Annotated in this window: 52 protein-coding genes, 1 tRNA gene and 1 pseudogene (2 of these 54 running past the window's edge); 20 read left to right on the top strand and 34 right to left on the bottom strand. The window is 62.0% G+C overall.

The genetic code is table 11. From position 1 onward, the window contains the following. The 3 genes from ACSQ8R_RS19505 to purH form a co-directional block, all read left to right on the top strand. On the top strand, positions 1-818 hold the 3' portion of the coding sequence (locus ACSQ8R_RS19505; RefSeq protein ID WP_436255523.1) for an RsmB/NOP family class I SAM-dependent RNA methyltransferase. The gene continues 601 nt to the left of window position 1, outside the view; 818 of the gene's 1,419 nt are visible here — the last part of the coding sequence; its start codon lies beyond the left edge, outside the window; the stop codon is at positions 816-818. A 100-nt stretch (positions 819-918) separates the two neighbouring features. Beyond that, complete coding sequence (locus tag ACSQ8R_RS19500) at positions 919-2,601, top strand: heparinase II/III family protein (protein WP_436255522.1); 1,683 nt, start codon at positions 919-921, stop codon at positions 2,599-2,601. A gap of 85 nt (positions 2,602-2,686) precedes the next feature. Continuing rightward, entirely contained in the window at positions 2,687-4,303 is a 1,617-nt protein-coding gene (purH, locus tag ACSQ8R_RS19495) for a bifunctional phosphoribosylaminoimidazolecarboxamide formyltransferase/IMP cyclohydrolase (RefSeq protein WP_436254888.1), read from the top strand. A 197-nt stretch (positions 4,304-4,500) separates the two neighbouring features. Here purH and ACSQ8R_RS19490 read toward each other — a convergent pair whose 3' ends face one another. Beyond that, positions 4,501-5,883 (bottom strand): MFS transporter, encoded by a 1,383-nt coding sequence (locus tag ACSQ8R_RS19490; protein ID WP_436254887.1) that lies wholly within the window; start codon positions 5,881-5,883, stop codon positions 4,501-4,503. A 34-nt stretch (positions 5,884-5,917) separates the two neighbouring features. Further along, the gene (locus tag ACSQ8R_RS19485) at positions 5,918-10,684 is read right to left on the bottom strand and encodes an NAD-glutamate dehydrogenase (protein WP_436254886.1); all 4,767 of its coding nucleotides are present in this window, start codon (positions 10,682-10,684) and stop codon (positions 5,918-5,920) included. Positions 10,685-10,859: 175 nt separating this feature from the next. Between ACSQ8R_RS19485 and pdxY the strand changes: the two genes are divergently transcribed. Both pdxY and ACSQ8R_RS19475 read left to right on the top strand, forming a co-directional pair. Next, positions 10,860-11,732: a pyridoxal kinase PdxY gene (gene pdxY / locus ACSQ8R_RS19480; RefSeq protein ID WP_436254885.1), complete on the top strand. Its 873-nt coding sequence runs from the start codon at positions 10,860-10,862 to the stop codon at positions 11,730-11,732. Between the two features lie 69 nt (positions 11,733-11,801). Next, positions 11,802-12,476 carry a carbonic anhydrase gene (locus tag ACSQ8R_RS19475; RefSeq protein WP_436254884.1) on the top strand — a complete coding sequence of 225 codons (675 nt, stop codon included), beginning with the start codon at positions 11,802-11,804 and terminating at the stop codon, positions 12,474-12,476. 18 nt (positions 12,477-12,494) lie between these two features. Here the strand turns inward: ACSQ8R_RS19475 and ACSQ8R_RS19470 are convergent, their stop codons facing one another. Beyond that, complete coding sequence (locus ACSQ8R_RS19470; RefSeq protein WP_436254883.1) at positions 12,495-13,307, bottom strand: lytic murein transglycosylase; 813 nt, start codon at positions 13,305-13,307, stop codon at positions 12,495-12,497. A gap of 203 nt (positions 13,308-13,510) precedes the next feature. Next, the gene (locus ACSQ8R_RS19465; protein WP_436254882.1) at positions 13,511-14,545 is read right to left on the bottom strand and encodes an aspartate-semialdehyde dehydrogenase; all 1,035 of its coding nucleotides are present in this window, start codon (positions 14,543-14,545) and stop codon (positions 13,511-13,513) included. A gap of 502 nt (positions 14,546-15,047) precedes the next feature. Between ACSQ8R_RS19465 and ACSQ8R_RS19460 the strand changes: the two genes are divergently transcribed. Then, complete coding sequence (locus ACSQ8R_RS19460) at positions 15,048-16,931, top strand: MFS transporter (RefSeq protein ID WP_436254881.1); 1,884 nt, start codon at positions 15,048-15,050, stop codon at positions 16,929-16,931. Between the two features lie 77 nt (positions 16,932-17,008). Here ACSQ8R_RS19460 and lpxE read toward each other — a convergent pair whose 3' ends face one another. The 5 genes from lpxE to ACSQ8R_RS19435 form a co-directional block, all read right to left on the bottom strand. Then, on the bottom strand, positions 17,009-17,833 hold the full coding sequence (gene lpxE / locus ACSQ8R_RS19455) for a lipid A 1-phosphatase LpxE (RefSeq protein WP_436254880.1): 825 nt from the start codon (positions 17,831-17,833) through the stop codon (positions 17,009-17,011). Positions 17,834-17,968: 135 nt separating this feature from the next. Continuing rightward, the gene (gene leuB, locus ACSQ8R_RS19450) at positions 17,969-19,078 is read right to left on the bottom strand and encodes a 3-isopropylmalate dehydrogenase (RefSeq protein WP_436254879.1); all 1,110 of its coding nucleotides are present in this window, start codon (positions 19,076-19,078) and stop codon (positions 17,969-17,971) included. 108 nt (positions 19,079-19,186) lie between these two features. After that, entirely contained in the window at positions 19,187-19,576 is a 390-nt protein-coding gene (locus ACSQ8R_RS19445) for a RidA family protein (RefSeq protein WP_436254878.1), read from the bottom strand. A gap of 16 nt (positions 19,577-19,592) precedes the next feature. After that, positions 19,593-20,198 (bottom strand): 3-isopropylmalate dehydratase small subunit, encoded by a 606-nt coding sequence (leuD, locus tag ACSQ8R_RS19440; protein ID WP_046634664.1) that lies wholly within the window; start codon positions 20,196-20,198, stop codon positions 19,593-19,595. 137 nt (positions 20,199-20,335) lie between these two features. Next, on the bottom strand, positions 20,336-20,563 hold the full coding sequence (locus ACSQ8R_RS19435) for a hypothetical protein (protein WP_210013477.1): 228 nt from the start codon (positions 20,561-20,563) through the stop codon (positions 20,336-20,338). 107 nt (positions 20,564-20,670) lie between these two features. Between ACSQ8R_RS19435 and ACSQ8R_RS19430 the strand changes: the two genes are divergently transcribed. Both ACSQ8R_RS19430 and ACSQ8R_RS19425 read left to right on the top strand, forming a co-directional pair. Next, complete coding sequence (locus ACSQ8R_RS19430) at positions 20,671-21,573, top strand: HpcH/HpaI aldolase/citrate lyase family protein (protein ID WP_436254877.1); 903 nt, start codon at positions 20,671-20,673, stop codon at positions 21,571-21,573. Continuing rightward, positions 21,570-21,776 (top strand): DUF1737 domain-containing protein, encoded by a 207-nt coding sequence (locus ACSQ8R_RS19425; RefSeq protein WP_007764402.1) that lies wholly within the window; start codon positions 21,570-21,572, stop codon positions 21,774-21,776. Before ACSQ8R_RS19430 ends, ACSQ8R_RS19425 begins: the two co-directional genes overlap by 4 nt. 15 nt (positions 21,777-21,791) lie before the next feature. On the opposite strand, the gene ACSQ8R_RS19420 is transcribed toward ACSQ8R_RS19425, so the two are convergent. Further along, on the bottom strand, positions 21,792-22,229 hold the full coding sequence (locus tag ACSQ8R_RS19420) for a metallopeptidase family protein (RefSeq protein ID WP_007764405.1): 438 nt from the start codon (positions 22,227-22,229) through the stop codon (positions 21,792-21,794). Between the two features lie 172 nt (positions 22,230-22,401). Between ACSQ8R_RS19420 and ACSQ8R_RS19415 the strand changes: the two genes are divergently transcribed. The 5 genes and pseudogenes from ACSQ8R_RS19415 (at position 22,402) to bfr (ending at position 29,162) form a co-directional block, all read left to right on the top strand. Further along, on the top strand, positions 22,402-23,340 hold the full coding sequence (locus ACSQ8R_RS19415) for an ImuA family protein (protein ID WP_436255521.1): 939 nt from the start codon (positions 22,402-22,404) through the stop codon (positions 23,338-23,340). 40 nt (positions 23,341-23,380) lie between these two features. After that, a complete protein-coding gene (locus ACSQ8R_RS19410; RefSeq protein WP_436255520.1) occupies positions 23,381-24,802 on the top strand; it encodes a Y-family DNA polymerase in 1,422 nt (473 codons plus the stop codon). Next, positions 24,799-28,251 (top strand): error-prone DNA polymerase, encoded by a 3,453-nt coding sequence (locus ACSQ8R_RS19405; RefSeq protein WP_436254876.1) that lies wholly within the window; start codon positions 24,799-24,801, stop codon positions 28,249-28,251. Before ACSQ8R_RS19410 ends, ACSQ8R_RS19405 begins: the two co-directional genes overlap by 4 nt. Positions 28,252-28,316: 65 nt before the next feature. Then, positions 28,317-28,711, top strand: a pseudogene (locus tag ACSQ8R_RS19400) ((2Fe-2S)-binding protein). Then, positions 28,677-29,162: a bacterioferritin gene (gene bfr, locus ACSQ8R_RS19395; RefSeq protein ID WP_007764418.1), complete on the top strand. Its 486-nt coding sequence runs from the start codon at positions 28,677-28,679 to the stop codon at positions 29,160-29,162. Before ACSQ8R_RS19400 ends, bfr begins: the two are co-directional and overlap by 35 nt. 113 nt (positions 29,163-29,275) lie before the next feature. On the opposite strand, the gene ACSQ8R_RS19390 is transcribed toward bfr, so the two are convergent. The 10 genes from ACSQ8R_RS19390 to obgE all read right to left on the bottom strand — a co-directional run bounded on the left by ACSQ8R_RS19390 (position 29,276) and on the right by obgE (position 39,270). Next, entirely contained in the window at positions 29,276-29,821 is a 546-nt protein-coding gene (locus ACSQ8R_RS19390) for an RNA pyrophosphohydrolase (RefSeq protein WP_436254875.1), read from the bottom strand. Positions 29,822-29,837: 16 nt separating this feature from the next. Continuing rightward, on the bottom strand, positions 29,838-31,037 hold the full coding sequence (locus ACSQ8R_RS19385; protein WP_436254874.1) for a divergent polysaccharide deacetylase family protein: 1,200 nt from the start codon (positions 31,035-31,037) through the stop codon (positions 29,838-29,840). A gap of 90 nt (positions 31,038-31,127) precedes the next feature. Next, entirely contained in the window at positions 31,128-32,462 is a 1,335-nt protein-coding gene (locus ACSQ8R_RS19380) for a S41 family peptidase (RefSeq protein ID WP_436254873.1), read from the bottom strand. Continuing rightward, a complete protein-coding gene (locus ACSQ8R_RS19375; RefSeq protein ID WP_436254872.1) occupies positions 32,452-33,855 on the bottom strand; it encodes a murein hydrolase activator EnvC family protein in 1,404 nt (467 codons plus the stop codon). The genes ACSQ8R_RS19380 and ACSQ8R_RS19375 overlap by 11 nt, the downstream gene beginning before the upstream one ends. Before the next feature lie 91 nt (positions 33,856-33,946). Further along, on the bottom strand, positions 33,947-34,429 hold the full coding sequence (gene rlmH, locus ACSQ8R_RS19370) for a 23S rRNA (pseudouridine(1915)-N(3))-methyltransferase RlmH (protein ID WP_436254871.1): 483 nt from the start codon (positions 34,427-34,429) through the stop codon (positions 33,947-33,949). A 108-nt stretch (positions 34,430-34,537) separates the two neighbouring features. After that, entirely contained in the window at positions 34,538-34,969 is a 432-nt protein-coding gene (rsfS, locus tag ACSQ8R_RS19365) for a ribosome silencing factor (RefSeq protein ID WP_436254870.1), read from the bottom strand. Positions 34,970-35,118: 149 nt separating this feature from the next. Further along, entirely contained in the window at positions 35,119-35,715 is a 597-nt protein-coding gene (locus tag ACSQ8R_RS19360) for a nicotinate-nucleotide adenylyltransferase (RefSeq protein WP_436255519.1), read from the bottom strand. Between the two features lie 42 nt (positions 35,716-35,757). Beyond that, positions 35,758-37,041: a glutamate-5-semialdehyde dehydrogenase gene (locus ACSQ8R_RS19355; RefSeq protein WP_436254868.1), complete on the bottom strand. Its 1,284-nt coding sequence runs from the start codon at positions 37,039-37,041 to the stop codon at positions 35,758-35,760. Beyond that, positions 37,034-38,212 carry a glutamate 5-kinase gene (gene proB / locus ACSQ8R_RS19350; protein ID WP_436254867.1) on the bottom strand — a complete coding sequence of 393 codons (1,179 nt, stop codon included), beginning with the start codon at positions 38,210-38,212 and terminating at the stop codon, positions 37,034-37,036. The genes ACSQ8R_RS19355 and proB overlap by 8 nt, the downstream gene beginning before the upstream one ends. Beyond that, a complete protein-coding gene (gene obgE / locus ACSQ8R_RS19345) occupies positions 38,209-39,270 on the bottom strand; it encodes a GTPase ObgE (RefSeq protein WP_436254866.1) in 1,062 nt (353 codons plus the stop codon). The genes proB and obgE overlap by 4 nt, the downstream gene beginning before the upstream one ends. A gap of 114 nt (positions 39,271-39,384) precedes the next feature. Between obgE and ACSQ8R_RS19340 the strand changes: the two genes are divergently transcribed. After that, positions 39,385-40,248, top strand: coding sequence for an endonuclease/exonuclease/phosphatase family protein (locus ACSQ8R_RS19340; protein ID WP_436254865.1), 864 nt, complete (start codon positions 39,385-39,387; stop codon positions 40,246-40,248). 45 nt (positions 40,249-40,293) lie between these two features. On the opposite strand, the gene ACSQ8R_RS19335 is transcribed toward ACSQ8R_RS19340, so the two are convergent. From ACSQ8R_RS19335 to rplU, 4 genes are all read right to left on the bottom strand, one after another. Next, the gene (locus ACSQ8R_RS19335; RefSeq protein ID WP_436254864.1) at positions 40,294-40,881 is read right to left on the bottom strand and encodes a GNAT family N-acetyltransferase; all 588 of its coding nucleotides are present in this window, start codon (positions 40,879-40,881) and stop codon (positions 40,294-40,296) included. Next, a complete protein-coding gene (locus ACSQ8R_RS19330; RefSeq protein WP_436254863.1) occupies positions 40,878-41,525 on the bottom strand; it encodes a GNAT family N-acetyltransferase in 648 nt (215 codons plus the stop codon). Before ACSQ8R_RS19330 ends, ACSQ8R_RS19335 begins: the two co-directional genes overlap by 4 nt. 129 nt (positions 41,526-41,654) lie before the next feature. Further along, positions 41,655-41,924: a 50S ribosomal protein L27 gene (rpmA, locus tag ACSQ8R_RS19325; RefSeq protein WP_345930499.1), complete on the bottom strand. Its 270-nt coding sequence runs from the start codon at positions 41,922-41,924 to the stop codon at positions 41,655-41,657. A gap of 32 nt (positions 41,925-41,956) precedes the next feature. Continuing rightward, positions 41,957-42,268 carry a 50S ribosomal protein L21 gene (gene rplU / locus ACSQ8R_RS19320; RefSeq protein WP_210013459.1) on the bottom strand — a complete coding sequence of 104 codons (312 nt, stop codon included), beginning with the start codon at positions 42,266-42,268 and terminating at the stop codon, positions 41,957-41,959. A gap of 321 nt (positions 42,269-42,589) precedes the next feature. Between rplU and ACSQ8R_RS19315 the strand changes: the two genes are divergently transcribed. Next, a tRNA-Ser gene (locus ACSQ8R_RS19315) sits at positions 42,590-42,679 on the top strand. A gap of 93 nt (positions 42,680-42,772) precedes the next feature. On the opposite strand, the gene ACSQ8R_RS19310 is transcribed toward ACSQ8R_RS19315, so the two are convergent. Continuing rightward, complete coding sequence (locus ACSQ8R_RS19310) at positions 42,773-43,621, bottom strand: hypothetical protein (protein WP_436254862.1); 849 nt, start codon at positions 43,619-43,621, stop codon at positions 42,773-42,775. Between the two features lie 80 nt (positions 43,622-43,701). Further along, positions 43,702-43,974 (bottom strand): hypothetical protein, encoded by a 273-nt coding sequence (locus ACSQ8R_RS19305; protein WP_436254861.1) that lies wholly within the window; start codon positions 43,972-43,974, stop codon positions 43,702-43,704. On the opposite strand from ACSQ8R_RS19305, the gene ACSQ8R_RS19300 reads away from it, so the two are divergent. Beyond that, entirely contained in the window at positions 43,975-44,127 is a 153-nt protein-coding gene (locus tag ACSQ8R_RS19300; protein ID WP_436254860.1) for a hypothetical protein, read from the top strand. Between the two features lie 111 nt (positions 44,128-44,238). Here ACSQ8R_RS19300 and ACSQ8R_RS19295 read toward each other — a convergent pair whose 3' ends face one another. Next, positions 44,239-45,063, bottom strand: a complete 825-nt coding sequence (locus tag ACSQ8R_RS19295) for an SHOCT domain-containing protein (RefSeq protein ID WP_436254859.1) — start codon at positions 45,061-45,063, stop codon at positions 44,239-44,241. A gap of 258 nt (positions 45,064-45,321) precedes the next feature. On the opposite strand from ACSQ8R_RS19295, the gene ACSQ8R_RS19290 reads away from it, so the two are divergent. Continuing rightward, positions 45,322-46,134: a RibD family protein gene (locus tag ACSQ8R_RS19290; protein WP_436254858.1), complete on the top strand. Its 813-nt coding sequence runs from the start codon at positions 45,322-45,324 to the stop codon at positions 46,132-46,134. On the opposite strand, the gene ACSQ8R_RS19285 is transcribed toward ACSQ8R_RS19290, so the two are convergent. The 4 genes from ACSQ8R_RS19285 to ACSQ8R_RS19270 are packed head-to-tail and all read right to left on the bottom strand — an operon-like array spanning position 46,093 to position 49,326. After that, positions 46,093-46,878, bottom strand: a complete 786-nt coding sequence (locus ACSQ8R_RS19285) for a class I SAM-dependent methyltransferase (protein WP_436254857.1) — start codon at positions 46,876-46,878, stop codon at positions 46,093-46,095. The two genes, ACSQ8R_RS19290 and ACSQ8R_RS19285, sit on opposite strands and share 42 nt — an antisense overlap. Beyond that, positions 46,875-47,918 (bottom strand): glycosyltransferase family 4 protein, encoded by a 1,044-nt coding sequence (locus ACSQ8R_RS19280; protein ID WP_436254856.1) that lies wholly within the window; start codon positions 47,916-47,918, stop codon positions 46,875-46,877. Before ACSQ8R_RS19280 ends, ACSQ8R_RS19285 begins: the two co-directional genes overlap by 4 nt. After that, on the bottom strand, positions 47,915-48,313 hold the full coding sequence (locus ACSQ8R_RS19275) for a 6-pyruvoyl trahydropterin synthase family protein (protein ID WP_436254855.1): 399 nt from the start codon (positions 48,311-48,313) through the stop codon (positions 47,915-47,917). The genes ACSQ8R_RS19280 and ACSQ8R_RS19275 overlap by 4 nt, the downstream gene beginning before the upstream one ends. A gap of 11 nt (positions 48,314-48,324) precedes the next feature. Beyond that, positions 48,325-49,326 (bottom strand): zinc-dependent alcohol dehydrogenase, encoded by a 1,002-nt coding sequence (locus ACSQ8R_RS19270; RefSeq protein ID WP_436254854.1) that lies wholly within the window; start codon positions 49,324-49,326, stop codon positions 48,325-48,327. 219 nt (positions 49,327-49,545) lie between these two features. Here ACSQ8R_RS19270 and ACSQ8R_RS19265 point away from each other — a divergent pair, with 219 nt between their 5' ends. Next, entirely contained in the window at positions 49,546-50,340 is a 795-nt protein-coding gene (locus ACSQ8R_RS19265) for a CDP-alcohol phosphatidyltransferase family protein (protein WP_436254853.1), read from the top strand. Next, positions 50,327-51,076 (top strand): FkbM family methyltransferase, encoded by a 750-nt coding sequence (locus tag ACSQ8R_RS19260; RefSeq protein WP_436254852.1) that lies wholly within the window; start codon positions 50,327-50,329, stop codon positions 51,074-51,076. Before ACSQ8R_RS19265 ends, ACSQ8R_RS19260 begins: the two co-directional genes overlap by 14 nt. Before the next feature lie 4 nt (positions 51,077-51,080). On the opposite strand, the gene ACSQ8R_RS19255 is transcribed toward ACSQ8R_RS19260, so the two are convergent. Beyond that, positions 51,081-52,007 carry a lysylphosphatidylglycerol synthase transmembrane domain-containing protein gene (locus ACSQ8R_RS19255; RefSeq protein WP_436254851.1) on the bottom strand — a complete coding sequence of 309 codons (927 nt, stop codon included), beginning with the start codon at positions 52,005-52,007 and terminating at the stop codon, positions 51,081-51,083. A gap of 30 nt (positions 52,008-52,037) precedes the next feature. On the opposite strand from ACSQ8R_RS19255, the gene ACSQ8R_RS19250 reads away from it, so the two are divergent. After that, a complete protein-coding gene (locus tag ACSQ8R_RS19250; RefSeq protein ID WP_436254850.1) occupies positions 52,038-53,678 on the top strand; it encodes a sulfatase-like hydrolase/transferase in 1,641 nt (546 codons plus the stop codon). Positions 53,679-53,706: 28 nt separating this feature from the next. On the opposite strand, the gene ACSQ8R_RS19245 is transcribed toward ACSQ8R_RS19250, so the two are convergent. Together ACSQ8R_RS19245 and ACSQ8R_RS19240 are read right to left on the bottom strand one after the other, a co-directional pair. Further along, on the bottom strand, positions 53,707-54,420 hold the full coding sequence (locus ACSQ8R_RS19245) for an ABC transporter ATP-binding protein (protein WP_436254849.1): 714 nt from the start codon (positions 54,418-54,420) through the stop codon (positions 53,707-53,709). Continuing rightward, on the bottom strand, positions 54,417-55,917 hold the 3' portion of the coding sequence (locus ACSQ8R_RS19240; RefSeq protein ID WP_436254848.1) for a branched-chain amino acid ABC transporter ATP-binding protein/permease. 269 nt of this gene lie beyond the right edge of the window; only the last 1,501 of its 1,770 coding nucleotides appear in the window; the start codon falls outside the window, past its right edge — the gene reads right to left on this strand; the stop codon is at positions 54,417-54,419. Before ACSQ8R_RS19240 ends, ACSQ8R_RS19245 begins: the two co-directional genes overlap by 4 nt.

Raw genomic sequence — 55,917 nt, 5'->3', positions numbered from 1 at the left:
ATCGTATCGCCGAAGCGCAGCTCGTTCCGGCTGCCATCGACCTGACGGTCAAGTCCGATCCCGTTGCCTGGGCGGAAAAGCTCGGCGGCACGGTTCTGCCGACCGGCAGCATTCGCCTTGCGGCCTTCGACGGGGCGGTTTCCGCGCTGCAAGGGTTCGATGAGGGCGCCTGGTGGGTGCAGGATGTCGCGGCCAGCATTCCGGCAAAGCTGTTCGGCGATCTCAAGGGTAAAAAAGTCGCCGATCTCTGCGCCGCTCCCGGCGGCAAGACGGCGCAGCTGATCGCAGCCGGTGCCGAGGTGATCGCCGTCGAGCAATCCGGCAACCGGCTGGCGCGTCTCAAGGAAAATCTTGGGCGCCTCGGCTATGAAGCGGAGCTGGTCGGCGGCGACCTGTTCGAGTTCAAGCCGGGGGAGCTGCTGGACGGTGTGCTGCTCGACGCTCCCTGTTCCTCGACCGGCACGACGCGCCGGCATCCGGACGTGCTCTGGACCAAGGGTCCGGAGGATGTGGCCAAGCTCGCCGCGCTCCAGGAAAAGATGTTGCGCCATGCCGTGACGCTGGTGAAACCGGGCGGCATTGTCGTCTTTTCCAACTGTTCGCTCGATTCGGCCGAAGGGGAGGAACTGGTGGTGCGCGTCCTCAAGGATCATCCCGAATTGAAACGCGTGGCCGTCAATCCCGAGGACTGGCCGGGGCTCGAAGGGGCGATCTCGCCGCTCGGCGAATTCCGCACTACGCCGGCCATGCTGCCCGCCAATGAAAATTTTGTGGGCGGCATGGATGGATTCTTCGCGAGCGTGCTCCAAGTCCGGTAAGGCTTTCTTCACCATACGGACTGATACTTTCGAAAAAGCTAATAGTTGATTCCCGCCGGCGGGGCGGAGGCTGATTCCTGCGGAGTATTCCACATTGAAGATGAGGCTCGCGGATCGCCGAAGGCTTCTGTCCTTCGGCTTGCGGGAAATCTGGCGACGCCTTTGCCGGCGGTCCGCCGGATTGCGCCTGGCCGTAACCTCGTTTTCCCTGCAGGTGCCGGATAGGCTGATCGTCGCGCCGACGGATCTGCGGGCGCTCGATCCGTTCGTGGCGGAGGAAATCCTCGAAGGCCGGTTCCCGCTCGCCGGGCGGATTCTCGAAACCTATGGGCAATCGCCGTTCTCCGTCGAGCTGCCGTCGCGGGCGGCTGCGGAGCGGCTGCATTCGTTTGCCTGGCTCCGTCATATCCGCACCAACAAGACGGAGATAGCCTGTGCCAGCGCCCGGCAGGTGGTTGCCGACTGGATCGCGCTTCATGGCCGAAGCCCGAAGGGCATTGCCTGGGAAGCGCATGTGGCGGCCGAGCGGGTGATCGCCTGGCTTTCCCATTCGACGGTGGTGCTGCAGGGCGCCGAGGCTGGCTTCTACCGTCGCTTCATGAAAAGCCTCGCCTATCAGGTCCGGTATCTGAGGAAGATAGCCGGCTGCACGCCGGAGGGCGATACACGGCTGAGGCTCAGGATCGCGCTCGCCATGGCCTCGATCTCGATGCCGACGCGGGCCGCCTATATCCGCCGCGAGGGCGGCCGGCTCGATCGGGAACTCGAGCGGCAGATCCTGGCCGATGGCGGCCACGTGTCGCGCAATCCGCGGGCGGTGCTCGACCTGCTGATCGATCTGCTGCCGCTGCGCCAGACCTATATCAACCTCGGCCACGACCTGCCGCAAAAACTCATTCCGACGATCGACCGCATGTATCCGGCGCTTCGCTTCTTCCGGCACCAGGACGGCGATCTTGCGCTGTTCAACGGCGCCAGTTCGACGCCGGCGAGCGAGCTGATGTCGGTGCTGCGCTACGACGAGACCGCCGGCAAACCGTTCAAGGCGCTGCCGCACATGCACTATCATCGCCTGTCGGCGGATGGCACGACGCTGATCGTCGATACCGGCCGCCCACTCTCTCCGGGGCTTTCCCGGGGCGCGCATGCGGGCTGCCTTTCCTTCGAAATGTCGGCCGGGCGGCACCGTTTCATCGTCAATTGCGGCTCGCCGAAATATGCCGGGCGGAACTACCGGCACATGGCCCGCTCGACGCCCGCCCATTCGACGGTGACGCTCAACGAAACCTCGTCCAGCCGCATCATCCGGTCCCGGTTTGCCGGCTCGATGCTGCTTGGCGGCGTAGCGGATGTGGAGGTCGAGCGCTGGGACGACATGCATGGCAATGACTGGCTGCGGGCCAGCCACGACGGCTACGTCCATCAGTTCGGCTATTTCCACGAACGCGAGATCGGCCTCAATGTGAAGGGCAACAAGATCAAGGGCCATGACAGGCTCTACCTGCCCGAGGGCGAAGCACCGGATAACGAGCCTCTGCTGGCGGTGGCGCGCTTCCACATTCATCCGGTCATCACGCTGTCGCGCCGGGACGAGGAAAGCGTGGCCATGCGCGCGCCGGACGGCGAGACCTGGATCTTCGCGGCACCGGGGCTGCAGGTGATGATCGACGAGGACATCTTCTTTGCCGACGTTTCCGGCGTGCGGCCGAGCCAGCAGCTCGTCATCGAGTTTTCGCCGCCGGAGACTTCGGAAATACGCTGGATGCTGAGACGCGGCGAATAGGGCGTTTCTTCTTCTGCCAAGCTGTGCTAACGGGCGGCCATCTTACCGTGCGCCGGGTTTCGCGGCGCCTTTCCAGGAGAGACCGATGGCCGTCGTTTCCAAGAAAATCCCCGCTCCCGACCGCATCAGGATCCGCACCGCACTGCTTTCGGTCTCCGACAAGACCGGTATCATCGAGCTTGCCCAGGCGCTCACCGATCAGGGCGTGAAGCTGCTCTCGACGGGCGGCACGCACAAGGCGATCGCGGCGGCCGGCCTTGCCGTCACCGACGTCTCGGACGTCACCGGGTTCCCGGAAATCATGGACGGCCGGGTGAAGACGCTGCATCCGACGGTGCATGGCGGCCTGCTGGCGATCCGCGACGATGCGGAACACGTCGCCGCCATGAAGGAACACGGCATCGAGGGCATCGATCTTGCCGTCATCAACCTCTACCCGTTCGAGGAAGTGCGCGCCGCCGGCGGCGACTACCCGACGACGGTCGAGAACATCGATATCGGCGGCCCGGCAATGATCCGCGCATCCGCCAAGAACCATGCCTATGTGACCACCCTCACCGACCCTTCCGATTACCCGGCGCTGATCGAGGCGCTGCGTTCGAACGACGGCCAGACGGTCTATGCCTTCCGCCAGAAGCTGGCGGCCAAGGCCTATGCCCGCACTGCTGCCTATGACACGGCAATCTCCAACTGGTTCGCGGAAGCGCTCGACATCGAGATCCCGCGTTACCGGACGATCGGCGGCGTGCTCAAGGAAGAGATGCGCTATGGCGAGAACCCGCACCAGAGCGCCGGTTTCTACGTCACCGGCGAAAACCGTCCGGGCGTGGCGACCGCCAAGCTGCTGCAGGGCAAGCAGCTCTCCTACAACAATATCAACGATACCGACGGCGCCTTCGAGCTGATCGCCGAGTTTTCGCCGGAAAAGGCGCCAGCCTGCGCGATCATCAAGCACGCCAATCCCTGCGGCGTGGCGACCGGGCCGAGCCTGAAGGAAGCCTATCTCAAGGCGCTCGCCTGCGATTCCACCTCGGCCTTCGGCGGCATCATCGCGGTCAACCAGCTTCTCGACGCGGAGACCGCCGAAGAGATCGTCAGGCTGTTCACGGAAGTGATCATCGCCCCGGAAGTGTCCGACGAGGCGCAGGCGATCATCGCCGCCAAGAAGAACCTGCGCCTGCTGGTGACCGGCGGCCTGCCCGACCCCCGTTCGCGCGGTCTGACGGCGAAGACCGTTTCCGGCGGCCTGCTGGTCCAGACCCGCGACAACGGCATGGTCGAGGATATCGACCTTCGCGTCGTCACCAAGCGTGCGCCGACGCCGACCGAACTCGAAGACATGAAGTTCGCCTTCAAGGTCGCCAAGCATGTGAAGTCGAATGCGGTCGTCTACGCCAAGGACGGCCAGACGGCCGGCATCGGTGCCGGCCAGATGAGCCGCATCGATTCGGCCCGCATCGCCGGCATCAAGGCGGAAGAGGCGGCAAGGGCCATGGGTTGGGCCGAACCGATGACCAAGGGCTCCGCGGTCGCTTCCGAAGCGTTCTTCCCGTTTGCGGACGGATTGTTGTCGGCGATCGCCGCCGGCGCCACGGCGGTCATCCAACCGGGCGGCTCGATGCGGGACGACGAGGTGATCGCCGCTGCCGATGAACATGGCGTGGCCATGGTGTTCACGGGCATGCGCCATTTCCGGCACTGAGGGCTTGATGCTTGTTCTGAGGGCTTGGCGTGGATCCTCGGGTCAAGCCCGAGGATGACGACGGAGGGTTTTTCAGGACTGCCTAAAGAGAGTTTCGAGCACGCTGCGACGCTCCCTTTTTCTCTGTTGAGCCCCACATACTCCGTCATCCTCGGGCTTGACCCGAGGATCCAAGCCCCAACCGAACAGCTATCCGCCTACTTCCTGTTCGCCGGATAAGGTGTCGCAAGCAGCAGCGCCAGCCCGGCCACCAGGAAGACCAGCAGCGTCGCCATGCCGAGGCGGGCGGAGCCGCTGGCATAGGTCATCAGCGAGAAGAACAGGGTGGCGAGGAAGCTCGTCGCGCGGCCTGACAGCGCGTAGATGCCGAAATATCGGCCGGCCTCCGAAAGGCTGACGCTGCGGGCGAGATAGGACCGTGACGAGGCCTGGACGGGGCCGAAGGCGATGCCGATCAGCAATCCGAACAGGATGTAGGCTTTTTCGGCCGCGGTGCCGAACAGCCCGCCGCCGTCTTCCGCCGAGAGCGGCAGAAGGCCGAAGAACACGAAGCCCGGGCCGGTGGAAATGATGCCGAGCGTCGCCACCAGCAGCAGGACGAGGCTGATGATCACGACCACCTTCGAGCCGAGCAGGCGGTCGAGCCATCCGGCGACGATGCAGCCGAAGATCGCCACGACGTTCAGGATGATGCCATAGATGCCGATCTCGATCGTCGCCCAGCCGAACATGCCGGCCGCGAACGCGCCGCCGAGGATCAGCAGGCCGTTGACGCCGTCCTGGTAGAGCATGCGGGCGACCAGGAATTTCGTGAGGCCGCTGCGCTGTCTCAGGTCCCGCAGCGTGCCGCCGAGTTCCCTTATGCCGGAGCGGACCGCGGCGGCGAGCGGCAGGCCTTTCCCGGCGTCCGGCGTGAAGAAGAACATCGGCAGGATGAAGAGCAGATACCAGAAGGCCGAGATCGGCCCGGTGATGCGGGCGTCCTCGCCCAGATGCGGGTCGAGACCGAAGAGCGGGGGAATGCCGATCAGCGTCTTGCCGGTTTCCGGATTGGCGGCGAGCAGCGCGACGACGGCGATCAGCACGATCATGCCGCCGAGATACCCGAGCCCCCAGGCGACATTGGAAATCCGGCCGACATCCTGCTTGGAGACCAAGCGCGGCATCATCGAATCGTTGAAGACGGTCGAAAATTCCGCGGCGATCGACGCGAAGATCATGAAGACCATCGGCCAGATGATCGGCGAGCCGGGTGCTGCGAACCAGAGGGCGGAGACGCAGGCGATCTTGATCACCGCGAAGAAGGCGATCCAGGGTTTTCTTGGGCCGGCCTGGTCGGCGATCGAGCCGAGGACCGGCGAGAAGACGGCGATGACCAGCGACGAGACCGTCGCCATGTTGCTCCAGGCCGCCTGCGCCGAGACGGGATCCTCCGTCAGCCGGGAAACGAAATAGGGGCCGAAGATGAAGGTGGTGACGACGGTGAAGAACGGCTGGGCCGCCCAGTCGAAGAACATCCAGCCCCAGATTCCGCGCCGGCTCGTTTTCACCGGCGCATCGTCCACATCAGTAACGGCCATTTTTCCCCCGGATCAGCCAGCCTTGGCCGTTCTCCTACATCGCCCGTCCATGCGCAAGATCGCTCAGGAGACCGGCGGCGACGGTGATCTTCGGAAGCGTCAGCTCGCCGCTTTCGCTCAAGGTCACCAGTTCGGCGCCGATGCGGTTGACGCGCATCCGGTCGTCGCCGACCCAGGCTTCCAAAGGTTTCTTCTCTTTCGGATGGGCTGTCAGCGCGGCGATGACGATATCGCGGCGTGCCGAGGCGAGCTGCTGCAGGCTGCGGGAGAGCGCCAGGCTTTCGTAGTGCTCCGACGTGCTGATCCGATCTCCCGCGCCGATCAGACGGTTGACCCGGAAGGTCTCGGTGACGGCGAAATAGCTCTCGGTGGCGCGCGCCATGGTTTCGCCGGTCCGGTCGGCGATCAGCATGATCTCCGGCACCAGGACGAGTGTCGAGAGCAGCAGGATTTCCCGGGCAAGCGATGCCGGAATGCCCTGCGCCTCGAGTTCCGCGGCGCGGGCCGCGGTTTCCACGAAGTCTCCGCCGGCGAGCGACGAGCGCAGGCCCTTGATCGCGGCCTTCAGCCGGCTCATCGCGCCGTCCATGTCGCCGGTGCCGACCTGCGTCTGCAGGATGAGGCGGGTTGCTTCCGCAAAAGTCTCGGTGGTCCGGGCGTAAAGGTCGTTCTGCAGCTGGCCGGGAATTTTTCCGTCCAGCGCATCGATCTCGGCCCAGAGCTTGGGAAGCTCAAAGCCGTCGCGGGCGAGGAAGGCGGCTTTCACGACATTCGCCGCCGTGGCGCCGGTCATGTCGCTCATCTGCTGGACGAAACCCGGGCCGCCGCGGTTGATCGCCTCGTTGGCGAGCGCGGTGGCGACGATTTCGCGGTGCAGGCGGTGGGACTGGATGTCCGCCGCATAGGCCTTCTGCATCTTGGCCGGGAAATAGGCCTTCAGGACGGCCGAGAAATAGGGGTCGTCGGGCAGGCTGCTGTCGATCAGGGCGTCGAAGAGGACGATCTTCGAATAGGAGAGCAGCACGCCGATTTCCGGCCGGGTCAGCGGCCTGCCGGAAGAATAACGCTCGGCAAGCTCCGCGTCGTCGGGCAGGGTTTCGACCTTGCGGTTGAGCTGGCCGAGGGATTCCATCACCGACATCAGCCGTGAAAGTTCCTCCCGGTTGCCGGTGCCCTTGCGTTCAGTCAGCGAGATCGACAGCGGCTGCAGGTAGTTGTTGCGCAGCACGAGATGGCCGACTTCCTCGGTCATCGAGGCGAGAAGCTGGTTGCGCTTGTCGCGGGTCAGGCGTCCGTCCTGCATGGCCGGGTTGAGGGCGATCTTGATGTTGACCTCGACGTCGGAGGAGTTGACGCCGGCCGAATTGTCGATCGCGTCGGAATTGCAGCGTCCGCCATTCAGCGAATAGGCGATGCGGCCCTTCTGGGTCATGCCGAGATTGGCGCCCTCGCCGATGACGCTGGCGCGCACTTCGGCCGCGGTGATGCGGATCGGATCATTGGCGCGGTCGCCGACTTCCGTATCGGTCTCGTGAGCGGCCTTGATATAGGTGCCGATGCCACCGAACCAGAGAAGGTCGATAGGGCTCCTGAGGATAGCGGTCATGATCTCGAAGGGCGTTGCGGTCGTTTTGTCGATGCCGATCGCGGCGGCGGCCTGCCTGGTGAGCTTGACCGACTTTTCCGAGCGGGAAATGATCATCGCGCCTTCGGAAAGGGTCGACTTGTCATAGTCCTGCCAGCTCGAGCGCGGCAGGGCGAACATGCGTTCGCGCTCGGCGAACGACTTTTCGATATCCGGATCGGGATCGATGACGATGTCACGATGGTCGAAGGCGGCGATGAGGCGGATCTTGCGCGACAAAAGCATGCCGTTGCCGAAGACGTCGCCGGACATGTCGCCGACGCCGGCGACCGTGAACGGCGTCGTCTGGATGTCGATGTCCTTCTCGCGGAAATGCCGCTTCACGGCCTCCCAGGCGCCGCGGGCGGTGATGCCCATCTTCTTGTGGTCGTAGCCGGCGGAACCGCCTGACGCAAAGGCGTCGTCCAGCCAGAAGCCGGCTTCCTGGGCCAGGCCGTTGGCGGTGTCGGAGAAGGTTGCCGTGCCCTTGTCGGCGGCCACCACAAAATAGGGATCGTCGCCATCGAGGCGGATCGTGTCAGGCGGCCCGACGATGTCGGCGCCAACGATATTGTCGGTGATCGACAGAAGGGTGCGGATGAAGGTCTTGTAGGCCTCCTTGCCGGCATTGAAGAAGGCGTCTCGGGCGCTTGCGGGGGGCAGCATTTTCGGGAAGAAGCCGCCCTTGGCGCCGACCGGCACGATGACGGCGTTCTTGACCTGCTGGGCCTTCACGAGGCCGAGGATTTCCGTGCGGTAGTCCTCGCCGCGATCCGACCAGCGCAGGCCGCCGCGGGCGACCTTGCCGAAGCGCAGATGCACGCCTTCGACCTCGGTGCCGTAGACGAAGATTTCGCGGAAGGGGCGGGGTTCCGGCAGGGCGTCCAGCAGCTTCGGATCGAGCTTGAAGGCGAACATCCGGTGCGGCGCGCCATTGGCGTCGCGCTGGAAATAGTTGGTCCTGAGCGTCGCATCGACCGCATTGACGAAACGGCGAAGCGTGCGGTCCTCATCGAGATTGGGGACGTTGCCGAGCGCTTCCTCGATCTCGGCGTGATGGTCGGTAAGTTTCTTGACGCGGGCCTTCTCAGCGATCTTCGGATCGAAACCGTCGCGGAAGAGACGGAAGATGGCCGCGGAGATGGCCGGGTATTTGACCAGCGTATCGGCGATATAGGACTGCGAATAGACGATGCCGGTCTGGCGCAGGTAACGGGAGTACGCACGCAGCACCGTGACTTCGCGGGCGGAGAGGCCAGCGAGCAGAACCAGCCGGTTGAAGGCGTCGTTGTCGATCAGGCCTTCGAAGGCGGACAGGAAGGCCTCTTCGAGCAGCAGTCCCTCGCGGGCAAGGTCAACCTCGCGGCCGTCGCCGAGCTGCAGTTCCATGTCGTGGAGGACGACCTGGCTGCGGTCGTGCTCGGGTCCGACCTGGATCTCGAACGTCTGCTCGCTGACGGCATGGAAACCGAGGTTTTCGAGAAGCGGCACGCGGCGGGAAAGCGACAGATGCCGGTCCCGGTGGAAGATCTTCAGCGATACCGTGTTCGCCGTGTCGCCGGGACGGCGATAGAAGGCGATGCGGATCGCTTCGCCCGCGGCGCAGGCGGCGATGTCCGGCAGGTCGGCGAAGGTTTCCTCGGGCGAGAAGGCTTCCTGGAAGGCCTGGGTGACGGAGAGCCGCGGCCCCTCCTCCGCAAGTGCGGCGAAGCGGTCCTCCCAGGGGGTGGCGATGAGCCGGATCGCTTCTTCGAGCTTGGCTTGGGCGATTCGCGGCGTCTTGCCGCTGCGGCGGCCGATGATCATGTGGACGCGGGCGACGCCGCCCTCCGGGAAAGCCGGGTAATAGGCGGAGACGTGGCCGTCATAGACCTTGGTCAGGTAGTCGCCGACCTTCTCGCGGACCAGGGAATTATAGTCCTCGCGGGGGACGTAGACGATCACCGAAACGAAACGGTCGAAATGGTCGATGCGCGGCAGAACCCGGACGCGCGGACGCTCGCTCAGTTCCATGATCTGCTCGCAGAACCGGGCAAGCAGCTCCGTATCGATCTGGAAGAGATCGTCGCGCGGGTAGGATTCGAGCGTGTTTTCGAGCATGCGGCCGGAATGGCTGTCGGGGTCGAAGCCGAAATGTTCTTCGACCCGGCCGGCCTTGGCGCGCAGGAGCGGGATATCGCGGACGGAATGGGTATAGGCGGTCGCGGTGAAAAGGCCGACGACGCGCAGTTCGCCGACCACTTCGCCCTTTTCGTCGAAGCGCTTGACGCCGACATAGTCCATATAGGCGCGGCGGTGGACGACGGACTTCACATTGGCCTTGGTGACGATCAGGAAATCCGGGCCGTCGAGGAATTCCAGGATTTCCGGCGTGGTCGTCACCGCGTCCTTGCCCTGGCGCAGGACGAGCACATCCGGATCGGAGAGAATGCCGAGACCGCGGCCCTTGCCCCGCTCGACCTTGGCCTCAGTGCCCTTGCCGGAATAGACGTATTCGCGCATGCCGAGGAAGGTGAAATTGTCGTCGCGCAGCCAGTCGAGGAAGGCGAGCGCCTCATCCCGATCGGCCTTGCGGCGGCTTGTCGAGTTGCTGAGCTGCCTAGCGGCACCGTCGAGGACTTCCAGCATGGAGCCCCAGTCGGTGATCGACAGATGCACCTGGTCGAGGATGTAGCGGATGCGCTCGACGAGCGAAGCGGCCTGTTCCTCGTTGAGCGGCGAAAGATGGATCTGGATGAGGCTGACATGATGGGCCGGATCCCCGGGCTGCTCGTTGGAGCGCAGCACCGGTTCCTTGCCCGGCTCGACGACCAGGATCGGATGAACCGCCATGGTGAGGTCGCGGTGGGTCGCGGTCACTTCGCCCATGACCGAATCAAACAGGAAGGGCATGTTGCGGTCGACCACGGTCAGCACCGAGACCGGAACCTTGTTCGGCTCGACGCCGGCGATCGGTTCGACCGTGATGTCTGCCCGCACCCGGGGCCAGGCCATCAGCCGCGCGGCTGCGTGATTGGCGGAGAGCGCCAGCATGTCCGGCGTGTAGCTTTCGAGGTCGTCAGTGCTGGCCCGGCCGAACAGGATAAGGGGGTCGAGATGCGGCCCCTTGCTCGCAGCAACGATCTTGCGCGCGCTTTCGATCTGTTTTTCCCGTTTCGGATTTTGCCTGACGGCCATGTCCCTCTCCCCTTTTTCCGTGCTCTGACGGAATAAACCAGATTTGTGTCATCATGCGGCAACGTGGCCGATCCATGTCAGTCGGCACCACACGTTTCATTCTTCCGTGAAGCCTTGTTGACATGCGGCGACGAAGAAACGATCAACAGGGCCATCATAGCCGGAAGTCAATCTCATGCAGGATACCAGCAGCGCCGTCCTCGTCATCTCCAGCCATGTCGTACGCGGCTCGGTCGGCAATCGCGCCGCCGTCTTCGCGCTCGAGACGCTGGGCTTTCCCGTCTGGGCAATGCCGACCGTCGTACTCCCCTGGCATCCCGGTCATGGGCCTTCCACGCGGCTGACCTTTCCCGAATCAGATTTCGACAAAGCTATAGACGATCTTATTCGCGCGCCATGGCTGGGAGAAGTGAAGGCGGTGCTGACCGGTTATTTCGGCAATGCCGCCCAGCCGCGTTCCGTCGCACGGCTGATAAGGGCGCTGAAGGAGAAAAACCCCGACCTTCTCTATGTCTGCGATCCGGTCATGGGCGATCTCGGCGGGCTCTATATTCCGCAGCCGACGGCGGAAGCGATCCGCGACGAACTCATTCCGCTGGCGACGATCGCCACGCCGAACCGCTATGAGCTCGCCTGGCTTTCCGGTGCGCCGCTCGAAACCAACAACGACATCATGGACGCGGCAGTCGCGCTCGGGCCGCCGCGCATCCTGGTGACCTCGGCGGTGCCGATGATGGCGGGCAGCACCGGCAATCTCTACCTGACCGGCAAACATGCGCTGCTTGCCGAACACCGGCTGATCGACAATCCGCCGAACGGGCTCGGCGACCTTTTGGGAGCCCTGTTCCTCGGGCGCATCCTGGCCGGCATGGACGAGGAAAAGGCGCTGCAGCTGGCGACGGCGAGCGTTTTCGAGATCCTTGCGCGCACCGCAAAACGCGGCGGCGACGAACTGACGCTGGAGACCGATGCGTCGAGCCTCTCCACGCCCATGGCGATGGTTCAGATGCGCCGGCTCGTGCACCCCTTGCAGCGGGCCAGGCGTTGAGGGCATAGGAATTTCGCATATGCACAATGGCCGTTGATCTTCGGCCGGAGCCATTATAATCGTTGCTGCATGACGGATTTTCCTGACAGACTTCTGGCGGGCTACCGCAACTTCATGAGCGGTCGCTATAGTGACGAACGCGAGCGCTACCGTGTGCTGGCGGACAAGGGGCAGAAGCCCCATACGCTGCTGATCGCCTGTTGCGACTCCCGTGCCGCGCCGGAGACAATCTTCGACTGCGGCCCCGGAGAGATGTTCGTGGTGCGCAACGTCGCCAACATGGTGCCGCGCTACGAGCCCGACGGGCAGTTCCACGGCACGTCGGCGGCGATCGAATATGCCGTTCAGGTGCTTGAGATCGACAATATCGTGGTGATGGGCCATGGCCGCTGCGGCGGCATCCAGGCGGCGCTGGATCCCTCCATGAAGCCGCTGTCGCCGGGGGATTTCATCGGCAAGTGGATGGGGCTGGTCAGGCCCGCCGCCGAGCAGATCCAGAACAACGACTTGATGACGCAGGCCGAACGCCAGACCGCGCTGGAGCGGGTCTCGATCCGCAATTCGATCGCCAATCTGCAGACGTTTCCCTTTGTTCGAAAACACGACGAAGAGGGGAAGCTCGGCATTCACGGCGCCTGGTTCGACATCTCGACCGGCGAGCTCTGGATCATGGACAGCAAGGGCGATTTCGTCCGTCCCAACCTGGATGAGCCGCCGATCGAGGCCGAGCAGATCTCGGCCTGATTTCACGACGAACGAGGCTTATTGGCCGTCGATCTGGGCGCCCATATAGGCGATTGCCTGCTGGTAGACGGTTGCGGCGTTCCAGCCCTGGATGGCAACGAAGTTCGGCTGGCCCGGCTGATAGCCGGCACCCGGCCTCCAGCCGTGTCCCTTCAGGAAGTTGGCGGTCGATGCAAGCGCATCGGCGCGAGAACGGACCATGTCGATATGACCGTCCCCATCGCCGTCGGCGCCGTACCGGATGACGTTCAGCGGCAGGAACTGCGTCTGGCCGATCTCGCCATGCGCAGCGCCGCGGGCGGTGACGCTCAGATCGCCTCGGCCGACGAGCTGGAGGGCCGCATAAAGCTGCTCGGTGAAATAGGCGGAGCGGCGGCAATCGTAAGCAAGCGTTGCAACGGCGGAGAGCGTGTGCTGATCGCCCATGAAGCTGCCGAAACCGGTTTCCATGCCCCAGATGGCGATGATGGGACCGGCCGGCACGCCGAAGCGACGTTCGATTTGAGCAAACAGCGAGGCGTTGCCGGATTTCATGCCCTTGCCGCGGGAGATGATGGCAGCCCCGCCGCGCTTCTTCATGAACTCGTCGAAGGAAAGCTTGAAGCTTTTCTGGCCGCGATCGGCGCTGATGGTCGGGCGGTTGTAGGAGACGTTCGAGAAAGCCTTTTCGACGACGGAAGGGTTGACGCCGTTCGCAGGGGCAGTCCGTTTGAACTCATCGACCCAGCGGGCGAAGCCGGATGAATCGTTGCCGCATTGGAGCGCGGCAAACGCCGGGGTGGCGGTCATGAAACCGGTTGCGATCAATCCTGCCAGCAAAATCTTCTTCATGCGGTCAAACCCGTCCCGAGAGCCGGATCGCTCAAGTCAGAGGCGTCCGGAGAATGTGTTTTGTTTCGGCCTTATGGCGGCGGCTGCAGACAATCGCAACTCACCCGTTCATGAATAGTTCGTGATGTAGGTGATTCGAAAGAAAAACCCCGCCATTTCTGGCAGGGTTTCTATCTGAACATGCTTAATAAATTTATTATTTATCAGGCAGCAACCTTGCGCGGCTTGATCAGGCCGCGATTTACGAGCAATTCGGCAATCTGGATGGCGTTGAGTGCCGCGCCCTTGCGCAGGTTGTCGGAAACCACCCAGATATTGAGGCCATTTTCCACCGTCGCATCCTCGCGGATACGGGAAATGTAGGTGGCATCCTCGCCGGCGCATTCGTAAGGCGTGATGTAGCCGCCGTTCTCATGCTTGTCGATGACGAGGCAGCCCGGGGCTTCGCGCAGGATATCGCGGGCCTGGTCGGCAGTGATCTCGTTTTCGAACTCGATATTGACCGATTCCGAATGGCCGATGAAGACCGGAACGCGCACCGCGGTGCAGGTCACCTTGATCTTCGGATCGAGCATCTTCTTGGTCTCGGCGAGAACCTTCCACTCTTCCTTCGTATATCCGTCTTCCATGAAGCTATCGATATGCGGGATGACGTTGAAGGCGATGCGCTTGGTGAACTTCTTGGATTCGACCGGATCGGCGACGAAGACGGCGCGGGTCTGGGTGAAGAGCTCGTCCATGCCTTCCTTGCCGGCGCCGGAAACCGACTGGTAGGTCGAGACGACGACGCGCTTGATCCTGGCGAAGTCGTGCAGCGGCTTCAGGGCGACGACGAGCTGCGCGGTCGAGCAGTTCGGGTTGGCGATGATGTTGCGCTTGGTGAAGCCGGCGACCGCATCGGGGTTCACTTCCGGAACGATCAGCGGGACGTCCTGGTCGTAACGCCAGGCGGAAGAGTTGTCGATGACGACGCAGCCCTGCGCACCGATCTTCGGCGACCACTTCTTGGAAACCTCGCCGCCGGCCGACATCAGGCAGATGTCGGTGTCGGAGAAATCATAGTTTTCGAGGTTGGAAACCTTGAGCGTCCGGTCGCCGAACGAAACTTCGGTCCCCTGGCTGCGGGCGGATGCCAGCGCCACGACTTCGTCGACCGGGAAGCCGCGCTCGGAAAGGATCGTCAGCATTTCCCTGCCGACATTGCCGGTTGCACCGGCGACTGCGATCTTGAAACCCATTTTGTGCTCTCTTTCTGTCTCTCCTCGTTTCCGGTGAGGGGGAAGCCGCGGTCAGCCCGCGGAATTCCTTGTCCCCGGCCATCCGGGGAGAGAGCGGCGGCCAGAGACGTCAGACGGTTTTCGTCGTCGTTTTGGCCTTGGTTTTGGAGAAAGCGGCAAAACACGCCCGCTGCGCAGCCTGGATGGCCGGCAGTGCTGAGGCAGCGATATGGAATTCGCAGGCGCGCATGTGGGTGTCTTCCCGTTCGTGAAGCTGTTTAAAAGATTTTCGGAGCGAGTCAAGCGATGGCTGCGCAGGTGCTGCACCGCATTGCTCTCATGCCGCGCCGCAGCATCGGCCGTGCACGGCAGGCGCGATATTAGACGAAAGTCATAATCCCAAAGCATCGCTCTCCTTGGCCCTTGAATTCTGGCAATCTGCGACAATGCGTCGTCATATCCAGGCCCTGGAGGGAACGGGCTCGGAGCCGGCGCGCGAGTTTCATCTTGAGGGAGGACGACAATGGCAAATGTCGCAACAGCGGTCGGCACAAAAGCCGGACCGATGACGCGGGAAGAGAAGAAGGTTATCTTTGCTTCTTCGCTCGGCACCGTATTCGAATGGTACGATTTCTATCTTTATGGTTCACTGGCAACCTTTATCGGTGCAGCCTTCTTCAGCCAGTATCCGGAAACGACCCGGAACATCTTTGCCCTGTTGGCCTTTGCAGCGGGCTTCCTCGTCCGTCCTTTCGGCGCGCTGGTGTTCGGTCGTCTGGGCGACCTCGTTGGCCGCAAGTATACCTTCCTCGTCACTATTCTGATCATGGGTTTTTCAACCTTCCTGGTCGGCCTACTGCCCGGCGCGGCTTCCATCGGCATTGCCGCTCCGATCCTGCTGGTGGCGCTGCGCATGCTTCAGGGCCTGGCGCTCGGCGGCGAATACGGCGGTGCCGCCACCTACGTGGCGGAACATGCGCCGCATGGCCGGCGTGGCTTCTTCACCTCGTGGATTCAGACCACGGCAACCCTCGGCCTCTTCCTGTCACTGGTCGTCATTCTCGGCGTCCAGATGGCCATGGGTCGTGAAGCCTTCGCTGCCTGGGGATGGCGCGTTCCGTTCCTCCTCTCGGTCATCCTGCTCGGCGTCTCGGTCTGGATTCGCCTGAAGATGAATGAGTCGCCTGCCTTCAAGAAAATGAAGGAAGAAGGCAAGGGATCCAAGGCTCCGCTCACAGAGGCGTTCGGCCAGTGGCGGAACGCGAAGATCGCGCTTCTCGCTCTCTTCGGTGCGGTGGTCGGTCAGGCCGTCGTCTGGTATTCCGGCCAGTTCTACGCCCTGTTCTTCCTGCAGAACATTCTCAAGGTCGATGCTCAATCCGCGAACCTGATGGTTGCTGCTTCGCTTCTTCTGGGCACCGGCTTCTTCGTCTTCTTCGGCTGGCTTTCCGACAAGATCGGTCGCAAGCCGATCATCATGGCCGGGCTGCTCCTGGCGATGGTTACCTACTTCCCGCTGTTCAAGGCGATGACCTGGGCAGGCAACCCTGCTCTGGCCCAAGCTCAGGAAACCGTGCGTGCGACGGTGACGGCAGCTCCTGGCGACTGCAAATTCCAGTTCAACCCGACTGGTACGGCAAAGTTCACCACGTCCTGCGACATTGCAACGTCGTACCTGACCCGCAATTCGGTCCCTTATGAAGTCGTTGCCGGTCCAGCCGGTACGCCGGCCGCGGTGAAGATCGGCAGTTCGACGATCACCAGCTACGATGCCATCGCGTCCGGCGCTGACGCCAAGGCCAAGGATGCAGCTTTCCAGAAGCAGGTGAATGTTGCATTGCAGGCAAACGGGTATCCCCTGGCCCGCGCTGCATCGAAGGTGCCGGACGCAAAGCTGGATGCCTTCATTGCGGCCAATCCGGAACTGAAGCTCGACGCTGCCGCCATTCGCGGCGGCAACAAGGCCTCGGTCTCAGGTCCCGACCTGGTTACGCAGAAGCTGCTGACAGCACAGGAAGCCACTGGCGTGACCGAGATGGCAGTCTATACCATCCCAGGCTCCGGCGCCTTCTCGATGGTGGCAGACCCGCAGGCGGTCAACTGGGTGACGATCATCGCCATCCTGACGGTTCTTGTGATCTATGTGACCATGGTCTATGGCCCGATCGCGGCGCTTCTGGTCGAACTCTTCCCGACCCGCATCCGCTATACCGGCATGTCGCTGCCTTACCATATCGGCAACGGCTGGTTCGGCGGCCTTCTGCCGGCAACGGCGTTCGCGATGAGTGCCGCCAAGGGCGATATCTACTACGGTCTCTGGTATCCGATCGTATTTGCCGGCATCACGCTGGTGATCGGCTTGTTGTTCCTGCCGGAAACCAAGGACCGCGACATCCACGCCGAATAAGGGTTTAGCCCCCGGATTTCCAACTTGGTAATCCGCCCAAATGAAAAGCCCGGCGCAGTTCTCTGCGCCGGGCTTCTTCATGTCGGATCATTGGTCTTTTCGCCTGCCTCCCGCTTCGGCGGAATGCCGCGGAGCGGGAGTGGCACGGTCGCCCGATCGGGGCGCAAGAGGAGAGGAATGGCCCGGCGCAGAACCGGCCAACCGTCGGGCTCCTGCCGGAAGAGCAGGCCGTAACGGGAAAAGACGATCGCCATGACGATCGAGAACCAGGCGCCGAAGGAGAGACCGGCAATCACGTCGCTCGGATAATGCGCCGCGACGATGACGCGCGAAAAACCGATCCAGAGGCTCATGATCAGAAAGAACAGGCGGTAGCGGGGAGCCAGCAGCGCCAGGGCCATCAGGAATGCACCGACCGTGGTTGCGTGACCGGAAGGGAAGCTTTCGAACCGGGAGCCGGAAAAGGGGTTGAAACCGTGAAAGCCCCATTGCTCGTAAAGAACCGGGCGGGCGCGGCCGATGATGCGTTTCACCAGATTGACGAGAAGGCCTGAACCGGCAACGGCCACAAAGATATAGGCCGCAACATGGCTGACCAGCATTGCCTGGAAGCGCGCTTTCAGGCCGGGCGCGAGACGGATGACGGCGAGCGCTTCGAAAAACAGGAGTGCGGCTGCAAAAAGGATCCAGCCGGATGTGCCGAAATCGGTGATCGCCTTGCCGATCGGCAAAAGCACGTTGGGGGTATGGGCGGCATAGAAGCCGACCGGCGCATCGAGCAGGAAAAAGGCGATCAGGATCAGATTGATCGTGACGAGCGCAAAAGACAGCCATCGGGGCGACGGAGGCCCGGGTGGACGGCGATATCGCCGATGTTTCAGTTTTTCGATTGTCCGTTTCATCGGCCTCTGTCCGTGGCGCGGGACCGATCCCGCGCCGCTTCTTCCCATAGATTTCGCGATATGGGTAGCGGGATGCCGAGCGCCAAATATCGACGAGCCTTTCCGCCCTGCGGCGGAAAGGCTCCCATCGGTGTGTCAGGCGGAAAGGCTCACGAATTCCTTGAGGATCGCATCGCCCATTTCGGCGGTGCCGACCCTGCGCGCGCCTTCGGCCATGATGTCGCCGGTGCGGGTGCCCTGGTCGAGCACGTTGGCGATCGCCTTTTCGAGGTTGTCGGCTTCCGCGACCATGTTGAACGAGTAACGCAGGCACATGGCAAACGAGGCGATCATGGCGATCGGGTTGGCAACGCCGGTGCCGGCGATATCAGGCGCCGAACCGTGCACGGGCTCGTAAAGCGCCTTGCGCTTGCCGGTCTTGGGATCGGGCGCGCCGAGCGAGGCGGAAGGCAGCATGCCGAGCGAGCCGGTCAGCATGGCGGCGACGTCGGAGAGCATGTCGCCGAACAGGTTGTCGGTGACGATGACGTCGAACTGTTTTGGAGCCCGCACGAGCTGCATGCCGCCGGCATCTGCCAGCATGTGTTCCAGCTTGACGTCGGAATACTTTTCCTTGTGCGTCGCCGTCACGACCTGGTTCCACAGCACGCCGGATTTCATGACGTTGCGCTTTTCCATCGAGCAGACGGCATTCTTGCGGGTGCGCGCCATTTCGAAGGCGACACCGGCGATACGCTCGATTTCGTAGGTGTCATAGACCTGCGTGTCGATGGCGCGCTTCTGGCCATTGCCGAGGTCGGTAATCGTCTTCGGCTCGCCGAAATAGACACCGCCGGTCAGTTCGCGAATGATCAGGATGTCGAGGCCTTCAACCAGTTCCGGCTTCAGCGAGGAAGCGGAAGCAAGCGCCGGATAGCAGATGGCGGGACGCAGGTTGGCGAACAGTTCCATGTCCTTGCGCAGGCGCAGCAGGCCGGCTTCCGGGCGCACCTCGTAAGGAACGTCATCCCATTTCGGACCGCCGACGGCGCCGAAAAGCACGGCATCCGCGTTCATGGCCTTGCTCATATCCTCTTCGGAAATGGCGGCGCCATGCGCATCGTAAGCGCAGCCGCCGACCAATCCTTCGTCGAGGACGAAATCGGCTTTCATGGCGCTGTTCATGTGAGCGATGATTTTGCGGACTTCGCCCATGGCCTCGGGGCCGATGCCGTCACCGGGAAGGAGGAAGAGGTTCTTTGCCATATCGTTTGGTATCCTTGCGGGTTTCGCAGGCTCGCGTCCTCCCGCGCGGGATCTCCGCGCCTGGCAAAACCTCGTCCGAGCCTGCCAAAGGACGAGGCTGGAAAGGTTTTAGGGACTGCCTGCGCCGATGCGGGCAGTCACTTCGATCTCGATCTTCATTTCCGGCGTGGTGAGGCCGCAGACGACCATGGTCGCGGCGGGCCGGATCTCGGAGAAGGTCTCGCCGAGAACCTCAACGATGGCATCGTAATCGGCCATGTCGGTGAGGTAGTAGCGCACGCGGACGACATCATGGAGGCCGCTGCCGGCCTCCTTCAGCGCCTTCTCGATCGTGCCGAGCGTGTTGCGCGTCTGGGCGGCCGCGTCGTCGGGCATTTCCATCCTGGCATAGTCGTAGCCGGTGGTGCCGGAGACATAGACCATGTCGCCATCCACTACGGCACGCGAATAGCCGATCCGCGCTTCGAAGGGCGATCCGGAGGAAATCCGCTTGACCATCAGGATGCTCCGGAAATCAGAGCCAGGGGCGAGCGGCTCGGTTGTTGTTCTCGAAAGTGCTGATCGCGGCATCGCTCTTCAGCGTCGAGGCAATGTCGTCGAGGCCTTCGAGCATGATGTGGCGGCGGCCGGGATCGATGTCGAAATGGATCGAGCCGCCATCCGGGCCGGTGATTTCCTGGGCTTCCAGGTCGATGGAGAGGATGGCGTTGGAGCCGCGCTCGGCGTCGTCCATCAGCTTTTCGAGGTCTTCCGGGGAAACGACGATCGGCAGGATGCCGTTCTTGAAACAGTTATTATAGAAGATGTCGGCGAAGCTCGTGGAGATGACGCAGCGGATGCCGAAGTCGAGAAGCGCCCACGGCGCGTGTTCGCGCGAGGAACCGCAGCCGAAATTGTCGCCCGCAACCAGGATCTTGGCGTTGCGATAGGCCGGCTTGTTCAGCACGAAATCGGGATTTTCCGAACCGTCGTCCTTGTAGCGGGCTTCCGAGAAGAGGCCCTTGCCAAGACCGGTACGCTTGATGGTCTTGAGATAATCCTTCGGAATGATCATGTCCGTGTCAATATTGATGACCGGCAGCGGCGCTGCAACGCCGGTGAGTTTGGTGAACTTTTCCATGATCTGCCTCCAAGTGGACTTATCTGCGGAAGCTGCCATAAAGCAAATCGACGCGGATTTGAAGGCCTGTTTGGCGTGAACCGGTACGCCAACACGCCGGAAACCGGCGTATTCGTCTCAGTCAGCGCTTGGAACGCTCAAAGATCAATGATCGTGCCGCGGCCGTCATTCCAGACGCGCATTTCCCGCTTGTTCGCCTTGGCCCGCACCGGAACCGGCTTCAGCCGCGCCGAAAGCGCCCGCCCGATCGACAGAACTGCAAGAATGCCGGCAAAGGCGACGGTCAGCGAAGCCGTCAGAAGCGCTGCCATGGCGAGCACGGCAATGGCCGATACGATGACGAAGAATACGCGGATGTTTTGCATGGTATATACCTTTCTCATCGAGGAATGTGGGGCCTTTCGCCCTGTCTTGCAAGGGCTTTGCGCGGTGCGGTATTGCCGCAGACCAAAAAGATTGGCACAAAGCGGCGATGACCGCCTTGACCGATATCAAACTTGCCTCCGTTCACCTCCGCCGCTCGATCCTGAGCGTGCCGGCCGGCAATACGAGGGCATTGGAAAAGGTACACAGCCTCGATTGCGACGGGGTGATCTTCGATCTGGAAGATTCCGTCGCGCCGGAAAAGAAGGCCGAGGCCCGCGACAACCTGCGCCGGCTGTTTAAGGAAAACCCGCTGCAGGACAGGGAAACGATCATCCGTATCAACCCGCTCGAAACCGAGTTCGGCAAGGCGGACATGGATCTGGTGACCGAGGTCTCTCCCGGCGTGGTGCTGATCCCGAAGGTCGAGCACATGTCGCAGGTCCAGGCGGTGGCGGATATCCTTTCCGAGGCCGGGGTCCCGGACAGCCTCGCCATCTGGGCGATGATCGAAACGCCGAAGGGCGTCCTGAATGCGCCGGGGATTGCTCCTGTCGACGAGCGGCTCCAGTGTTTCGTGGTCGGTCTCAACGACCTGCGCAAGGAGACAGGCGTGCTGCCGTTGCCCGGCCGGGCCTATCTGGTGCCCTGGCTGATGCAGGTCGTGCTCGCCGGCCGCGCCCATGGCGTCGATGTGATCGACAGCGTCTTCAACGACTTCAAGGATGCGGAAGCCTTCGAGGCGGAATGTGCGCAGGGCCGCGCCATGGGCTTTTCCGGCAAGATGCTGATCCATCCGGCCCAGATCGAGCCTGCCAACCGGCATTTCGGGCCGGACCCCCTAGCCGTGGAAGAGGCGGAAGCGGTGATCGCCGCCTTCGCGCAACCGCAGGCGCAACATCTCAACGTCATCAACCTGAACGGCAAGATGGTCGAACGGCTGCACCTGGTGGAGGCCGAAAAACTTGCCGCCACGGCCCGGATCATCGCCGAACGAAAGAAAACGCCATGAAATTGTATCGCTTCCTCAGCGGTCCCGACGATTCCTCCTTTTGCCACAAGGTGACGGCGGCGCTGAACAAGGGCTGGGAACTGTCCGGCTCGCCGACCTATGCCTTCAACGCCACGACCGGCGAGATGCAGTGCGGCCAGGCGGTGACGAAGACCGTTCATGGAAAAGAATACGATCCCGAGATGAAACTCGGCGAGCAATAAGCTCCCGCCAGAAGATCAGCGCTGGGCCGCTTCCTCGGCGCTCGCCTCGATACGTTCCATGTCGTCGTCGCTGAGGCCGAAATGGTGGCCGATCTCGTGGATCAGCACATGGGTGATGATATCGCCCAGGGTTTCCTCGTTTTCCGCCCAGTAATCGAGGATCGGCCGGCGATAAAGCCGGATACGGTTCGGCAGTTCGCCCGTTTCCATGTTGAACCGTTCGGAAATGCCGCGCCCTTCGAACAGGCCGAGCAGGTCGAAGGGCGTCTCGAGCGCCATGTCCTCGAAAACGTCGTCGTCCGGGAAATCCTCGATCTCGATCGTCAGGTTGACGGTGAGAGCCCGGAATTCCTCCGGCAAATGACCATAGGCCTCGATCGCCAGCGACTCGAACGTGCTGATCGTCGGCGCGTGGCGATCCTGCCAATCGTCGGTCTGGTCGATGCGGGCCATAGGCTCTCCTTCTGATCAGGCCCATATAGTACCTCCCACGATATTTTTCGAGTGAAGAATCATCGGCCTAGGATCCGAGGAAAAGATTCCCAGGATTTGGCTGTTGACTCTTTCGGACAGCTCTGGAATCCATAAGAACATAAAGAGAACATGTATGGATGGAGCTGACGCCATGGCCGAGCACGCCACGGCGCAGGAGGCGCTTTTTGCCCTGCGCGAACAGATCGCCAGACTGGAAGGAAAACCTCTGCCGGCGCTTGCCGCGGCGGAACAGGGAGACTTGGCGGCCGATCCGGAAGGCCGGAAAACCAAGGCCAACCAGCCCCGCCTGCCATTCGGCATCATGCAGATGGACACCGCATTGGAAGGCGGTTTGCTGCTCGACGGCATCACGGAAATCCGCTCGCTGCTGATGGGGGATGCCGGGGCTGCAAGCGGCTTTGCTCTCTCGCTGGCGTCTCATCTGAAAGCGAGGCAACCGAGCGAGGCGCCGGTTCTGTGGATCGGTGATGTCGTTTCCGCACAGGAAGCCGGTATTCCCTATTCCGTCGGCCTCAAGCAGTTCGGATTGAGCCCGCGGGATATTCTCTATGCCTCGCCACGCAAGCTGGATGATGCCCTGTGGCTCGCGGAGACAGCAGTGGCGAGCGGGGCGCTTGTCGCCATCATTCTCGAAATCCGGGGGAACCCCAGGCATTTCGGTCTCACCGAAAGCCGCAGGCTGGGTCTCAGGGCAAAGGCGGCGGGGCGGCCCCTCTTTGTATTGCGGCATGCGGGAGAGGAGGAAGCGAGCAGCGCCTCCTTCCGCTTCCTTGTCGAACCGGCGCCGGCGGCTCACCGGCATCTTCCGGATGGATCCGTGCTTGGCGGCAGTATCGGTCATCCCGTTTTCAGACTGACCCTGGAGAAGAGCCGCAGCCCGGCTCCGCTGTCCTTATTTCTGGAGTGGAACCCCCATGACCGTCAATTTTCCCTTCCCCGAGACGCAGGAGAGGCTTTCTCTTTCCGCAAACCGCCAGCGCATCCTGGCGCTCGTCTTCCCGCACCTGCCGACCGACAGGATCGCGCGCCGGCTCTGGGGGATGTCGTGGCGCTTGAAAGAGCGTCCTGAGCACCCGCCGATCCTCTGTGCGGGGCGGCGCGAAAACGCGATGCGGCTCACGGCGCTGGACGAGGTTTCCGAGCGGCTCGGCCTTAAACGCGGACAGGGTCTGGCGGAAGCACGCGCGATGTTCCCGAAGATCGACGTGGTGGATGAGGACGAGGCGGCCGACCGCGCTCTGCTCGAAGCGATTGCGGACTGGTGCGACCGTTATACCCCGCTGGTGGCGCTGGACGGACGCGATGGTCTCTTTTTGGATATTACCGGCTGCGCACATCTCTTCGGCGGCGAACACGTCTTGCTCAAGGAGGTGCTCGGCCAGCTTCTCCATATGGGCTTCGATGTCAGGGGAGCGATTTCTTCCTCACCCGGCCTTTCCTGGGCCGCCTGTCGCTTCGGCCGGGGCGGGGTGATTGCCGAGGGGCCGATGGGAGAGGTTCTGGCGCCGCTGCCGGTCAATGCCCTGAGGATCGACGGCGCAACGATCGCCTCGCTCTACAAGCTCGGGCTGAAGCGGATCGGCGACCTGCTGCCGCTGCCGCGTGCACCGCTCGCCCGCCGCTTCGGAAAACAGCTTCTGCTTCGCCTGGATCAGGCCTTGGGTGTGAACGAGGAGGCCATTTCGCCTCGCCGGCCGGTGGCGGCACTTTCCGCCGAGCGAAAACTTGCCGAGCCGATCCAGGCGGAAGACCATATCCTTCAATTGACCGGCCAGATCGCCAGTTCCCTGAAACCGGGGCTGGAGGCGCGCGGCGTGGGCGGCCGGGTTTTCGAACTCGTGCTGTTCCGGATCGACGGCCGGGTTTTCCGCATCGCCGCCGGCGCATCACGACCGCTTCGCGATCCGTGCCGTATCTCCGCACTGTTTGCCGAGCGTCTGACCGCGATTTATGACGATATTGATGCCGGATACGGTTTCGAACTCTTGCGCCTCAACGTGCTGCAGCACGATCCGTTCAGGACGGATCAGGGCGATTTCACCGGCGAGGACGATGGCAAAATTTCACTGGCGGATTTTATCGATCGGGTCTCGGCGCGATTGGGGGCGGACTGTCTGCAAGTGGCTGAACTCCGCCAGAGCCATATGCCGGAACGCGCCCAGATTTTCGTTCCGGCCATTGCCGTGCAAGTCGCTCCGGAAAAGACCGAGGAGGTTTTTGCCTTTGCACCGAAAGCCGATCGCCCCCTGCGGCTGTTCCGTCATCCCGAACTCATGGAAGCCTTTGCGGCGGAAGTGCCGGACGGACCTCCCCAGCGCTTCCGCTGGCGCCGTACCGTCCACCAGGTCATCCGCGCAGAAGGTCCGGAACGTATTTCGCCGGAATGGTGGGTCGATAAGGAAAGCGCCGAGGAGCGCGACTATTTCCGGCTCGAAAGCGAGGTGGGCCGCCGCTTCTGGATTTTCAGAAAGGGTCGCTACAACCCTAAGAATGAACCGCCGACCTGGCACGTCCATGGAATCTTCGCATGACGGACGTTGCTGCTTTTTTCGAGATCGGCGCCAAAAGCAATTTTTCCTTCCTGGAAGGCGCAGCCAGACCGGAGGAGATGGTGTTGACCGCCAGTATTCTGGGGCTTTCCGGTCTTGGGATCGTGGATCGTAATTCGGTTGCAGGCGTGGTGCGGGCGCATAATCAAGTCCGTGAGATGAAGGAGACTTATAAACGGCAGCAGGAGCAGGGCAAAAAGGAGGATGAGGAAGATGCTGTCTGGCCCTGTGCTTTCCATCCTGGAGCCCGACTTGTCTTCTCGGACGATACGCCGGATGTCCTGGCCTATCCGAAGAACCGTCAAGGCTGGGCTAATCTCTGTCGGCTCCTGAGCCGGGGAAATCTGAGGACCGAAAAAGGCTCCTGCATTCTTGAGGAATGGGACTTCCTGGAATGGTGCGACGAGATGAGGCTTGCGGTCGTGCCGGATTTTTCCCGCGCTGAAGATGGCGCCTATCTGGCAGACCTGAGCGAAAAACTGAAGGCTTATCGAAGCAAGTTCAAAAAGAACGTCTATCTTGCCTTGTCTCCCACCTATGATGGGCGGGACAGGCTTGTTTTTGCGTCATTTGCCGAGATCGCATCTCGAAACAGCTTGCCATTGATTGCAACCAACCAGCCGCTCTTCCATCTTCCCGAACGGCGGTCGCTATCGGATGTCGTAACGGCCATTCGAGAACATGTTACAATTCAGGAGGCCGGTTTTCGCCTGGTTCCGAATGGAGAACGCTGTATCAAGCAGGTGGCCGAGATGGCGCGGCTTTTTCATGCATACCCGGATGCAATCGCGAACACCCGGAAATTCGCCGGCCAGCTCAAATTCTCTCTTGAAGAGCTGGAGCATAATTATCCGGATGAAACTGTGCCAGGCGAAACCATGTCGGAAACCCTGGAACGACTGACGTGGGAGGGGGCAAGACGCAGATATCCGAAGAAGATTCCTGAGACCGTTTTAGATCAAATCGGGTATGAGCTGAGTCTCATCAAGGAAATGCAATACGAACCCTATTTTTTGACGGTTCGTCACATCGTTTGGCATGCTCGGCATGTATTGAAAATCCTGTGTCAGGGGCGCGGGTCGGCGGCCAATTCAACGGTCTGTTACTGCCTGGGGATCACGGAGGTTGATCCAACCACGACAAAATTACTTTTCGCGCGGTTCATTTCAACACAGCGTAATGAACCGCCGGATATCGATGTCGATTTTGAACATGCTCGTCGCGAAGAGGTCATCCAATATATCTATGAGCATTACGGCTATCGCCATGCCGGCTTGACAGCAGCAGTCACGAGTTATCGGACCCGGATGGCGGGGCGTGAAGTCGCCAAGGCTTTTGGCCTGTCGGGGGATGTACAGGCCGCCCTTTCCAGCCTTGTCTGGGGTTGGTCGGAAGACGCTCTCTCGGAGCGGGATGCGAAAGCGGCTGGGCTTGATGTGGAAGATGCCACAACATTAAAAGTCATGTCACATGCCCAGGAGCTCATGGGGTTTCCGCGTCATCTCACCCAGCATGTCGGCGGTTTTCTGATCACGCGCGACCGTCTCGATGAAGTCGTCCCGATCATGAAGACGGCAATGCCCGGCCGTTACATGATTGAATGGGACAAGGATGATCTCGATACGCTGAAGCTCCTGAAGATCGACGTTTTGGCCCTGGGTATGCTGACCTGCCTGAAGAGAGCGTTCGAGCTCATGGAAGTGCATTACCAGTATAAGGCGACCTTGGACGGGCTTCAAAAGGACGAGCGGCACGATGTCTACGACATGATTTGCCGGGCTGATACGATCGGGGTGTTCCAGATCGAGAGCCGTGCTCAAATGAGCATGCTGCCACGGCTTCGGCCAAGAGAATTTTATGATCTTGTTGTCGAAGTCGCGATCGTTCGTCCAGGCCCTATTCAAGGAAACATGGTCCATCCTTATTTGAAGCGGCGGGAAGCTGTCAGAAAAAATCAGCCCATCGATTATCCCAGTCCCGAGCTTGAAGACGTATTGGAGAGGACGCTTGGCGTCCCGCTTTTCCAAGAGCAGGCAATGCAGATTGCTATTACTGCCGCCGGTTTTTCTCCTGAAAAAGCCGACAAGCTTCGCCGGTCGATGGCAACTTTCAAACGGTCGGGACGTGTCGAAGAATTTAGGCGCGACTTTGTAGGGGGTATGCTTAAGAAAGGAATTTACACCAGGGAATTTGCGGAAAGCTGTTTCAGCCAGATCGAAGGATTTGCCGAATATGGGTTCCCGGAGAGCCACGCGGCTTCGTTTGCCCTGCTCGTCTACGTTTCGTCCTGGATCAAAGCCTATTACCCGGACGTTTTCTGCGCGGCGATGCTGAATTCGCAACCGATGGGGTTTTATGCGCCGGCACAGCTTATTCGCGATGCGCGTGAGCATGGGGTGAAAATTCTCCCCGTTGATGTCAACAGGTCGCAATGGGACTGCACTCTTGAGAAGGCTCCGTTCGATAGAACTGCAATCGACAGGCGTCACGAGTCCATGCGTGATGTCATCAAGACGAAATATGCCGTGCGCCTAGGTTTCCGCCAGGTCAAAGGTCTTTCCGAAGATGACATGCTTGACAAGCTCATCGCCAATCGGGGGGAAGGATATACGTCCATCCATGATCTCTGGCTTCGGTCGGGGCTCGGCAAATCGGATATCGAGCGTCTTGCGGATGCGGATGCTTTTACCGATTCCTTCAAAGGCATGAGGCTACCGCGCCGTGACGCGCTTTGGGCGGTTCGGGGACTGGATGCAAGGAATTCGGCGAAGAATAGATCCTTGTTCGAGCTCGCCGATGGTGCGGATCTCCGGCCTGAGCCGAAAGCAAAGCTTCCCGGAATGCTGCCGGGCGAAGAGGTGATCGAGGACTACCGATATCTGTCGCTTTCGTTGAAAGGACATCCCGTCTCCTTCCTTCGCGAAGAATTCAAGCAGATGGGGATCAAGCGCAGTGTCGATCTGCTGGCGGTTCCGAACGGGCAGAGGGTGACGATCGGTGGGCTTGTTCTCGTGCGGCAGCGTCCAGGTTCTGCCAAGGGGGTCATCTTCATGACCTTGGAGGACGAAACCGGCGTTGCGAATGCAATCGTCTGGAAAAAGACATTCGACAAATATCGCCCGGTCGTCATGGGCGCCCGCCTCGTGAAGATCCATGGCAGGCTGCAAAGCCAGAGCGGCGTCATCCATACGGTGGTCGAGCATATCGAGGATATTACCCCGATGCTGGGACTGCTGCAGAAGGAAGCAAGGCGGTTCGGCGTGTCGGTCAGCTCCGATGAAGTGTTGCAGTCCAGCGGCGAGCATCGGCAGAAAAGACGCTCCAATGGAATGGAGGGGGCAGTCAGGGAGAGCGCGAAGGAAACCGGAGCCCACGATTCCTACGGAACCGGACCAGGGAGTGTCATGCCGAAAGGCCGCAATTTCCACTGAATGCTGCTGTAATAACACGAAGGTAGAAGAAGGGATTGCAACAGCCTTCATAAGAAGGAGCGCATATGCGTCGATTTTTTCTTGACATCTCCTATCCGCTTTCGCAAAAAGAAGATGTTACAGGTCATGTTTGGCAGGTCGACCGAGAATGCTGGTTTGCAGTTGCAATTACATCACCGACAGGGAAATCAAGGACGTCATCACGCAGCTCCTTGATGACGACTGTTGGCAGCTTATCGTACCGTCAAAGGTCTACCACGCCATGGCCAAGCGTGGTCGCTGCTGCGGCTGCTTTCCGGGCGTCGTCGATCTGATCATCCGCACAACCGAGGAATATCACGCCACGCACCACTCGACGGAAGACGAGGTGGTCGTATATATGTCCCGCTTGAGACAATTCCATGAGGAAAACAGGAGAGCGGACATTGAAAGGCGACTCAAAGGTCATCGAGCGGCTTAACGAGGCACTTTTTCTCGAGTTGGGCGCAGTCAACCAGTATTGGCTGCATTATCGCCTGCTGGACGATTGGGGCTTCAAGAAGCTCGCAAAAAAAGAGCGGGCGGAATCGATCGAAGAAATGCATCATGCTGATCGCCTCATCGATCGCATCATCTTTCTCGAAGGCCATCCCAACCTGCAGACGCTTGCCCCGCTTCGCATCGGCCAGAACGTCAAGGAAGTGCTGGAGGCCGATCTTGCCGGCGAATATGATGCCCGCACGGCCTACAAGGCTTCCCGCGATATCTGTCACGCGGCTGGCGACTACGTTTCGATGAAGCTCTTCGAAGAGCTTCTGATGGACGAGGAAGGCCATATCGACTTCCTTGAAACCCAACTCGATCTGCTGGCGAAAATCGGTGAGGAACGCTACGGCCTCCTCAATGCAGAATCTGCCGATTCTGCCGAATAATCGCTGACATTCGAACATGTAAAATCCCGGCGAGGCATCCGCTCCGCCGGGATTTTTTCTGTCCATGAATGTTGACAGGCAGTCGGCCGAGCCGGGCGAGCGCCGCCAGTCGGTCAGAGCCGCTGGGTCGCTGTCTCGGCCAGATGCTTAAACTCCGCCACGACCTGGTCGTAGACCGCGCGCTTGAAGGGCACGATCAGGCTGGGAAGCTCGGCCATCGGCTTCCATTCCCAGGCGTCGAATTCCGGCGCATGTCCACCAGGCGGTGGGTTGATGGCGATCTCGCTTTCGTCGCCATCAAAGCGGAAGGCGAACCAGCGCTGCGTCTGGCCGCGATATTTTCCCTTCAGCCCGATGCCGATCAGGTGCGCTGGCAGATCGTAATTGATCCAGTCGTCCGCCTCGGCGAGCAGGGTGACGGAGCGCATCCCGGTTTCCTCGTAGAGTTCGCGATAGGCCGCCGGAAGCGGTTCCTCGCCCTTGTCGATGCCACCCTGCGGCATCTGCCAGAGCTGCGGCGAACCGTCAAATTCGCTGTTGCCCTCGCTGATGCGCCGACCGGCCCAGACAAGACCTTCATGGTTCAGAACCATGATGCCGACGCAGGGCCGGTAGGGAAGTTCCTCGGCGACGACCGAACGTGTGCCTTTTTTGCTCATGGAAAACTCCGATCGATCACGGTCCGACACTTTCGCTCGCGAGCGACGAGACGCCGACAATCTCGATACCCCGTTGCGAGACTTCCTCGCTCCATTGCCTTATCGCATCGATGCTCTCGTCGAAAGCCGAGGCGACGCCGATCGCCGTACCCTTGCGGCCGGCAATGCGCTCCAGTTCGTCAAGTTTCTTGAGGATGGCATCCTTCTGCAATTGCCCATCAAGCGTCAGATCGCCGAAGGCATGCGGCAATTCGATCGCCTTTGCGACGATCGCAGTCTTCGACTGCGCGGACGTTCCGTCGTCGAGGAAAAGCAGCCCGCGTTTGGAAATGTCGCGCAGGATCGGCTCCAATGCGCCCGCATCCGACAGATAGCGGCCGCCGAGATAGTTCATGACGCCGGTATAGTTGGTAATCTCACCCATGGCCTGGTGAAGGCGGCCGAGATTGTCCTTGGCGGATATCCTGGTCAGCAGTGTACCTGGGCCCGGATCGTTGGCCGGATAGTCGAACGGTTCGAACGGCACCTGGATCAGGATCTCGTGACCTGCACGGCGGGCTTCCTGCATCCAGCGCTGCAGGCTGTTGCCGCTGACGGCAAAGGCGAGCGTCACCGTCGGCGGCAGGTCGCGGATTGCCCGCTGGGTGCCTGTCTGGCTGAGGCCAAGGCCACCGACAACGATCGCGATTCGGGTCCCGCGCGCGCCGGACCAGGGCCGCGCATACTGGTCCATCGGTCGCTGCCCGCCAGGCCCGACGATTGGCAGCCGGCCATGGGGCGAATCTTCCAGCAGCGCATCGTTGGGTTGGGCGGCCACACGCGGGTCCTGGCCGATCCGCTGCGTGCCGATCATCACCGGCCCGCTGCCGTCGCGCGGGCGCGGCGTGTACTTGGTGACGACCGACCCGTCATCGGTCAGCGTCCGCTCGATATTGGCGCCGGAATTCGGATCGGAACGGGGCATGCCCGTGGATTGTTGCGGCGCCAGGTCCTGGCCGGATTTTGCGGGAGGCTGGACCTGTTCCGGCTTGGAAGCGGGCGGCGCGTTGGAGGCGACCTGCTTCAGGGCGTCATCGCCGCGCATGGCGTAGAGCGAAAGCCCCAGGATGCCGGCAACTGCGAGCATCGACAAAACGATCGAGAGAGAAAACCTTCCCTTCCGTCGCCGAGCGGCCGGCCGGTTCTGTCCGAGCGGTGCGTGGAGATCGGTGCCCAAGGTCTATTCCGCGTTCTGTCTGCAGATACGAAGAACCGGCCAGCGCGGCGTCTTTTCAACGCGTCACGCTGGCCGGCCCGATGATTGTCTTTACTTCTTGATCGTCGCGGCTGCGGCCTTATCCGGGCTCGGCGGGAAGGCCGGGTCCTTCTTCACGCCGCGGAAGAGATCGAGCGCATAGTTGAGCTGGATGTCGTCCTTGGCTTCCGGCGGCACGTAGGCGGCGGAACCGGAACCTTCATCGGTCTCCGCAGCACCCTGGATGTGGCCGCGCAGGCTGGATTCGCCCTCAGCCCTGATCTTGCCCTGCAGTTCCGCCGGCAGCGGCTGTTCGACCTTGATGTCCGGCTGGATGCCGGTGCCCTGGATCGACTTGCCCGACGGCGTGTAATAGAGCGCGGTGGTCAGACGCAGCGCGCCGGCATCGCCGAGCGGGATGATCGTCTGGACCGAACCCTTGCCGAAGGAGCGGGTGCCGAGAACCGTGGCGCGGCGCAGGTCCTGCAGCGCACCGGCGACGATTTCCGAAGCCGAAGCCGAGCCGCCGTTGACAAGCACGATGACCGGCTTGCCGTCGGTCAGATCGCCCGGGCCGGCGTTGAAGCGGCGGGTCTCGTCGGCATTGCGGCCGCGGGTCGAGACCACTTCGCCACGTTCCAGGAAGGCGTCGGAAACGTTGATCGCCTGGTCGAGCAGACCGCCCGGGTTAAGGCGCAGGTCGAGTACGTAGCCCTTCAGCTTGTCGGCCGGGACGTCCGCCTTGATCTTCTTGATCGCCTTCTCGAGGTCGTCATAGGTCTTCTCGGTGAAGGAAATGACGCGGACATAACCGACATCGCCGCCTTCGACGCGGGACTTCACGGCGCGGACCGCGATGATGTCGCGTACCACGGTGATGTCGAGCGGCTTGTCGGCGCCCTGGCGGATGATCGTCAGCTTGATCGGGGTGTTGACGCCGCCGCGCATTTTCTCGACGGCTTCTTCCAGCTTCAGGCCGCGCACCGGCGCGCCGTCGATCTCGGAGATGAAGTCGCCTGCCAGAATGCCGGCCTTGGAAGCGGGCGTATCGTCGATCGGCGCGATGACCTTGACGAGTTCGTTTTCCATCGTCACTTCGATGCCGAGGCCGCCGAATTCGCCACGCGTCTGCGTGCGCATGTCTTCGGCATCCTTTGCATTCATGAAGCTCGAATGGGGATCGAGCGAGGTCAGCATGCCGTTGATGGCGTTCTCGACCAGCTTTTCTTCATCCGGCGGCGTCACGTACTGGGCGCGGACACGTTCGAAGACGTCGCCGAAGATCGACAATTCCCTGTAGGTCGAAGGGCCGGCGGCCTGCGCCGGCACACCGGCCGAATAAATCACGCTCATCGCGGTGGCACCCAAGAGTGCACCGACGATGACAAGAGAAGCCCTACGAATCATTTCGTGCCCTTCCAGTTTCTTTCGAGGTCCACCACGGTTTGGAATCGACCGGTGTGCCATCTTTTCGGAATTCAATGTAAAGCGTTGGACGATCTGTTTCCAGCGCCAATGCAGTTGCGCTTGCCACTCTTTTCTCACCCATCACCGCAATGGGCTCGCCTGCGAAAACGAACTTGCCCTGCCGTGCATTCACAACGTCCATGCCGGTCAGAACCAGATGGTATCCATCTCCGGCATTGAGGATGATCATCTGTCCGTAACTCCGGAAGGCTCCGGCGAAAACCACCAGGCCGTCAGCCGGCGCCGTCACCACGGCACCCGCATTCGAAGCAACGGTCATGCCTCTTGCCGAGTGCCCAGTCCCGTCGGAATCGCCGAACCACCGCAATACATCTCCGGCAACCGGAAGCTCCAGTTTTTGCCTGAGGCTTGAAAACGCGTATGCGGGCGCAATGCGGTTTTTGTCGGGCACGCCGCTCTGGGCAAGCTGCTTTGCCTTTTCGCGCTCGGCGTCGGACATCATGCGCTGACGCTCTTCCTCGGCACGCGCGCGGTCGATCGCCTCGCGCACGGAGGCGATTTCGCCTTCGAACGACTGGATAAGGTTCTCGAGGGTGGTGGCACGGCCGGCAAGCTCCTCGGAGCGGTGGCGCTCGGCGTCGAGATCGGCCGCGTTACGCCTGTTCAATTTTTCGTTTTCGGCGAGCAGCAGGGTCATGCGCCGGTCCTCTTCGAGGCTCGCGGCAATGGTGTTGGAGACGGTGGTCTTCTCGGTCATCGCCAAAGCCTGCAGAGAGGCCAAGGATTGGAGGTCGGCAACCAGCCTGTCCGCCTCGTGGCGCATGCCAGGAACGACGGCGCCGAGCAGGATCGCGCTGCGAACCGAGGCGAGCGCATCATCGGGCGTCACCAGAAGTGCCGGAGGAGGATTGCGGCCCATGCGCTGCAAGGCTGCCAGCACCTCCGAGAGCACGGCGCGGCGGCCGCGCAGCGAGGTGCGGATACCGTCCTCCTTGAGCTTCAGCTCGGTTATCTTCTTCTCGCTGTCCAGGATCCTGGTTTCCAGGCTTTTCCGACGGGTGGCCGAATCGATCAGCGCCTGGCGGACATCGGCGGTGTTCTTCCTGATATCGGCGATGTTCTTCTCGATCGCGGCGGCCCTGTCGCCGGAAATCTTCATGTTCCTGGTCAGAACTTCGAGCTCGCCGCGGGTTTCGTTGCGCCGGCGCTGCAAGTCGGCCGTCGGATCGACTGCGGCGGCGGGCGCTGCCTGAGGGGAAACGTTCTGGGCGCGTGCGTGGTTGAAGATGGGGAGGGGCGGGATCAGCGCGAAACCGAAACCCGCCGCCAGAAGCAGCGCGCGCCGGTACGATGTGATCCTGATTGTCCGCATTCCCGCTCCGCTATTCGCCGGATCGAGAAAACTTAAGCTGATTTGCCCGACGAGGCCACAAACAACATCGTGTTTGAAGGTAAACGATCGTTTAAGCCCGGTGATAGGGATGGCCCGAAAGAATGGTGACGGCGCGGTAGAGCTGTTCCGCGATCAGGATGCGCACCAGCTGGTGCGGCCAGGTCATCGAGCCGAGGTTGAGCACCATATCGGCCCGTTCGCGGAGTTCGGGGTCGAGACCGTCGGCTCCGCCGATCGCCAGCATCATGTCGCGTTTGCCGTTGTCGCGGTATCGGCCGATCATGCCGGCAAAGGCTTCGCTGTCGAGCGCCTTGCCGCGTTCGTCGAGAAGAATGAGGACCGCGCCTTCGGCAAGCGCCTTTTCGAGCCCGGCCGCTTCCTCGCGCTTGCGGGTGTCGGCATTTGCCGCCCGGCTTTCCTGGATCTCGATCAGTTTCGACAATTCCAGACCCACCGCCGGGCCAGCCTTGGCAAAGCGGTCGAGATAACGGGACGCAAGATCCTTTTCCGGTCCGGTTTTCAGCCGTCCCACGGCAAAAAGGCTTATTCGCATGTCCTGATCCGTTGAATTTTGCGGCCGAAAACCTCTTCCAGCGGCGAGTTTGCACCCAGCCGCATGATTTCGACCTCAGTCCGACGGTTCAGGGCTCGCCCGAACGCGTCAGTGCAGCAGCGTGCCTTCCTCGATATCCGGCGTCGCCCACATCTTTTCGATGTTGTAGAACGCGCGGATCTCCGGACGGAACACGTGGACGATGATGTCACCGGTGTCAATGAGCACCCAGTCACCGGTCTCCTGTCCTTCGACGCGGGCAGTTCCGAGCCCCTCGTCCTTCAGGTCGGAAATCAGGTGATCGCTGATGGCCATGACATGCCGGTTCGATCGTCCGGAGACAACGACCATGTAGTCTCCGAGCGCTGATTTTCCAGCAATGTTGATGGTGACGATTTCTTCAGCTTTGGAGTCCTCGAGGCTTGCGAGGACCAGTTCGAGAGCACGGGCGGCAGCATCGGCGCCACGTTCCAGGCTCTGCGGGAGAACGGAGGCCGTCCTTCCCTTGGCGTGTACTGTTGTCAGGGTTTGTCCTTTCATCCAGGTAACAGCAACAAGCACTAGTGCGAATCCGATTCTTAACTCGGCCGCTACCATATAGGTGGCATCGAATTATTAATCTTTCAAGTAAGCGTGCGAAAAGGTGATAGAAAGATGTAGACCCGTCAGCGCCGCATTGATGATCGGCGCTAATCGGATTTCTGTCCGTTTGCGGCGCGGATCGCCGTGGAACTGAGGGCCGAACGCGGGCCATGGATGAAGGTCCAGGCCGGCGCGCGCCGTTTCCACAGCGTGCCCGCGTCGTCCTCGTCCACCCGGGCGTAATCGAAGGTCCGGGCCATTTTCGACGACAGGAACGACAATGTCGCTCCCGGCCGGTCGATGACGGCGATCGGAAAGGTCGAGGCGATCGCCTGCCATTTCTGCCAGAGGTGGAATGTCTTCAGACTGTCGGCGCCCATCACCCAGACGAAATGCACGAGCGGGTTCTTGGCCTTCACGAAGGCCAGCGTATCGGCGGTATAGGATCCGTGGAGCGTCTTTTCGAAAGCGGTGATCTTGATGCGCGGATCGTCGATCAGCTTTTCGCTCATCGCCAGCCGGTCGTCGAGCGAAGCAAGCTCGGAGCGGCTTTTCAGCGGATTGCCGGGGGTCACCATCCACCACAGCTGGTCGAGGCCGAGCCTTCGAAGCGCGATCTCGGCGACCAGGAGATGGCCCTCATGGGGCGGATTGAACGAACCGCCGAACAGGCCGACGGCCATGCCCCGTTCGGCATGCGGCATGACCAGATATCGGCGGTCGATCGTCTCTTCCGTCACGCGCGATCAGGGCCGGATCTGGCCGGTGCCGTGCACCCGGTATTTGAACGAGGTCAGCTGCTCGACCCCGACGGGGCCGCGCGCATGCATCTTGCCGGTCGAAATGCCGATCTCGCCGCCCATGCCGAACTCGCCGCCATCGGCGAACTGGGTGGAGGCATTGTGCAGCAGGATGGCCGAATCGAGCTCGTTGAAGAAACGGGACACGACCTCGGGATCCTCGGCGATGACAGCCTCCGTGTGGTTGGAGGAATAGGTATTGATGTGGCGAATGGCGCCGGAAATGCCATCGACGATCGCAACCGAGATCACCGCGTCGAGATATTCGGTGCGCCAGTCCTCTTCCGTCGCAGGCTTGAAGCCCGGAAACACCTTGAGAACTGTGGCCGAGCCGCGGATTTCGCAGCCGGCTTCGGTCAGTGCTTCGAGGATCGGCATCAGATGCGTGCCGATCCCGGCGCTGTCGATCAACAGGGTCTCGGCCGCGCCGCAGACGCCGGTGCGGCGCATCTTGGCGTTGACGACGATCTTCTTCGCCATTTCCAGGTCGGCGGAGGCATCCACGTAGATATGGCAGAGGCCTTCGAGATGGGCGAAAACCGGCACGCGCGCCTCGTTCTGGACACGCGCGACGAGGCTCTTGCCACCGCGCGGCACGATGACGTCGATCGCCCCGTCAAGGCCCGACAGCATGGCGCCGACGGCGGCGCGGTCGGTGGTCGGCACGATCTGGATCGCGTGTTCCGAAAGCCCGGCAGCCTTCAGGCCGGCGACGAGGCAATCGTGGATCGCTTCCGACGACCGGGCCGAATCGGAACCCCCGCGCAGGATCACGGCATTGCCGGCCTTGAGGCAGAGCGCGCCGGCATCGGCGGTGACGTTCGGGCGGCTTTCATAGATGACGCCGATGACGCCGAGCGGCGTGCGGACGCGTTCGATATGGAGGCCGTTCGGGCGGTTCCAGGCGGCGATGACCTCACCCACCGGATCCTTGAACTCGGCAATCTCGCGTAGCGCCTGCGCCATGCCGGCGATCGACTTTTCGGTCAGCGTCAGCCGGTCGATGAACGACGGCAGCAGGCCCTTGCCCTCGACGCCTTTCAGGTCCGCGGCGTTGGCGGCAAGGATGTTGTCCTTCGCGGCAAGGATCGCGTCCGCCATGGCGTTCAGCGCCTTGTTCTTCGCTTCGGTCGAGGCCGTCGCAAGCTGGCGGGCCGCCGACTTGGCGTTCCGGCCGATCTCACCCATCACAGCGGCGACGTCGCCCGTTTTCGCAACCATATCAAGCATGGGCGGCATCCTCCTTGCGATCTTCTTTTTTGACTTTCCGCTTCGCCGGCCCGGTCATCACCAGGTCGTCGCGATGGACCATGGCGGCGCGGCCGGCATAACCGAGGATCGCCTCGATTTCGCCGGACTTGCGCCCGGTGATCTGGCGGGCTTCTTCGGCATCGTAACTTACCAGACCGCGGGCGATTTCCCGGCCGTCGATGCCGACGATCGCGACCGTATCGCCGCGGTGGAAATTGCCTTCGATGCGGCGTACCCCGGCAGGCAAAAGGCTCTTGCCGGTGCCGAGCGCGGTCTCGGCCCCTTCATCGACGAAAAGTTCGCCGGCTGGCTGAAGCTGCCCTGCAATCCAGGTTTTTCGCGCGGTGACCGGCGTTCCCGAGGGTGCGAACCAGGAGAAACGGGTGCCCTCTTCGATGGCGCGCAAAGGATGATCCGTCTTGCCGGATGCGATGATCATGGCGCAGCCGGCGCCGGTGGCGATCTTGCCGGCATCGATCTTGGTGCGCATGCCGCCACGCGACAGTTCGGACGCCGCGCCGCCGGCCATTGCCTCGATCTCCGGGGTGATCGCCGGGACGATTTCCAGGAATTTCGCGTCGGGGTCCAGATGCGGCGGGGCGGTGTAGAGCCCATCGATGTCGGAGAGCAGGACCAGCAGATCGGCGCTGGTCATGGTGGCGACGCGGGCGGCCAGCCGGTCGTTGTCGCCGTAACGGATTTCGGTCGTGGCGACCGTATCGTTCTCGTTGATGATCGGCACGGCGCCGATCTTCAGAAGCTGGTTGATAGTGGCGCGGGCGTTGAGGTAACGGCGGCGCTCTTCCGTGTCGCCCAGCGTCAGCAGGATCTGGCCAGCCACGATGCCATCGCGGGAAAGGCTTTCCGACCAGGCCCGGGCAAGCGCGATCTGACCGACGGCCGCGGCCGCCTGGCTCTCTTCGAGCTTCAGCGCGCCGGAGGGCAGGTCGAGCACGGTGCGGCCCATGGCGATCGCGCCGGAGGACACGACGAGAACGTCGATACCCCTTGCCTTCAAGGCGGCGATATCGGCGCAGATGGCGTCGAGCCATTGCGATTTCAGGCCCGTCTTGCGATCGACGAGCAGCGCCGAGCCGATCTTGATGACGATGCGGCGATGACTGGCGAGCGGTTTGCGGAATGCCGTCATGCGTCCTCGTCCTCATCGAAATCCTGGATGGGGGTCGAGCGATCGGGCAAAGCGGTCTCGTTGACGCCGCTTGCCTCGACGATCACGTCACGCAGGGCGCGCAGCACCTCGGTCATGCCCTTGCCGGTGACGGCGGAGATCAGGAACGGGGTCTGGCCGCAGGCCTTTTCCAGCTCCTTGGCCTTCTTCTTCAGTTCCTTGTCGTCGAGCACGTCGATCTGCGACAGTGCCACGATGACCGGCTTGTCGATCAGCCCGCCGCCATAGGCTTCAAGCTCGTTTTTCACCGTCTTGTATGACTTGCCGACTTTTTCCTCGACGGCGGAGACAAGATGCAGCAGCACGCGGGTGCGCTCGACATGGCCGAGGAAGCGGTCGCCGATGCCGACGCCCTCATGGGCACCTTCGATCAGGCCCGGAATGTCGGCGAGCACGAATTCCCGGCCGTCGATGGTGGCGACGCCGAGATTGGGGTGCAGCGTCGTGAACGGGTAATTGGCGATCTTCGGCCGGGCGCGGGTGACGCTGGCCAGGAAGGTCGACTTGCCGGCATTCGGCATGCCGACGAGGCCGGCATCGGCGATCAGCTTCAGCCGCAGCCAGATGGTCTTTTCCTCGCCTTCGAGGCCGGGATTGGCCCAGTTCGGCGCCTGGTTGGTCGCGCTCTTGAAATGGGTGTTGCCGAAACCGCCATTGCCGCCCTTGGCGAGCCGGAACCTCTGGCCCTCCCTGGTGAGGTCGATGATCAGCGTTTCGTTGTCTTCCTCGAAGATCTGGGTGCCGACCGGCACTTTCAACGTGACGTCGCCGCCATTGGCGCCGGTGCGGTTGCGGCCCATGCCATGGGTGCCGGTCTGGCCCTTGAAATGCTGCTGGAAGCGGAAGTCGATGAGCGTATTGAGTCCGTTGACGGCCTCCACCCAGACATCGCCGCCGCGCCCGCCGTCACCACCGTCAGGTCCGCCGAACTCGACGAACTTTTCCCGCCGGAACGAGACCGCGCCCGCGCCGCCGTCGCCGGAGCGGATATAGACTTTTGCCTCGTCGAGAAATTTCATCTTGTCGCCGTCAGTCTTGTGTTAGTCGGGAGGCCTGTCGCTTTAGGTAGGGCGCTCAGAGCATGTCGATAGGGGTTTCGATATCGTCGGTTGGGGCGGAGGTCAAAGAATATCATGAAGTTCGTCAGCTATAACATTCAATACGGGATCGGCATGGATGGTGTGTTCGATCCCGAACGCATCGCCGCCAGTATCAATGGCGCCGATGTGATCGCGCTTCAGGAGGTGACGCGCGGTTTTCCCAAGAATGGTCATGTCGATCTGGTCGCCCGTTTCTCGGATCTCTTTCCGGAGCATTTTCACGTCTATGGGGCGCCCTGCGACCTGCTGCTCGACGTTTCGGTCGAGAATGGCCGCCGGGTCGAGCGCCGCTTCCAGTTCGGCAACATGATCCTGTCGCGCTGGCCGATCCTTTCCACCCGCCATCTTCTCCTGCCGCGCAGCCGGACCGTCGAGATGCTCAACCTGCAGCGCGGGGCACTGGAAGCGGTCATTGTCGCGCCCGGCGGGCCGCTTCGGGTCTATTCCGTCCATCTCGACCATGTCTCTCCCGATGAACGGCTCGGCCAGATCCGCTTTCTGAAAGAGCGGGTGATGAATTTCATCTCCGAAGGCGGTTCGCTGACCGGTGCCGCCGAAGAGGGATTTCCCGATCTGCCGCTTCCGGAAGACTTCCTGCTGATGGGCGACTTCAACATGGAGCCGGAATCGACCGAATATATCGCCATGGCAGGCCAGCGGGACCGGTATTACGGCCGTATCCTGCGCGCCAACGAACCCGTCGACGTGCTGGAGCGCCTCGGATCGCTGACGCCGGAAAGCTATACCTGGGCGAAGCCGCCGGGTTCCGGGCCGATAAGGATGCATCTCGATCATTGTTTCGTGAATGCGGGATTGGTGCCGCGGCTGAAAAACGCCTGGATCGACAACGAGGCGTTTGGTTCCGACCATTTTCCGCTGTGGGTCGAGGTCGAGTGAGCGATCCGGCGGAGCTTCCTCCGCCGGACTTTTATTGTCCGAGCGTCACGGTCGGGCAGGCTGCCGAAAATCTTCCGGCAAAAGCATGGTCTCGATATGTGGCACCATGCGGTTGCGGGACGTGCTGAAAAGCTGGTTCGCATCGACGATGGTGAAGCCGAGCTTCTTCTGGACGTTCAGCGAGGCGAGGTTGTCCGCGAAGGCGCCGGAAAACACCTGCGCCTCCGGCATCCGCCGGAAGAAACGCTCCAGCGCCCCGGCCACCGCTTCCGTCATGTAACCTCGGTCCCAGTAGAGCCGGTTGAGCCAGTAGCCAAGACGCCATTGACCGCGTCCAGGCTCCAGGCAGACGGCGCCGATATGGGTGTCGTCCCCGGTGGTGATCGCCAGCGTCCAGTCCGGCAGGATGCCGGACGCATGCGGGACGAGCCAGTCCAGCGCGTCCTGGCGGTCATAGGGTTGCGGCACCCGTGCCAGCATGCGGCTGACCTTGAAATCGCCGAGCGATTCGGCAATCGCCGTCGCATCGGTGATCCTGTGCGGGCGAAGCACCAGCCTTTCCGTGGTGATGACCGGGCAGGGGCCTGGCATCGTCGCGGTCGTGTCGGTCTTCTGGAGAACGGCGGCGTTCATCGCAGTTCTCCCCAGCTTCTCAAGGACATCCAGGTCTTGCGGTCGAGCCGGAACCATTCGACCGCGACCATGCCGCCGAGCGCCAGGCAATCGATCATGCCGGTGCCCTGGAACTGGAAGCCGCATTTCTGGATCACCCGCCGGGAAGCGATGTTGGTGACCCGGCAACGGGCATCGATATGGTCGATGTTGTTGCGGGTCCGGAAGGCCATGTCGATCAGGGCATGGGCGGCTTCCGTGGCATACCCCCTGTTCCAATGGGGTTCGCCCAGCCAATAGCCGAGTTCCAGCGTTCTTTCGTCCTGCTGCGGTTCGAGCGCGCAGCAACCGAGAAAGGCGCCGTTGTCTCCTCGCGTGATGGCGTAGACGCATTTGCCAATCTCGCCGGCCTTCGTGCGTCGCACGAAATCGGCTGCGTCCTTAGCCGTATAGGGATGCGGCATACGCGACACCATCGTCGCGATATTCGCATTGTTGGCGAGATGGGCAAGTGCGTCGATGTCTTCTTCGTGGGGCATGCGCAGAACTAATCTCTGCGACAGTAAGACGGGGCAATCGCTTCTCGACCGGTCGGGTCTTGGCCGGTCCTTGGACCGTTCCTCTGGCGGCCGGGATTGGCTCGCCCTCAGTAGTTCGCCTTGCATGTTCAGTCCTCCTGTTGGGGAAAAGAAAAAGGGAAGATGGTGGTGTCCCATCTTCCCTTTTTTCTGACTGAACCTTTGGGCGTTCAGCCGGGTCGATGTGACACCGGCTGCTTAAAACGCTTGCCGGCTTTATTCTGCTGCTTCGGCTTTCGGCATTACGGACACAAACACGCGACCATTGGCCTTGGTTCGGTAATTCACATTGCCGGCGGTCAGTGCAAAAATGGTGTGGTCGGTACCGATGCCGACATTGGCGCCCGGATGCCACTGCGTGCCGCGCTGGCGAACGATGATGTTGCCCGGAATGACGGCTTCGCCGCCGAACTTCTTCACGCCAAGGCGCTTGGAATTCGAATCGCGACCGTTGCGCGACGAACCGCCAGCTTTTTTATGTGCCATTGGAGTTCTCCTTTAACCTTCGAAACCCGTTGTTAAGCCAGGATGTCCGTGATGCGGACGACCGTGTGATGCTGACGATGACCGCGAATCCGCTTGGAATTCTGACGGCGACGCTTCTTGAAGGAAATGACCTTCTTGCCGCGGTTATGCTCGACAACTTCGGCCTTGACCGTCGCACCCGAAACGAAGGGCGCGCCGAACTTGGCATCGGCGCCAACGCCGACAACCAGGATTTCGTTGAATTCTACGACTGAACCAGCTTCGGCTTCCAGCTTTTCGATGGTGAGCACGTCGTTGGCTGCCACGCGGTACTGCTTACCGCCGGTCTTGATGACTGCGAACATTGTTTATCCTTTCATGTTCGTTTCCGGCTCTGCCTTTGAAAAGGCGGCCGTCTTTTTATCAGTCGGGCTCTAGCAGGGTTTCGAAAGAGGTGATCTTCTGAACTTGTCTGCCGGTGGAATTCGCGTGGCTGTTCCAACAACCTCCACACAAACAAAGAGGCATGGATACTTTTCCACGCCTGATCGCGAGCGGACATACGCGAGCGACAAAAAACTGTCAAGACGAAAGGATATAAAGACTTGATATTCGCCCCTTGCCAGCCTCATGTTTGCCCGCTATGAGAACGCCCGCGCTGACCAACGCGTCACACGTCTTTAAGCGGAGAGGTGGCTGAGTGGTCGAAAGCACCGCACTCGAAATGCGGCATACGGGCAACCGTATCGTGGGTTCGAATCCCACCCTCTCCGCCATTTACTTTTGCTCCCCCAATCGCCTTATTTCGCAATGAGTTATGGGGCACTCAGTCAGCACTGCTCCCCCACGGCTCTCCCGCAGTTTAGTTGTCAGCGAGACCATGGGATTAGGCAGGCCACCTCACCCCCGCTATTTACTACGCAGAAATCACCGTACCAAAAGCCCCATGTGAAATCCCGGAGGTAGCTGGCTGGGATTCTCGCCTTCGCCGCAAATTCCTTACGTCCTTCCACGTTATCTAGTTTCTGATCCCAGTTTTCGAGAAAGATCATAATCCTGTCCGCTTGGCGTGTGTAGAGGAATGAGGTTCCGCCTGAAGACATTATGCCCATCATCACGGCCTCTCCTTCCACGGATGCCACTGAGTTGATTCCCAGCCGGTACATCTTGCCAAGGTTCTGCTCGCTTCTAGTATCTGGATTTATTCCCTTGATCACCCATCCATCTTCTTTTCGTGCTTTGGCAACAGAAGTACGCAGTTCGGCACTGTCAAAGCTCCTGTGTTTTCCCATCATCAGGAATCTCATCTGAGTCCGATTGATGTTCACGAAAAGCAAATCGTCTGACTGGCCCTTTCGCCTGAGGTTTTCATTCATCGGGACAAGGTGGAGATGGTGAGTTTCATAGACGTGGACCGCGAAATCTTTGTCGCCTTTCCCCCCGTCTGCCCACGAAGGAGCCTTGCGCCGTTCTTCCGGGCTACCTGTATATCCATGAGTTCGACTAAACCGCGACAGATACGGGGAGAGGTCATCCCCTGCCACCGCCTTCCGATGTAGGGTATATACGGCCCCCAACACATCGTCGGGCATTGGTGTTTTCCAGAAATCTTCGGAGAAAATAACGTTTCTGGGGCGAGGCGCTATCAAGCGATCAACCCACGTAAGGTAGTGAACAAGTACGCGGTCTAACGGCTTTGCCGCGAGTTCCGCTTTCAATCGCTCCTCCTCAGGAGCGCAAGGGATCATAGCGATCAAGTCTGCCTTGAGCGAGGCTAGACGCCTCGGAAGCTTATTGATCAATCCTGTTCCTCCCTGATCCTCTTAGCTAGTCTGGAGAGTGTCGAGGTAGAGACTCCCGTAGCCGCCACAATACTAGCCCACGTCTGGCCATCCTTGAGCATCTTAGTCAAGGCTGCATTGCGCCTCTCATCCTGAGGTCTTCCCTTGTAGGCCCCCGCCGCCTTCGCCTTCTCGATGCCCTGGGTCTGCCTCCTGTCGCGGTCCTCGTAGCCCTTGCGGGCGATAGCTGCCAGCATGTCCAGCATCATGCCGTTGAGGGCGTCCAGCATTTGGGTGCCGAACTCGTCGCCTCCTGGTGCTGGTCACTTCTTCACGGGATGACGATGCTGTCGATCGATGGTCTGCTGATGCCGGAAAAGGTGGGCACTGAACCGTTGGAGGCTGCGTTCAGAACGCTCATGGAAGGGATTTCGAGCGTCTGAGACGCTGTCTGGAAACGTGGCGCCATTCCACCGACCCGTTTTCCCGACCACATGATCGCAATCACTTGGCGCAACGCTCTATTTCAGCGGGGTCCAGGCTGTGACCCAAACCTACAGCCGCTGGAGCAGCTCCGTCTTTTTCGTCGTGAATTCGTTGTCGGAAAGTATGCCCTTTGAATGCAGATCAGCGAGTCGTTCGATCTTGCTGAAGATGTCGTCAGGGTCGGAGGCTGCGGGTGCAGAGGGGGCGTTCGTGTTCGCGGGCGCCATCGAGGGAGCGGCGACATGTTCGCTCCGACGGGCCGGCGCCTCCTGCTCCTCTTTGGGGGTCGGCGCATGATCTGCGGCCGGCACGATTTCGAGGTCCGATACGCGAACGAGGCCATGCTGCGAGGTGAAGGTCAGCGACTGGTCGCCGCTCTGCTGCTGGGAAAAGCCGCCGATACCGTGATCCTTTGTATCGTAAACCGTGATCTGCCCGTTTACGTCGATCGCGAGGCGGCGGGTCGCGGGAAAGAAGGCGTAGCGAAGATTGTTCTGCGCGCCCGTCGACGAGGGCTGGCCGAGATGTTGCGGCCACGCACTGCCATGCGAACTTGCCTGGTAGAAGAAGCTGCTTCCGTCCCCCTGGCTCTGAGATTGATAGGGCCTGTCGACCTTCGGGCCGGAAAGTTCACCCGACCGGATATAACCGGCGATCTCCGAGCAAAGCATATCCACACGGTGCTTGAGGCCATTATTGAACATGTCGCCGATCATGATCATGCCGCCGCTTGACCATTGCCCCATGCCGCCAAGCTCGGGGTGGTTGAACTGGGCCTGGCTCGCATGGCCGGCGATCAAGGCCATCGCAAGGTGCTCGACGACGCCCGAGCTGAACCCGTGCCGCTGGGACAGGCCTTCGACAATGCTCTGTTCCTGGGGATCTCTCGTCACAGGCTGTTCTCCACTGGCTAGGTCTCCCCTTATGACATCTGCCCGGCCTTGAAGATAGGCACGCCGCGCCGTTTGCCGGTGCAGACCGTTGCCGGGGCCTGCAGCCCGCGGAACACCGGCTGTTGACCGAATGTTGATATGGTGAAATTTTTCGATCGTATTACTGCTACAGGCAAATGCGCCGGCGAGGAACTTTTTGGATATACCGGCATTCTTCATTTTCGGCCGGAAGACGAGGCGGGTATGCGATCAGTGAGGATGACCGAAGAACTGTGGCAGCACCTGCTTTCGCTTCGCGAGGGCTCACTGCGCCAGGTCGCGCTCTCCGCCGATGGCGATGGTTCCGGTCTCTCGCTCTACAGGCCGATCGCAACCCGCGGTGGGCCGCTGGTCCTGGCCCAGGTCGGCCAGTCTCTCGATGGCCGCGTCGCGACGCCGACCGGCGACGCCCAGGATGTGTCGGGCTGCGACGGGATTGCCCATCTGCACCGGTGCCGGGCGCTGGTGGATGCGGTGGTCGTCGGGGTCGGGACGGTGGTTGCCGACGACCCCAGTCTTTCGGTTCGTGCCGTCAGCGGCAAAAGCCCCGTGCGCGTCGTGGTGGATTGCAATGGCCGCATGCCGGAGCGAGCCAAGATGCTTCACGACGGGGGAACGCCCGTGCTCGTTTTGCAGGCCGACGACATTCCGCTCCGCAACGACCGGCACCGGATCATCCGGCTGCCGCGCCAGGCGGATGGGGGGCTCTCGCCGCGGGATATTCTCGAGGCGCTCGCGGAACGCGGCCTCACCACGGTGCTCGTCGAAGGAGGCGCAACCACCATTTCCCGCTTCGTCGATGCCCAGATGATCGACCGGCTGCATATCTCGATCGCACCGATCATCATAGGCTCGGGGCCTGCCGGCATTCGCCTTTCGCCGATCGACCGGCTGTCGGAGGCTCGCCGCCCCGAGGTTCAGGTCTACAATATCGGCACGGATATCGTGTTCGACTGCAATTTCCGCGTCGAATCGCAGCAGGTGACCGTTTCAGCAGGTCGCGAGGATGTCCTGATGGCCGACCTGGCATAGGCTGCCTTCGCGGTCGACCATTTTCCGCCGGAAATCGGCCCAGTCGCGGATTTCGCTCTCGTCGAGCTGGCCATATTCATGGACCGCACGCACCACACCGTCGAGAAACAGAAGCTGCAGGTCCCGATCGTCTGTCGCCATCATCCATGGGCTTTCGGCGGTCCTCACCGTATAGCCGTTCTCCCCGAGGCAATCCGCCAGCGTCTCCCACGCCCCGGGGCCAAGCGAGGAACCCAACCCCTTGTCGCCCAACTGGTGGGCGTTGAAGCTCGCAAGCACGGCCTCGTCCAGCGGATGCGGTTTCGACCAGCGCATCCGGCCGTCATAGTTGAGCGCCGCATAGAGGCTGGCGCGCCTCTGCGCGATATGGGCGACGAAACGGCGAATGAACAGTTCCGAACAGAGATCGAAGAGTGCCGACGCGGTCACGAGGCTGACATCGGCAAGCGGCAGCGCGCCGATCTCGTTGAGGTCGCCCTGGATGAGTTCGACAGCATCGCCATGCAAGCGGCGGGCTTCGTCCAGCAGCCGGTGGTCGTGGTCGAAAAGCCGAAAGTGAGCCGGCTTTCCAATTTTCGGGGAGAGCACGCGGAAGGTCGAGCCGGTGCCGCAGCCGATATCGAGGATGGTTGCTGCCGAGACGGTTTCGAGGGATTGGATCGCCGCCGCCAGCAAGTCCGCATCCCGTGCCCGAACATCCACGGGTTCACGCAGCGCCAGCCAATCCTTGTCGAAGCTGCTCACGATACCGTTTCCAGAAAGCCGGAGATGGTGACGGCGGTGTCCCGCCAGGAGGGAAGCCTGGCACCGGCGATCGCTGCGGCGTCGGCCATGGAGATACGGGTTTCGGGCTCCTCCAGCAGCCGTCGCAGAGCGGCTGCGAAAGCGTCCGGATCGTCCGGCGGCACCAGAAAGCCGGCGCTTTCCGGCACGACGTCCGGCACGGCGCCCGCCGCGCAGCCGACGATCGGCAGGCCCTGGGCGAGCGCTTCGGCAAACACCATGCCATAACCTTCATAACGGCTCGCCAGTGCAAAGATGTCAGCCCTGGCGAATTCGGAGCGCGTGTCGTCGATCTGCCCGGCGAGTTCGATGCGGTCACCCAGCCCGGACCGTGCGACCTGGCTTTCGAGTTCCGCTGCGACGCCGGGATCGAGCACCTTGCTGCCGACGATGCGGCAGGTCCATGGCAGATCGCGCAGCTTCCCGAGCGAGGAAATCAGTACGTCATGCCCCTTGCGCCGGGTCAACGTGCCGACGCTGAGGATCAGAGGCGGATCTCCGCTGCCGACAGCCAGCGGTGCCGGATCCATGCCCGGGATGGCGACCGTGATCTGTTCCGCCGGGATGGCGTAATTGGCGGCGAGTTCGGCAGCGGTGGCATGCGATGTGACGATCACGCCGCGAGTATGCGCCAGAGCCGCCTTCTCCCGGGCGGCCGCGGCCGCCTGCCGTTCGCTGTCGAGCCCCGTCTCCAGCGCCAGCGGGTGATGCACGAGCGCCATGATCTTCAGGCGTTTCGCTTCGCGCCCGGCCCATTCGTCCATGGCGCCGAAGGCCAGTCCGTCGATCAGGACGAGACTGTCGTCGGCAAGTTCGGAGAGCCTCCGTCCGGCATTGTTCAGCTGTCTTGCATTCGGGTTCGGAAAGCCGTCGCCGAGGGAGATCAGTTCGACATTCCAGCCGAGATCGCGCAGGGCCGCGACGGCGCGCCGGTCGTAGCCGTAGCCGCCGGTGCGGGTTTCAAGCTCGCCCGGATAGGCGAAGACAAGATCGCGGCTCACAGTTCGGCCTCGAACCAGCCGCGGGCGGTGTGCGATTCATGCAGCATGACCCGCAGTTTGCGGATGCGCGCGCCGCCTTCGCCGAGCCGGCCGCTCCTGATCGAGCGAGAGATGCAGTCGAATATGTGTTTGGCGAGGAATTCCGTGGTCGTCACCTTGCCGGCGAAGATCTCCAGGGTGTCGAGGTTCTGGTAGTTGAGCGGCGCCAGCACCTCCTTCAGTACGTCGGTCGCAAGCCCGATGTCCACGGCAAGCCCGTTCTCGTCCAGATCGCTGGTGAAGAAGGCGGCGTCGACCACGAAGGTTGCTCCGTGCATGCCCTGGGCGGGGCCGAAAACCGGGCGGGCAAGACTATGCGCGATCATGATGTGATCGCGGACTTCGACGGCGAACATGCGGGGTTCCTTCAATACTTGATGCGATGACAGAGCGTGGCGGCCGAGCCGATAATCCCGGCATAGTCGGCGGCGATGGTTTCGAACGGAGTTTCGCCCGAAATCAGGTGGTCGAGCCGGTCGTCGGCGAGAAGCTGGAGTGCTTTGCCCATGCGTCGCCTGGTGTCCCAGCGGGCGCGCCGTCCCGGCGGCAGGGAGGCCACCTGTGAGCTGACGATGGAAAGCCGCCTGGCGTGGAAAGCGCCGCCGAGGGGAATGTCCACATGCCTTTCGCCATACCAGCTGGCTTCGACGATGCGCGCCTCGATACCGGCGTGGTCGAGCGCCGTTGCCAGGGCGTCCGCCGAAGCGGAGGCGTTGATCAGCACGTCGCAGTCATGGGGCACATGATCGGGCAACGAAAAACGGAGGCCGAGAACCTTGGCGGTTGCGGCGCGCTTCGGCTCTATATCCGAGATCGCCACTTCCGTGCCGATGATCCGTGAGGCGAGATAAGCGACCAGAAGGCCGATCACGCCGGCCCCGAACACCGTGACCCGGTCGCCGGGTTGGATGCCGGCGTCCCAGGTGATGTTGAGCGCGGTTTCCATGTTGGCCGCGAGCACGGCGCGGTGTGGAGGCAAATCTTCCGGGAGCGGATGGACGGCGGAAACGGGCGTGCGAAAACGGTCCTGATGGGGATGCAGGCAGAAGACCGATTTGCCGACGAGCTGTTCAGGCCCTTCTTCGACCACGCCGACGGCGGCATAGCCGTATTTCACCGGGAAGGGGAATTGGCCGGCCTGGTGCGGTGCGCGCATGCGCTCATATTCGCTTTCCGGCACCTGCCCGGCAAACACCAATGATTCGGTGCCGCGGCTGATGCCGCTATAGATCGTTCGGACGACAACCTCGCCTTCGCAGCATGCGGGCAGCGTTTCCTGCCGAAGCGCGCAGAGGCCTGTCTCCTCGATCCAAAGGGCTCGTCCGTCCTTCTGCACCGCAGCATTCGCAGCTGTCTCACGCCTTGTCACGCTTCACACCTTTCACGCCATAACAATCCAGAGTTAGAGGCTTCGACGATGACGGCAAGGGAGTTGTTCGGCGAGAGGGCGAGAACGCTATCACGTTTATTTGACGCCGTTTTTGGCGATCCGACCTTTGCTGCTTTCCGTAGTGTTCTCCATGTAGTGTCTGGAAGGAAAGTGCCATGAGTGTTTCACGTCATGCTTGGGAGGAGGAAAGCGCGTCCGATGGCTGACTGGATGAATGTCGGGCCGCTTGACCCCCGGGCGGCACGCAGGGCTCGCCGCCTGCTCTCCCTCGACGCCTATGCGGTGACCATGACCGTCGCTGCCGCGCTGGTCGCGGCGATGCATTTCTTCGGCGACTGGCTCGGCATCGATACGGCGGCCGCGGGTTGTGCCTTCATCATCTATGCGGTGATTTCCGCCGTTGCGCTCGGCAATCTGCACACGCACGGGCACGGCCGTTTCGGCGCGGCGAATATCGTGACGACAATCCGCGCCGCGCTGACGTCGGTCTTGGGCGGGATGGTGCTGGCATCGCCGCAATTCGGCATCGGTTTCGATCAGGGCGCGTTATGGATGCTCGGTTTCGTGGTTGCCTTCGCGCTTGTCCTCGATGGCGTCGATGGTTTCCTCGCGCGGCAGGCGGGTACGTCTTCTCGGTTCGGCGCACGATTCGACATGGAAGTCGATGCGTTGCTGATCCTCTTCCTGTCGCTCGCAGCCGTCGTACTCGGCAAGGCTGGAATTTGGGTCCTGTCGATCGGCTTGATGCGGTATGCGTATGTGGCCGCGCAGGCGGTCTTTCCGGCTCTCAAGGGCGAATTGCCCCATTCGACGCGCCGCAAGGCCATCTGCGTCGTGCAGGGCGTGGCGCTCTGTCTGATGTTGTTTCCGGTCATCGCCTCGCCGGTCTCCACCGTGCTTGCGGCTGCGGCCCTCGCCTCGCTTACCTATTCCTTCGCGGTCGACGTGATCTTCCTGGTGAGTGCGAGCAGGAGCCATCATGCCGCGGCCTGATTTTTCCGCCTCCCTGGGCCTGACGCGTTCGCTGCTGATCTATTACGGCCAGCCCTGGCGGCGTTCTTCGCTGAAGCGGTTCTATGCGGGCCTCGTCCGCAAAGGCGATCTCGTTTTCGATATCGGTGCGCATGCCGGCAGCCGCAGCCGGACGCTTCTGTCGCTCGGCGCAAGGGTCGTCGCGCTGGAGCCGCAGCCGTTGTTTGCCGATTTCATTGCCAGATCCTTCGCCGGCGAAGAATTGACGCTGCTGCGCAAGGCGGTCGGCAGGGAGCCCGGCAGCGTCGATCTGCATATTTCCAGCCGCCACCCGACCGTGACGAGCATATCCTCGTCCTGGATCTCGAAGGTCGAGAAGACTTCCGGTTTCCGCAACGTGACCTGGGACCGGGTCCAGCGCGTGGAAATGACGACGCTCGATGCGCTGATCGGAGAATATGGCCAACCGGCCTTCTGCAAGATCGATGTGGAGGGGGCCGAAGCGGATATCGTCGCCGGGCTGGGGCATCCCATCCCGCTGATCGCCTTCGAATATATTCCAGCGACGATGGAAATCGCCGAGGAGGCGATCGGTCATTTGCGGAAAGTCGGTCCCTATCGTTTCAACCGGGTCGAGGGCGAGCGGCATCGGTTCGTCCATGACGAATGGGTAACTGCGGATGCCATGTTGGGCGAGATCGCGGGCCTTGCCGATCACGCGTCCTCCGGCGATATCTACGCTCGGCTGGAGGCCTGACGGTTCAACGTTTCCGTCTGCTCAAAAGTGCCGCCAGGATGCACACCAAACCGGGCGCGGATCCGACAAGCGCCAGTATGCCGTAGAGGATGCCGGCGGCCACGCCATCGGACGCGGCGTAACCGAAGAGCGGCCAGAGCGCCGCTGCCGCCGCCTCCCTGGCGCCCCAGCCGGCGATCGTCGCCGGGATCAGCATCGTCAGCAGACAGAGCGGAATCGCGGTGACCGCCGCAAGCGCCGGCAGCGGCGCGCCGACGGCCGCTGACGCAAGCATGAACATGGCGATATAACTTGCGACGATGACGACGCTGAACAACGTCTGCGCGATCCAGGCCCGGTCCTGCAGGAAGACCTGTGCCAGGGCTGCCTTCAGCCTCCCGAGCTGAGGCTGGATGCGGCGCGGCGGGAAGCGGAGCGCCAGCAGGAACATGATGGCGAAGCTTGCGACCGCGATTGCGAAGCCGGAGAGAAGGTGACGCAGGTCTTCCGGGATCGCTGCACCGCCGAGAAGCGGCCAGAGTATGACGCCGAAGGTCGCAATCAGGAAAAACACACCCTGTCCGGCGATCCGCTCGAAAAGCACGGCCTGGGCCGGCACTTTCCACCCATCATCACCATGCGCCCGGTTGCGAACGGCGCGAACGGCATCGCCTGCCACTCCCCCCGGCAGAAGCTGGTTGAGCAGCGTTCCGAGATAATAATCGCCGATCGCCCGGCCCACGCCCAGATGCTGGCGAAGCCGCGCCGCCGTGAACCGCCAGCGGAGCGCGGAGAGGACGATCTGTATCTGCACCAGAAGAAGCCCTGCCACCACATAGACCGGATTGGCCGAAACCAGGCCTGCGGCAATCCGCTCCGGATCGAAGCGCAGGATCACGGCAATGAGAAGTGCCAGGGCCGCGGATAAGCCTATAAGTTTCAGAAGACGCATCGGCCGAAGGTTTTGCAGGAACAGTAGCGCATGAACGAGTATCGGCCTTTTCGCCAGAGTGACGCCCTCAGAATAGGGCATATCGCGCGGCGCAAGGCAAATGGTTCGCCGGGTCCGAGGATCGCGATTTCGCTTGCCATCATGGTCGCTATCCTGGTCCTGCCTTCCAATTTCAGCGAATTCCCGGATCTGCGGTTTCCGCTGGAGATTGTCGGGATCGCGCTGCTGGGATCGGTGTTTACGGGGGCCGGTTTCTCTCTTCTGCGCTGGACCGTCACCCTGGCGCTTGCCGCGATGCTGTTCCTGAAGCTTGCGGATATCGGCACCGGCGCTGCCTTCCAGCGGCCGTTCAATCCCTATCTGGATCTCAAGATACTGACCGACGGCTGGAATCTGCTGAGCGGAGCCATCGGCGTCACGCAGGCGGTCGGGGTCATTTGCGCCGGTCTTCTGGCCTGGCTGGTCATCGCGGCCATTCTCTATTGGTCGCTTGGCGGCTTCCGGCGCCTCTCGGGCAAAGCCCGGCGTAAATCCGTTCTCGTCGGCGGTGCGGTGCTATCGGCCGGACTGGTGGCGCTTCTGGTTCAGAATCCCGATCGCCGCAATCTCGGCATCGAGGCGCATGCCGCCTCCTATCTCGTCAATCGCGTCACCATGGTGAAGGAGTCGATTGCCGATCTCGCCCGGTTCGAAGACGAACTGAAACAGGACCCGGTTTCCGCTGGCCCGCATTTCCCGGCGCTTGCCGGCATGGATGTCGTGCTGGTCTTCGTCGAATCCTATGGCCGCAGCGCGATCGAGGATCCGCGTTACGCGTTACGCACGGGCAGCCGGCTGGCCTCGGTCGAGAAGGAGATCGAGGCCGCGGGCCTGGAGGCACGCAGCGGCTGGCTCACCTCGCCGACGGTCGGCGGCATCAGCTGGCTGGCGCATGGCACGCTGCTCTCCGGCCTCTGGATCAACAATCAGGGGCTCTACGACCGGATGATCACCAGCGAGCGGAGGAGCCTCAACAACCTCTTCCGTTCCTCCGGCTGGCGCACCACGGCGGTCATGCCGGCGATCACGCTCGCCTGGCCGGAAGCGGGCTATTTCGGTTATGACAGCATTCATGCCGCCGCGGGGCTGGGTTATCGCGGAAAACCCTTCAACTGGGTGACGATGCCCGACCAGTTCACGCTCGAAGCCTTCGAGAGGCTGGAGCGTCCGGCGGGTCACAAACCGGTCATGGCAGAAATGGCGCTGATTTCCAGCCACGCGCCCTGGACGCCGCTCCCGTCGCTGATCGACTGGGATAAAGTTGGCGACGGCACCGCCTTCAACGCTCAGGCGGAAGGCGGCGATCCGCCCTCAGTCGTCTGGGCCGATCCCGACCGTGTCCGGTCGCAATACATCGCCTCGATCGACTACACGCTCGAAACGCTCGGCTCCTACATGGCGCGCTATGGGAAAAACACGCTGTTCATCCTGCTCGGCGACCACCAGCCGGCCTCGATCGTCACTGGCGAGGGCGCCTCGCGCGACGTGCCGATGCATATTGTTACCGGCAATCCGGACCTCTTGAAACGTCTCGACGGCTGGAACTGGCAGAAGGGCATGATCCCGCAGCAGACCACGCCGGTCTATCGCATGGACGAATTCCGCCGGAAGCTGGTCGAGAGTTTCGATTGATCCGCCCGCGTCGGGCCGAGCCATCTCATCAGGAATGGGTGCCGAGATAGCTCTCCATCAGCGCCGGATTGACGGCCATTTCGCTTGCAGGGCCGGAAAGGCGGACCTCGCCGAGCTCGACCAGATAACCCTCGTCGGCGATTTCGAGCGCGGCGCGGGCATTCTGCTCGACGAGCAGGATAGAGACGCCGGTGTTGCGCAGTTCCGAGACGATGTTGAGGATGTCGATGACGATCTTCGGCGCCAGGCCAAGGCTCGGTTCGTCGAGCAGCAGCAGGCGCGGCCGGCTCATCAGGGCGCGGGCGAGCGCCAGCATCTGCCGCTCGCCGCCGGAAAGCGTGCCGGCCAGCTGCTTGCGGCGTTCGGCCAGCCGCGGGAAGCGCGTGTAGACGTCCTCGCGCGTCTCGGCGCGCTCGGCGGCGCTGCGCAGGAAGCCGCCGAGTTCGATATTGTCCTCGACCGACATGGTGGCGAACAGTTCGCGCTTTTCCGGCACGAGGCAGAGACCGGCGGCAACGCGGCCTTCGACGGAGCGCGGCACCGGCGCACCGTCGTAGACGATCGTGCCGGAGGAGGGGACGATACCCATGATGGCGTTGAGCAGAGTCGATTTGCCGGCGCCGTTGGCCCCGATCACCGTGACGATGCTGCCCGGCTTCATGGAAAGCGAGATGCCGTGCAGCACCTCGGCGCGGCCGTAGGAGACATGGATGCCGGAGACTTCGAGCAGGTTCCCGCTCATGCGACACCTCCGAGATAGGCGGCGACGACCGCCGGATGTTTGCGCACGTCCGCCGGCTTGCCTTCGGCGATCAGGGTGCCGAAATCGAGCACCACGAGATGGTCGACGAGCCCCATGACGAAGCCCATGTCATGTTCGACGAGCAGCACGCTGACGCCCTCTTCCCGCAGTTTCCTGAGGAGATTGGCGAGTTCCTGCTTTTCGCCGTGACGCAGGCCCGCCGCAGGTTCGTCCAGCAGCAGCACGGCCGGGTCGGCGGATAGGGCGCGGGCGATTTCGAGGATGCGGATCTGGCCGAGCGCCAGATCGCCCGCCGGCCGGTCGCGATAGGCGCCAAGGCCGACGCGTTCGACCTGGAAGGCGGCTTCGGCAAGCAGCGTCGCCTCCTGCCTCCGCTCCAGCCGCAGAAAGCTCCTGAAGACGCCGGCCGAGCCGCGCAGATGCGCGCCGAGGGCGACGTTTTCCAGAACCGACATGTCCGGCAGGATCTTCGCGTGCTGGAAGGTACGGGCGATGCCGTGCTTGGCGACTTCGCGCGGGCTGTCGCCGGTCATCGGCTGGCCTTCGTAGAAAACCGATCCGCTGGTCAATGAAGCGATGCCAGTGATGAGGTTGAAGGTGGTGCTCTTGCCGGCGCCGTTCGGCCCGATCAGGCCGACCACCTGCCCGGCGCGCACTTCGAAGCTGACGTCGTTGACCGCGACCAGACCGCCGAAGGCTTTTCGCGCCTTTTCCACCTTGATGAGCGACGAGCCGGCCGGGGCGAGGGTTCGTTTGGCGAGCTTGTCTTCGGAGGCCGGGAGAGGCCGCGCGGGCCGCTTCGGCAGGAGCTTCAGCACAAAGGGCCAGAGGCCGTCGCGGGCGAGCTGCAGGGTTACCACCAGCAGGATGCCGAAAACCACCATTTCGAAATTGGCGGTCGTGCCGACCAGATCCGGCAGGAAACGCTGCAGCACGTCCTTCAGGATCAGCACGATGCTGGCGCCGAAAATCGCCCCCCAGACATGGCCGGAACCGCCGACCACGGCCATCAGCAGATATTCGATACCCATGCCAAGGCCAAACGGCGTCGGGTTCACCGAGCGCTGCATATGGGCGTAGAGCCAGCCGGAAAGTGCGGCAACGACGCCGGCAAACACGAAGACGGTGAGCTTGGCGCGGACGATGTTGACGCCGAACGCTTCTGCCGCCTGGCCGCCGCCACGCAGCGCCCGGATGCCGCGGCCAATCCGCGAGTCGAGCAGGTTTCTCGCGCCGATCGCGACCGCAATCACGAAGAACCAGATGAGGTAGTAGATCGACCCGTCGCTCATGAAGCGATATCCGGCGAATTCGACCGGCGGGATGCCGGAAATGCCGTCATAGCGGCCGAGGAGGTCGATCTTGCCGAACAGATAATAAAGCGCCAGACCCCAGGCGATCGTGCCGAGCGGCAGGAAATGGCCTGAAAGGCGCACGGTGATGAGGCCGAGCGGCAGGGCGGTCACCGCGCCGACG

This window comes from Neorhizobium sp. LjRoot104 (assembly GCF_964253725.1).
GTDB lineage: Bacteria > Pseudomonadota > Alphaproteobacteria > Rhizobiales > Rhizobiaceae > Neorhizobium.
This window is presented reverse-complemented; position numbering and strand designations above follow the sequence as displayed.

Bases quoted from the DNA above. Each gene is read 5' to 3' on its own strand.
- lpxE (WP_436254880.1), bottom strand. From the start codon at position 17,833: ATGAAACGGACAATCGAAAAACTGAAACATCGGCGATATCGCCGTCCA.
- ACSQ8R_RS19415 (WP_436255521.1), top strand. From the start codon at position 22,402: ATGGCCGAGCACGCCACGGCGCAGGAGGCGCTTTTTGCCCTGCGCGAA.
- rlmH (WP_436254871.1), bottom strand. From the start codon at position 34,429: ATGCGAATAAGCCTTTTTGCCGTGGGACGGCTGAAAACCGGACCGGAA.
- ACSQ8R_RS19475 (WP_436254884.1), top strand. From the start codon at position 11,802: ATGACGGATTTTCCTGACAGACTTCTGGCGGGCTACCGCAACTTCATG.
- ACSQ8R_RS19465 (WP_436254882.1), bottom strand. From the start codon at position 14,545: ATGGGTTTCAAGATCGCAGTCGCCGGTGCAACCGGCAATGTCGGCAGG.
- ACSQ8R_RS19340 (WP_436254865.1), top strand. From the start codon at position 39,385: ATGAAGTTCGTCAGCTATAACATTCAATACGGGATCGGCATGGATGGT.
- ACSQ8R_RS19360 (WP_436255519.1), bottom strand. From the start codon at position 35,715: ATGCCGCATGCCGAACGGGGCATGGCCGTCGGCCTGTTCGGCGGTTCG.
- ACSQ8R_RS19335 (WP_436254864.1), bottom strand. From the start codon at position 40,881: ATGAACGCCGCCGTTCTCCAGAAGACCGACACGACCGCGACGATGCCA.
- rsfS (WP_436254870.1), bottom strand. From the start codon at position 34,969: ATGAAAGGACAAACCCTGACAACAGTACACGCCAAGGGAAGGACGGCC.
- proB (WP_436254867.1), bottom strand. From the start codon at position 38,212: ATGACGGCATTCCGCAAACCGCTCGCCAGTCATCGCCGCATCGTCATC.
- rplU (WP_210013459.1), bottom strand. From the start codon at position 42,268: ATGTTCGCAGTCATCAAGACCGGCGGTAAGCAGTACCGCGTGGCAGCC.
- obgE (WP_436254866.1), bottom strand. From the start codon at position 39,270: ATGAAATTTCTCGACGAGGCAAAAGTCTATATCCGCTCCGGCGACGGC.
- ACSQ8R_RS19410 (WP_436255520.1), top strand. From the start codon at position 23,381: ATGCGGCTCACGGCGCTGGACGAGGTTTCCGAGCGGCTCGGCCTTAAA.
- rpmA (WP_345930499.1), bottom strand. From the start codon at position 41,924: ATGGCACATAAAAAAGCTGGCGGTTCGTCGCGCAACGGTCGCGATTCG.
- ACSQ8R_RS19260 (WP_436254852.1), top strand. From the start codon at position 50,327: ATGCCGCGGCCTGATTTTTCCGCCTCCCTGGGCCTGACGCGTTCGCTG.
- ACSQ8R_RS19435 (WP_210013477.1), bottom strand. From the start codon at position 20,563: ATGCAAAACATCCGCGTATTCTTCGTCATCGTATCGGCCATTGCCGTG.
- leuB (WP_436254879.1), bottom strand. From the start codon at position 19,078: ATGGCAAAGAACCTCTTCCTCCTTCCCGGTGACGGCATCGGCCCCGAG.
- ACSQ8R_RS19380 (WP_436254873.1), bottom strand. From the start codon at position 32,462: ATGATTCGTAGGGCTTCTCTTGTCATCGTCGGTGCACTCTTGGGTGCC.
- ACSQ8R_RS19485 (WP_436254886.1), bottom strand. From the start codon at position 10,684: ATGGCCGTCAGGCAAAATCCGAAACGGGAAAAACAGATCGAAAGCGCG.
- ACSQ8R_RS19305 (WP_436254861.1), bottom strand. From the start codon at position 43,974: ATGCTGGACGCCCTCAACGGCATGATGCTGGACATGCTGGCAGCTATC.
- ACSQ8R_RS19290 (WP_436254858.1), top strand. From the start codon at position 45,322: ATGACCGAAGAACTGTGGCAGCACCTGCTTTCGCTTCGCGAGGGCTCA.
- ACSQ8R_RS19445 (WP_436254878.1), bottom strand. From the start codon at position 19,576: ATGGTCAAGCGGATTTCCTCCGGATCGCCCTTCGAAGCGCGGATCGGC.
- ACSQ8R_RS19390 (WP_436254875.1), bottom strand. From the start codon at position 29,821: ATGAGCAAAAAAGGCACACGTTCGGTCGTCGCCGAGGAACTTCCCTAC.
- ACSQ8R_RS19425 (WP_007764402.1), top strand. From the start codon at position 21,570: ATGAAATTGTATCGCTTCCTCAGCGGTCCCGACGATTCCTCCTTTTGC.
- leuD (WP_046634664.1), bottom strand. From the start codon at position 20,198: ATGGAAAAGTTCACCAAACTCACCGGCGTTGCAGCGCCGCTGCCGGTC.
- ACSQ8R_RS19330 (WP_436254863.1), bottom strand. From the start codon at position 41,525: ATGCAAGGCGAACTACTGAGGGCGAGCCAATCCCGGCCGCCAGAGGAA.
- ACSQ8R_RS19405 (WP_436254876.1), top strand. From the start codon at position 24,799: ATGACGGACGTTGCTGCTTTTTTCGAGATCGGCGCCAAAAGCAATTTT.
- ACSQ8R_RS19255 (WP_436254851.1), bottom strand. From the start codon at position 52,007: ATGCGTCTTCTGAAACTTATAGGCTTATCCGCGGCCCTGGCACTTCTC.
- ACSQ8R_RS19490 (WP_436254887.1), bottom strand. From the start codon at position 5,883: ATGGCCGTTACTGATGTGGACGATGCGCCGGTGAAAACGAGCCGGCGC.
- ACSQ8R_RS19245 (WP_436254849.1), bottom strand. From the start codon at position 54,420: ATGAGCGGGAACCTGCTCGAAGTCTCCGGCATCCATGTCTCCTACGGC.
- ACSQ8R_RS19250 (WP_436254850.1), top strand. From the start codon at position 52,038: ATGAACGAGTATCGGCCTTTTCGCCAGAGTGACGCCCTCAGAATAGGG.
- ACSQ8R_RS19375 (WP_436254872.1), bottom strand. From the start codon at position 33,855: ATGCGGACAATCAGGATCACATCGTACCGGCGCGCGCTGCTTCTGGCG.
- ACSQ8R_RS19460 (WP_436254881.1), top strand. From the start codon at position 15,048: ATGGCAAATGTCGCAACAGCGGTCGGCACAAAAGCCGGACCGATGACG.
- ACSQ8R_RS19430 (WP_436254877.1), top strand. From the start codon at position 20,671: ATGACCGCCTTGACCGATATCAAACTTGCCTCCGTTCACCTCCGCCGC.
- ACSQ8R_RS19500 (WP_436255522.1), top strand. From the start codon at position 919: ATGAGGCTCGCGGATCGCCGAAGGCTTCTGTCCTTCGGCTTGCGGGAA.
- purH (WP_436254888.1), top strand. From the start codon at position 2,687: ATGGCCGTCGTTTCCAAGAAAATCCCCGCTCCCGACCGCATCAGGATC.
- ACSQ8R_RS19265 (WP_436254853.1), top strand. From the start codon at position 49,546: ATGGCTGACTGGATGAATGTCGGGCCGCTTGACCCCCGGGCGGCACGC.
- ACSQ8R_RS19275 (WP_436254855.1), bottom strand. From the start codon at position 48,313: ATGTTCGCCGTCGAAGTCCGCGATCACATCATGATCGCGCATAGTCTT.
- ACSQ8R_RS19355 (WP_436254868.1), bottom strand. From the start codon at position 37,041: ATGCTTGATATGGTTGCGAAAACGGGCGACGTCGCCGCTGTGATGGGT.
- ACSQ8R_RS19420 (WP_007764405.1), bottom strand. From the start codon at position 22,229: ATGGCCCGCATCGACCAGACCGACGATTGGCAGGATCGCCACGCGCCG.
- ACSQ8R_RS19470 (WP_436254883.1), bottom strand. From the start codon at position 13,307: ATGAAGAAGATTTTGCTGGCAGGATTGATCGCAACCGGTTTCATGACC.
- pdxY (WP_436254885.1), top strand. From the start codon at position 10,860: ATGCAGGATACCAGCAGCGCCGTCCTCGTCATCTCCAGCCATGTCGTA.